This is a genomic window from Sphingobium lactosutens (genome assembly GCF_013393185.1).
GTDB classification, from domain to species: domain Bacteria; phylum Pseudomonadota; class Alphaproteobacteria; order Sphingomonadales; family Sphingomonadaceae; genus Sphingobium; species Sphingobium lactosutens_A.
Genome location: NZ_QJQX01000075.1, coordinates 1 through 56,762, shown reverse-complemented (window position 1 = coordinate 56,762; position 56,762 = coordinate 1). Strand labels below are relative to the sequence as shown.

54 protein-coding genes (1 of these 54 running past the window's edge) are annotated in these 56,762 nt (G+C 65.0%); 28 read left to right on the top strand and 26 right to left on the bottom strand.

Annotated elements, in window-relative coordinates; genetic code table 11:
* Positions 1–123: the start of an ATP-dependent Clp protease ATP-binding subunit ClpA gene (clpA, locus tag DM806_RS20740; RefSeq protein ID WP_179045057.1), read on the bottom strand. Its footprint begins 2,196 nt before the window's first position; only the first 123 of its 2,319 coding nucleotides appear in the window; the start codon lies at positions 121–123; its stop codon lies beyond the left edge, outside the window.
* 153 nt (positions 124–276) lie between these two features.
* Entirely contained in the window at positions 277–474 is a 198-nt protein-coding gene (locus tag DM806_RS20735; RefSeq protein ID WP_179045235.1) for a DUF1192 domain-containing protein, read from the bottom strand.
* 105 nt (positions 475–579) lie between these two features.
* Here DM806_RS20735 and DM806_RS20730 point away from each other — a divergent pair, with 105 nt between their 5' ends.
* The 7 genes from DM806_RS20730 to DM806_RS20700 all read left to right on the top strand — a co-directional run bounded on the left by DM806_RS20730 (position 580) and on the right by DM806_RS20700 (position 7,501).
* Positions 580–1,584, top strand: coding sequence for an NAD(P)H-quinone oxidoreductase (locus DM806_RS20730; protein WP_179045056.1), 1,005 nt, complete (start codon positions 580–582; stop codon positions 1,582–1,584).
* Positions 1,585–1,902: 318 nt separating this feature from the next.
* Positions 1,903–2,775 (top strand): UDP-2,3-diacylglucosamine diphosphatase, encoded by an 873-nt coding sequence (locus DM806_RS20725; protein ID WP_179045055.1) that lies wholly within the window; start codon positions 1,903–1,905, stop codon positions 2,773–2,775.
* Between the two features lie 47 nt (positions 2,776–2,822).
* Positions 2,823–3,851, top strand: coding sequence for a glycosyltransferase family 4 protein (locus tag DM806_RS20720; RefSeq protein WP_179045234.1), 1,029 nt, complete (start codon positions 2,823–2,825; stop codon positions 3,849–3,851).
* 129 nt (positions 3,852–3,980) lie between these two features.
* Positions 3,981–4,664 carry a DUF1013 domain-containing protein gene (locus DM806_RS20715; RefSeq protein ID WP_179045233.1) on the top strand — a complete coding sequence of 228 codons (684 nt, stop codon included), beginning with the start codon at positions 3,981–3,983 and terminating at the stop codon, positions 4,662–4,664.
* Positions 4,665–4,801: 137 nt separating this feature from the next.
* Positions 4,802–6,508, top strand: a complete 1,707-nt coding sequence (locus DM806_RS20710) for a long-chain-fatty-acid--CoA ligase (RefSeq protein WP_179045054.1) — start codon at positions 4,802–4,804, stop codon at positions 6,506–6,508.
* 42 nt (positions 6,509–6,550) lie between these two features.
* The gene (msrA, locus tag DM806_RS20705) at positions 6,551–7,084 is read left to right on the top strand and encodes a peptide-methionine (S)-S-oxide reductase MsrA (RefSeq protein WP_179045053.1); all 534 of its coding nucleotides are present in this window, start codon (positions 6,551–6,553) and stop codon (positions 7,082–7,084) included.
* A gap of 150 nt (positions 7,085–7,234) precedes the next feature.
* Complete coding sequence (locus DM806_RS20700; RefSeq protein WP_179045052.1) at positions 7,235–7,501, top strand: hypothetical protein; 267 nt, start codon at positions 7,235–7,237, stop codon at positions 7,499–7,501.
* Between the two features lie 27 nt (positions 7,502–7,528).
* Here DM806_RS20700 and DM806_RS20695 read toward each other — a convergent pair whose 3' ends face one another.
* Positions 7,529–8,485: an L-threonylcarbamoyladenylate synthase gene (locus DM806_RS20695; RefSeq protein ID WP_372859690.1), complete on the bottom strand. Its 957-nt coding sequence runs from the start codon at positions 8,483–8,485 to the stop codon at positions 7,529–7,531.
* Positions 8,486–8,602: 117 nt separating this feature from the next.
* Between DM806_RS20695 and DM806_RS20690 the strand changes: the two genes are divergently transcribed.
* Positions 8,603–9,421, top strand: a complete 819-nt coding sequence (locus DM806_RS20690; RefSeq protein WP_179045050.1) for an ATP-binding protein — start codon at positions 8,603–8,605, stop codon at positions 9,419–9,421.
* 70 nt (positions 9,422–9,491) lie between these two features.
* Here DM806_RS20690 and DM806_RS20685 read toward each other — a convergent pair whose 3' ends face one another.
* Together DM806_RS20685 and DM806_RS20680 are read right to left on the bottom strand one after the other, a co-directional pair.
* On the bottom strand, positions 9,492–10,817 hold the full coding sequence (locus DM806_RS20685) for a PQQ-dependent sugar dehydrogenase (RefSeq protein WP_179045049.1): 1,326 nt from the start codon (positions 10,815–10,817) through the stop codon (positions 9,492–9,494).
* Positions 10,818–10,878: 61 nt separating this feature from the next.
* The gene (locus DM806_RS20680) at positions 10,879–11,052 is read right to left on the bottom strand and encodes a hypothetical protein (protein WP_179045048.1); all 174 of its coding nucleotides are present in this window, start codon (positions 11,050–11,052) and stop codon (positions 10,879–10,881) included.
* Positions 11,053–11,283: 231 nt separating this feature from the next.
* On the opposite strand from DM806_RS20680, the gene DM806_RS20675 reads away from it, so the two are divergent.
* The gene (locus tag DM806_RS20675) at positions 11,284–11,487 is read left to right on the top strand and encodes a hypothetical protein (RefSeq protein ID WP_179045047.1); all 204 of its coding nucleotides are present in this window, start codon (positions 11,284–11,286) and stop codon (positions 11,485–11,487) included.
* 1 nt (position 11,488) lies between these two features.
* Here DM806_RS20675 and argC read toward each other — a convergent pair whose 3' ends face one another.
* The 4 genes from argC to DM806_RS20655 form a co-directional block, all read right to left on the bottom strand.
* Positions 11,489–12,433, bottom strand: a complete 945-nt coding sequence (gene argC / locus DM806_RS20670; RefSeq protein ID WP_179045046.1) for an N-acetyl-gamma-glutamyl-phosphate reductase — start codon at positions 12,431–12,433, stop codon at positions 11,489–11,491.
* Positions 12,430–13,338 (bottom strand): C40 family peptidase, encoded by a 909-nt coding sequence (locus tag DM806_RS20665; RefSeq protein WP_179045045.1) that lies wholly within the window; start codon positions 13,336–13,338, stop codon positions 12,430–12,432. Before DM806_RS20665 ends, argC begins: the two co-directional genes overlap by 4 nt.
* Entirely contained in the window at positions 13,298–13,705 is a 408-nt protein-coding gene (locus DM806_RS20660; RefSeq protein ID WP_179045044.1) for a MarR family transcriptional regulator, read from the bottom strand. The genes DM806_RS20665 and DM806_RS20660 overlap by 41 nt, the downstream gene beginning before the upstream one ends.
* 62 nt (positions 13,706–13,767) lie before the next feature.
* Positions 13,768–15,177 carry a leucyl aminopeptidase family protein gene (locus tag DM806_RS20655; RefSeq protein WP_179045043.1) on the bottom strand — a complete coding sequence of 470 codons (1,410 nt, stop codon included), beginning with the start codon at positions 15,175–15,177 and terminating at the stop codon, positions 13,768–13,770.
* 140 nt (positions 15,178–15,317) lie between these two features.
* Here DM806_RS20655 and DM806_RS20650 point away from each other — a divergent pair, with 140 nt between their 5' ends.
* Entirely contained in the window at positions 15,318–15,518 is a 201-nt protein-coding gene (locus DM806_RS20650) for a hypothetical protein (RefSeq protein ID WP_179045042.1), read from the top strand.
* Positions 15,518–16,360: a PdaC/SigV domain-containing protein gene (locus tag DM806_RS20645; RefSeq protein WP_179045041.1), complete on the top strand. Its 843-nt coding sequence runs from the start codon at positions 15,518–15,520 to the stop codon at positions 16,358–16,360. The genes DM806_RS20650 and DM806_RS20645 overlap by 1 nt, the downstream gene beginning before the upstream one ends.
* A gap of 39 nt (positions 16,361–16,399) precedes the next feature.
* On the opposite strand, the gene rimO is transcribed toward DM806_RS20645, so the two are convergent.
* From rimO to serS, 5 genes are all read right to left on the bottom strand, one after another.
* The gene (gene rimO / locus DM806_RS20640) at positions 16,400–17,782 is read right to left on the bottom strand and encodes a 30S ribosomal protein S12 methylthiotransferase RimO (RefSeq protein WP_179045232.1); all 1,383 of its coding nucleotides are present in this window, start codon (positions 17,780–17,782) and stop codon (positions 16,400–16,402) included.
* 106 nt (positions 17,783–17,888) lie between these two features.
* Positions 17,889–20,717 (bottom strand): TonB-dependent receptor domain-containing protein, encoded by a 2,829-nt coding sequence (locus DM806_RS20635; RefSeq protein WP_179045040.1) that lies wholly within the window; start codon positions 20,715–20,717, stop codon positions 17,889–17,891.
* A gap of 144 nt (positions 20,718–20,861) precedes the next feature.
* Complete coding sequence (locus DM806_RS20630; RefSeq protein ID WP_179045039.1) at positions 20,862–21,920, bottom strand: potassium channel family protein; 1,059 nt, start codon at positions 21,918–21,920, stop codon at positions 20,862–20,864.
* Positions 21,917–22,969: a peptidoglycan DD-metalloendopeptidase family protein gene (locus DM806_RS20625; RefSeq protein ID WP_179045038.1), complete on the bottom strand. Its 1,053-nt coding sequence runs from the start codon at positions 22,967–22,969 to the stop codon at positions 21,917–21,919. Before DM806_RS20625 ends, DM806_RS20630 begins: the two co-directional genes overlap by 4 nt.
* A 144-nt stretch (positions 22,970–23,113) precedes the next feature.
* A complete protein-coding gene (gene serS, locus DM806_RS20620; protein WP_179045037.1) occupies positions 23,114–24,391 on the bottom strand; it encodes a serine--tRNA ligase in 1,278 nt (425 codons plus the stop codon).
* Between the two features lie 93 nt (positions 24,392–24,484).
* Here serS and DM806_RS20615 point away from each other — a divergent pair, with 93 nt between their 5' ends.
* The 5 genes from DM806_RS20615 (at position 24,485) to DM806_RS20595 (ending at position 27,249) form a co-directional block, all read left to right on the top strand.
* Complete coding sequence (locus DM806_RS20615; RefSeq protein ID WP_179045036.1) at positions 24,485–24,922, top strand: host attachment family protein; 438 nt, start codon at positions 24,485–24,487, stop codon at positions 24,920–24,922.
* A gap of 158 nt (positions 24,923–25,080) precedes the next feature.
* The gene (locus DM806_RS20610) at positions 25,081–25,293 is read left to right on the top strand and encodes a hypothetical protein (RefSeq protein WP_256869419.1); all 213 of its coding nucleotides are present in this window, start codon (positions 25,081–25,083) and stop codon (positions 25,291–25,293) included.
* 6 nt (positions 25,294–25,299) lie between these two features.
* A complete protein-coding gene (locus DM806_RS20605) occupies positions 25,300–25,788 on the top strand; it encodes a hypothetical protein (RefSeq protein WP_179045034.1) in 489 nt (162 codons plus the stop codon).
* Between the two features lie 560 nt (positions 25,789–26,348).
* Positions 26,349–26,813 (top strand): RNA polymerase-binding protein DksA, encoded by a 465-nt coding sequence (gene dksA, locus DM806_RS20600; protein ID WP_179045033.1) that lies wholly within the window; start codon positions 26,349–26,351, stop codon positions 26,811–26,813.
* Positions 26,814–26,877: 64 nt separating this feature from the next.
* Complete coding sequence (locus tag DM806_RS20595) at positions 26,878–27,249, top strand: PilZ domain-containing protein (protein WP_179045032.1); 372 nt, start codon at positions 26,878–26,880, stop codon at positions 27,247–27,249.
* 156 nt (positions 27,250–27,405) lie between these two features.
* Here the strand turns inward: DM806_RS20595 and DM806_RS20590 are convergent, their stop codons facing one another.
* Positions 27,406–27,564, bottom strand: coding sequence for a YdcH family protein (locus DM806_RS20590; RefSeq protein ID WP_083952561.1), 159 nt, complete (start codon positions 27,562–27,564; stop codon positions 27,406–27,408).
* A gap of 188 nt (positions 27,565–27,752) precedes the next feature.
* Here DM806_RS20590 and DM806_RS20585 point away from each other — a divergent pair, with 188 nt between their 5' ends.
* The 7 genes from DM806_RS20585 to DM806_RS20555 all read left to right on the top strand — a co-directional run bounded on the left by DM806_RS20585 (position 27,753) and on the right by DM806_RS20555 (position 37,637).
* Entirely contained in the window at positions 27,753–27,932 is a 180-nt protein-coding gene (locus tag DM806_RS20585) for a YdcH family protein (RefSeq protein ID WP_179045231.1), read from the top strand.
* A gap of 128 nt (positions 27,933–28,060) precedes the next feature.
* Positions 28,061–28,531, top strand: a complete 471-nt coding sequence (locus DM806_RS20580) for a DUF1465 family protein (RefSeq protein WP_179045031.1) — start codon at positions 28,061–28,063, stop codon at positions 28,529–28,531.
* Positions 28,532–28,625: 94 nt separating this feature from the next.
* Entirely contained in the window at positions 28,626–30,701 is a 2,076-nt protein-coding gene (locus DM806_RS20575; protein ID WP_179045030.1) for an autotransporter assembly complex protein TamA, read from the top strand.
* The gene (locus DM806_RS20570; protein ID WP_179045029.1) at positions 30,701–34,897 is read left to right on the top strand and encodes a translocation/assembly module TamB domain-containing protein; all 4,197 of its coding nucleotides are present in this window, start codon (positions 30,701–30,703) and stop codon (positions 34,895–34,897) included. Before DM806_RS20575 ends, DM806_RS20570 begins: the two co-directional genes overlap by 1 nt.
* Positions 34,898–34,899: 2 nt before the next feature.
* Positions 34,900–36,294, top strand: coding sequence for an L-serine ammonia-lyase (locus tag DM806_RS20565; RefSeq protein ID WP_372859666.1), 1,395 nt, complete (start codon positions 34,900–34,902; stop codon positions 36,292–36,294).
* 177 nt (positions 36,295–36,471) lie between these two features.
* Entirely contained in the window at positions 36,472–37,125 is a 654-nt protein-coding gene (locus DM806_RS20560; RefSeq protein ID WP_179045028.1) for an outer membrane protein, read from the top strand.
* Positions 37,126–37,223: 98 nt separating this feature from the next.
* Positions 37,224–37,637: an acyl-CoA thioesterase gene (locus tag DM806_RS20555; protein ID WP_179045027.1), complete on the top strand. Its 414-nt coding sequence runs from the start codon at positions 37,224–37,226 to the stop codon at positions 37,635–37,637.
* A gap of 18 nt (positions 37,638–37,655) precedes the next feature.
* Here the strand turns inward: DM806_RS20555 and DM806_RS20550 are convergent, their stop codons facing one another.
* The 8 genes from DM806_RS20550 to DM806_RS20515 all read right to left on the bottom strand — a co-directional run bounded on the left by DM806_RS20550 (position 37,656) and on the right by DM806_RS20515 (position 44,612).
* Complete coding sequence (locus DM806_RS20550; RefSeq protein ID WP_218647595.1) at positions 37,656–38,159, bottom strand: YbjN domain-containing protein; 504 nt, start codon at positions 38,157–38,159, stop codon at positions 37,656–37,658.
* 184 nt (positions 38,160–38,343) lie between these two features.
* Positions 38,344–39,018, bottom strand: coding sequence for an orotidine-5'-phosphate decarboxylase (gene pyrF, locus DM806_RS20545; protein WP_179045026.1), 675 nt, complete (start codon positions 39,016–39,018; stop codon positions 38,344–38,346).
* Complete coding sequence (locus DM806_RS20540; RefSeq protein WP_179045025.1) at positions 39,015–39,365, bottom strand: lipopolysaccharide assembly protein LapA domain-containing protein; 351 nt, start codon at positions 39,363–39,365, stop codon at positions 39,015–39,017. Before DM806_RS20540 ends, pyrF begins: the two co-directional genes overlap by 4 nt.
* 135 nt (positions 39,366–39,500) lie before the next feature.
* Positions 39,501–40,373: an aldose 1-epimerase gene (locus DM806_RS20535; RefSeq protein ID WP_179045024.1), complete on the bottom strand. Its 873-nt coding sequence runs from the start codon at positions 40,371–40,373 to the stop codon at positions 39,501–39,503.
* Positions 40,374–40,387: 14 nt separating this feature from the next.
* Positions 40,388–41,800, bottom strand: a complete 1,413-nt coding sequence (locus tag DM806_RS20530; RefSeq protein ID WP_179045023.1) for a sugar porter family MFS transporter — start codon at positions 41,798–41,800, stop codon at positions 40,388–40,390.
* A 22-nt stretch (positions 41,801–41,822) separates the two neighbouring features.
* Entirely contained in the window at positions 41,823–42,713 is an 891-nt protein-coding gene (locus DM806_RS20525) for an SMP-30/gluconolactonase/LRE family protein (protein ID WP_179045228.1), read from the bottom strand.
* A gap of 13 nt (positions 42,714–42,726) precedes the next feature.
* Positions 42,727–43,485, bottom strand: a complete 759-nt coding sequence (locus DM806_RS20520; protein WP_179045022.1) for an SDR family NAD(P)-dependent oxidoreductase — start codon at positions 43,483–43,485, stop codon at positions 42,727–42,729.
* Positions 43,482–44,612: a fumarylacetoacetate hydrolase family protein gene (locus DM806_RS20515; protein ID WP_218647594.1), complete on the bottom strand. Its 1,131-nt coding sequence runs from the start codon at positions 44,610–44,612 to the stop codon at positions 43,482–43,484. Before DM806_RS20515 ends, DM806_RS20520 begins: the two co-directional genes overlap by 4 nt.
* A 165-nt stretch (positions 44,613–44,777) precedes the next feature.
* Between DM806_RS20515 and DM806_RS20510 the strand changes: the two genes are divergently transcribed.
* Complete coding sequence (locus DM806_RS20510) at positions 44,778–44,969, top strand: hypothetical protein (RefSeq protein WP_179045020.1); 192 nt, start codon at positions 44,778–44,780, stop codon at positions 44,967–44,969.
* A gap of 150 nt (positions 44,970–45,119) precedes the next feature.
* On the opposite strand, the gene DM806_RS20505 is transcribed toward DM806_RS20510, so the two are convergent.
* Entirely contained in the window at positions 45,120–45,572 is a 453-nt protein-coding gene (locus DM806_RS20505) for an EF-hand domain-containing protein (RefSeq protein ID WP_179045019.1), read from the bottom strand.
* Between the two features lie 297 nt (positions 45,573–45,869).
* Here DM806_RS20505 and purB point away from each other — a divergent pair, with 297 nt between their 5' ends.
* Positions 45,870–47,186, top strand: coding sequence for an adenylosuccinate lyase (purB, locus tag DM806_RS20500; protein WP_179045018.1), 1,317 nt, complete (start codon positions 45,870–45,872; stop codon positions 47,184–47,186).
* A gap of 110 nt (positions 47,187–47,296) precedes the next feature.
* Here the strand turns inward: purB and DM806_RS20495 are convergent, their stop codons facing one another.
* Complete coding sequence (locus DM806_RS20495; protein ID WP_179045017.1) at positions 47,297–48,370, bottom strand: LacI family DNA-binding transcriptional regulator; 1,074 nt, start codon at positions 48,368–48,370, stop codon at positions 47,297–47,299.
* A 72-nt stretch (positions 48,371–48,442) separates the two neighbouring features.
* Positions 48,443–50,587, bottom strand: coding sequence for an alpha-glucuronidase family glycosyl hydrolase (locus DM806_RS20490; RefSeq protein ID WP_179045016.1), 2,145 nt, complete (start codon positions 50,585–50,587; stop codon positions 48,443–48,445).
* A gap of 175 nt (positions 50,588–50,762) precedes the next feature.
* Here DM806_RS20490 and DM806_RS20485 point away from each other — a divergent pair, with 175 nt between their 5' ends.
* From DM806_RS20485 to manD, 3 genes are all read left to right on the top strand, one after another.
* The gene (locus DM806_RS20485; protein WP_256869426.1) at positions 50,763–53,105 is read left to right on the top strand and encodes a glycoside hydrolase family 3 N-terminal domain-containing protein; all 2,343 of its coding nucleotides are present in this window, start codon (positions 50,763–50,765) and stop codon (positions 53,103–53,105) included.
* The gene (locus DM806_RS20480) at positions 53,102–55,489 is read left to right on the top strand and encodes a glycoside hydrolase family 3 N-terminal domain-containing protein (RefSeq protein ID WP_179045014.1); all 2,388 of its coding nucleotides are present in this window, start codon (positions 53,102–53,104) and stop codon (positions 55,487–55,489) included. Before DM806_RS20485 ends, DM806_RS20480 begins: the two co-directional genes overlap by 4 nt.
* 79 nt (positions 55,490–55,568) lie before the next feature.
* On the top strand, positions 55,569–56,762 hold a 1,194-nt coding region (gene manD / locus DM806_RS20475; protein WP_179045013.1), incomplete at its 3' end, for a D-mannonate dehydratase ManD.

Genomic DNA, 56,762 nt, shown 5'->3' with positions numbered 1-56,762 from the left:
ATGTTCATCGTCGATCAGCGCGAGGAGCAGATGCTCCAGCGTCGCATATTCATGCTTGCGCTCCGACGCGTGGGTCAGCGCATTGTGCAGCGTGGTTTCAAGGGCGGGTGCGAATGAAGGCATATTATCTTACTCCAAGCTCCCCGACGGGAGCGACCTTGAACCCTATGTCGGCATTGCTCGACGCTTGATCAAGGCATGTCGCCCGATCAGCGGAATTGCCAGACTGCCCAAGCCCGAAGAAGCCCTGAAGGGTGCTGAGGGCAAGGCGCCGGTTCACCGTTTGAATAGCGCCTCGGCTGTTGCCTTGTGGTTAACGGCGCTTTCAATCTTTGCTTTGGTCCGCGCGATTTCCGCTTCGAGGGCGGCGATCCGCGCTTCCAGTTCGGCCATGGACAGCGGACCCAGATCCTGTGTCAGCAGGCGGGCCAGCGGATCATCTCCCTTTCGTGGCAGATAGTCTTCCAAGTCCATGAATCGCAATGTTGACCCTGCGCACCACTCTGTCAATAAGGGCGCGCGTTCCACCCGTCATTTTGGGAGGTGCAGCAGAACGGCAGCTTTTCGGGGGCGGCGGTGATGGCGAATATATTTACGGTGCCAGGCGAAATGACGGCGATCGGCATCGCCATGCCGGGCGGACCGGAGGCGCTGGTGCCTGAGCGGCGGCCAGTGCCGGTGCCCGGCGCAAGCGAGGTGCTTATCAAGGTAGCCGCTGCGGGCGTGAACCGGCCAGACGTCCTCCAGCGGCAGGGCAAATATCCGCCACCGCCGGGCGCTTCCGACATTCCGGGGCTGGAGGTCGCGGGCACCATCGTTGCGGCCGGGAGCGATGCGGACATGCTGATCGGGCAGAAGGTGTGCGCATTGCTGGCGGGCGGGGGCTATGCCGAATATGCGGTCGCGCCCGCTGGCCAGTGCCTGCCGGTGCCGGACGGTTACGACCTTGCGGAAGCGGCGGCGCTGCCCGAGACGCTGTTCACCGTGTGGACCAACCTGTTCGAGCGCGCCTATGTGGTGAGCGGCGACACGGTGCTGGTCCATGGCGGCACGAGCGGCATCGGCACGATGGCGATCACGCTGTGCCGCCTTTTCGACATCCGCATCATCGTCACCTGCGGCAGCGACGAGAAATGCGAGCAGGCCAGGGCCTGGGGCGCCACCCATGCGATCAATTACAGGACGCAGGATTATGTCGCGGAGGTGAAGCGGATCACCGGCGGGCAGGGCGTCCAGGCCGTGCTCGACATGGTCGGCGGCGACTATGTGCCGCGCAACCTCGAATGCCTGGCGGAAGACGGGCGGCATGTGTCGATCGCGGTGCTGGGCGGGGCGAAGGCGACCGTCTTCATCCCGGCGATCATGGCGCGGCGGCTGACCATTACCGGATCGACCCTGCGCGCACGCTCGGTCGGGTTCAAGAGCCTGGTCGCGGACGAACTGATGCGCAATGTCTGGTCCTTCGTCGGCGAAGGCAAGCTGCACCCGGCGATGGACCAGCGCTTCGCGCTGGCGGACGCAGCGAAAGCGCATGCGCGGATGGATGCAGGCGAGCATTTCGGGAAGATCGTGCTGGTGGTGTGACCTCTTTGTCTCCCCTGCCTTTCGAGGGAGGGGGATTGGATAGGCTGCCCGGATTTGCATGAGGTGCGGCATGGACGATTGGATTTAGGCGCTTGACTGGGCAAGCGTTGGTTTGATCCGTGGTTCAAGCGGTATCCTATGCTGGGCGGGAACCTATGCGGTTGGTACTATCTGGGCGATAGCTGCGCTGGTTTTGGTTGATTGATTCAAGCCAAAAATCCCGAAAACCGTAGCATTTCCGTCATATTCTCTGCGGAGTTGTAACATTGCGGCGCTAGAGATTCGGTCCCGAGGACACACGTCTTTGGGGATCGTATCATGAACGCCATTACGCGCCTGCCCTTCCTGAGCGAACTGGAAGAGGGCGCGGACGACCGCTTCCATATCCCCGAGAGGGAAGGGCAGCGTCGCCGCTATCGCACCATCTGGATTTCGGACATCCACCTCGGCACGCGCGGCTGCAATGCGACGATGCTGATCGACTTCCTCGACAATGTGGATAGCGACACCATCTATCTGGTCGGCGACATCATCGACGGATGGCGGCTGAAGAAGCGCTTCTACTGGCCGGCCAGCCATAATGACGTGGTGTGGCGCCTGATGAAGCGCGCCAAGCGCGGCACCCGCGTCGTCTACATCCCCGGCAATCATGACGAGATGTTCCGCCAGTTCACGGGCATGAGCTTTGGCGGCGTGGAAATCCGGCGCAAGGCGATCCACACGACCGCCGATGGCCGCAAGCTGCTGGTGCTGCATGGCGACGAGTTCGACACGATCATGCTGGCGCATCGCTGGCTCGCCTTCGTCGGCGACGCGGCCTACACGACGCTGATGCGGCTGAATGTCGTCGTGAATGCGGTGCGGCAGCGCATGGGGCTGCCCTATTGGTCGCTGTCCAAGATGGCCAAGCACAAGGTCAAGAATGCCGTGTCCTTCATTTCCCGCTTCGAGGAAGTGGTGGCGCATGAGGCTGGGGCGCGTGGCGTCGATGGCGTGGTGTGCGGCCATATCCACAATGCCGAGATGCGCGAGATCGAGGGTGTGGACTATTATAATGACGGCGACTGGGTGGAAGGCTGCACCGCGCTGGTCGAACATGGCGATGGGCGGATGGAAGTGCTGCATTGGGCCGACGAGATCGCAAAGCGGGAGCAGACCGGGCGGGACGCCCAGACGCGGATCGCGGCTTGAGGTCGGACCAGGGACTTTCGGGGACTGCCATGACGGAGCAGAGTGCCATGCGGATCGCCATCGTCACCGATGCCTGGACCCCGCAGGTCAATGGCGTGGTGCGCACGCTCCAGACGATCCAGGGCGAACTGGAGCATATGGGGCATGCGGTCAGGGTGATATCGCCCGATCTCTACGGTTCCATCCCCTGTCCGACCTATCCCGAAATAAGGCTGGCGCTGGTGCGGTCGAGCGTCATCGGGCAGGACATCGCCGCCTTCCGCCCCGATGCGGTGCATCTGGCGACCGAGGGGCCGCTCTGCGTCGCGGCGCGGCGCTGGTGCCTGCGCAGCGGCGTGCCCTTCACCACTGCCTATCACACTCATTTCCCCGATTATGTCGCGCAGCGCACCGGCCTGCCCGCCGCCTGGTTCTGGCGCTATATCCGCTGGTTCCATGGCCCGGCGCAGGCCGTGCTGGTGTCGACCCGGTCGGTGCGCGAGCAGCTGCGCGCGCATGGCGTCGCCAATGTGCGGCCATGGGGCAGGGGCGTGGACCTCGCCGCCTTCACCCCCAATGCGCCGCCGCCCGACCTGTTCGCCGACCTGCCGCGCCCGATCATGCTCTATGTCGGGCGGGTCGCGGTCGAGAAGAATCTGGAAGCCTTCCTGGCCACCGATCATGAAGGCACCAAGGTCGTGGTAGGCGACGGGCCGGCCCGCGCGGCGCTGGAGCGCACCTATCCGCAGGCGCGTTTTCCGGGGCCGATGTTCGGTACGGAACTCGCCGGAGCCTATGCCGGGGCGGACGTGTTCGTCTTCCCCAGCCGCACCGACACGTTCGGGCTGGTGATGATCGAGGCGCTGGCCTGCGGTACGCCGGTCGCGGCCTATCCGGTGACGGGGCCGATCGATATCGTGACGCCGGAAACCGGTGCGCTGTCGGAGGAACTGGGGCGGGCGATCGCGGGCGCGCTGACGCGGGACCGGGCAGCGTGCGCCGCCTATGGCCGCAGCTTCAGCTGGGAACGGAGCGCGCGCGAATTCCTGTCCGGGCTGCACGAAATCGACCCCGAGGTCATCGAAAGCGCCGCCTGACGCTTTTCCCTGCCGGATTTTCTTGCCGCAAAGGCCGGGATGGACTATCTCCGACCCGTCGCGGCCGCCCTGATTGGGCGGCCCTTATCGTTTTTACGTGCCGGAGAAGACCCCGTGTCCCAGCCTCTCATGCCCCACGCGACTGCCAGCTGGCTGGTCGACAATAGCGCTCTGAGCTTCGACCAGATCGCGGAATTCTGCGGGCTTCATATCCTCGAAGTGCAGGCGATCGCCGACGATACCGCCAGCATCAAATATACCGGCCGCGATCCGGTGCGCGCCCATGAGATCACCATGGAGGAGATCCACAAGGGCGAGAGCAACCCCGACTACAAGCTCAAGATGCTCAAGGGCCCGGAGCCGGTCCGCCGCACCAAGGGGCCGCGCTACACCCCGGTCAGCAAGCGCCAGGACAAGCCGGACGGCATCGCCTGGATCCTGCGCAACCATCCGGAGATTTCGGACGGCGCGATCGGCAAGCTGATCGGCACCACCCGCACCACCATCGCCGCGATCCGCGACCGCACCCACTGGAACATCAGCAACATCGTGCCCAAGGATCCGGTGACGCTGGGCCTCTGTTCGCAGCGCGAGCTGGATTCGCTCGTGACCAAGGCGGCGAAGAAGGCGGGCATCGAGACACCGACCGATTCGCGTCTGGACGGCGACCGCGAGGCGCTGATCGAGGAACTGCGTCGCGAGCGTCAGGACGCCGTGCGCCGCGCCGAGGAGGCGCTCAAGACCGAGTCCGAATTCATTTCCGGCGCTGCCACCATTCTCGATCCCTTCAGCAGCAACAAGGGCGAGGTGTGATGCCGTAGCGTCATCGGCGGCGTCGATTATTGCTGCCATGATGCTGGATTTTGCAGGGCCGCGCCGGCTGACGGCGCGGCCTTTTTTCATTTGGTTGACGCTTGCGTAAAGCAGATCATGGCCATACACTTCTGGCCATGGAGAGCGTAGAAAAAATCCTGACGGATCATTATCGGCATCCCACCAGATGGGATCAGACCTTCCCCCCGCTGTCGATGGGGCAGATGGTGACGGACAGCGCCACAGCGCATCCGCAGGCTCCCATGATCGATTTCATGGGCCGCAAGTTCAGCTATGGCGAGATGTACGACCAGATCCGCCGCGTCGCCTGCGGCCTGCAGGCGATGGGCGTGAAGAAGGGCGACCGGGTCGGCCTCTATCTGCCCAATACCCCCCATTATGTCGCGGCCTATTATGGCGCGCTGATGGCCGGCGCGATCGTCGTCAACTTTTCCCCCCTCTACACCGCCGCCGAACTGGAGCATCAGGTCGAGGATAGCGGCACGAAGATCCTGTTCACCCTGTCGGCCAAGGCGCTGTTGCCCACGGCGCTGGAGGTGCTGGAGCATAGCACGCTAGAAACCCTGATCGTCGGATCGGTCGCGGAGGTGCTGTCGCCCGTCAAGTCGCTGCTGTTCCGCTGGTTCAAGGCGAGCGAGAGCGTGGCGTTGCCCGAAGATCCGCGCGTCGTCCGCTATGACCGGTTCATGGCGAACAAGGGCGAATGCGTGCTGGCGGAGATCGATCCCGTCAACGATATCGCGCTGCTGCAATATACCGGCGGCACCACCGGCACGCCCAAGGGGGCGATGCTGACGCACCAGAATCTGACCGCCAATGCGCGTCAGGCGCAGGCGATCGACCCGCATGCGCATGAAGAGGACCGCATCATTGCGGTGCTGCCCTTCTTCCATGTCTTCGCCAATACCTGCACGCTCAACCGCACCGTGATGAACGGGGGCGAGATGGTGATGCTGCCGCGCTTCGACGCGGCGCAGGTGCTGGCGGCGGTGCAGCGGGTCAAGGCGACCTCGCTGCCGGGTGTGCCGACCATGTATCAGGCGCTGCTCGATCATCCGGCGATCCGCAACATCGACTTCTCCTCGCTGCGGGCCTGCATTTCGGGCGGGGCGCCGCTAGCGCTGGAACTGAAGCAGAAGTTCGAGGCGGCAACCGGCGCCCGACTGATCGAGGGCTATGGCCTGACCGAAACCAGCCCGATCGTCTGTTCCAATCCCTATGAAGGGTTGAACAAGAGCGGCACGGTGGGCCAGCCGGTGCCGGGCACCCATGTGAAGCTGGTCGATCGGGAAGATCCGACCCGGCCGCCGCCCGAAGGCGAACCGGGCGAACTGCTCTTTGCCGGGCCGCAGGTCATGAAGGGCTATTGGAATCGCCCCGACGCCGATGCCGAAGTGTTCGTCGGCGACTATGTCCGCACCGGCGATGTCGGCGTCATCGACGAGGATGGCTATGTGAAGATCGTCGATCGCCTCAAGGACATGATTGCGGTCGGCGGGTTCAAGGTCTTTCCCAGCCAGGTGGAATCGGTCCTCTACCATAATCCGGCGGTTAAGGAGGCGCTGGTGATCGGCGTGCCCGATCGTTATCGCGGCGAGCAGCCCAAGGCCTTCGTCACGTTAAACGACGGGGCGGAGATCGACGGGCCGGGCCTGAAAGAATGGCTCAACCCCCAGCTCGGCAAGCATGAGCGGGTCTGCGAGGTGGAAGTACGACTGAACCTGCCCAAGACGCTGGTCGGCAAGCTGTCGCGCAAGGAACTGGTGGCCGAAGAGCGCGCCAAGGCGGAAGCTGCTGCAAAGGAGGCTGGAACCGCGGCCTGATCCTTCCTATCTGAACGCCTTACGCAGACAAGGAATGACATGATGGCCGACGAAATCGCGACACTTGCCGGGGGATGCTTCTGGTGCACCGAGGCGGTGTACCAGAATCTCAGGGGCGTGCAGGCGGTGGAGAGCGGCTATATCGGCGGCACCTTGCCCGACCCGACCTATGAACAGGTCTGTTCGGGTGCGACCGGCCATGCCGAAGCGATCCGCATCACCTATGACCCGGCGGTCATCGCTTATGCCGACCTGCTGGACATCTTCTTCGCGACGCACAATCCGACGACGCTGAACCGGCAGGGCAACGACATCGGCACCCAGTATCGGTCGGCCATCTTCCCCCATTCGGCCGAGCAGGAAGTCGAAGCGCGCGCCGGGATCGAGCGGGCGCAGTCGGACCAGAGCGATCCGATCGTCACCGCGATCGAACCGGACGCACCCTGGTATCCGGCGGAGGATTATCACCAGAAATATTGGGACCGGGTCGGCGACCAGAATCCCTATTGCATGGCCGTGATCCCGCCCAAGCTCGCCAAGTTGCGCAAGGGCTTTGCCGCGCGCATCGAAGGGTAGGAAGGACGGCGGCGCAGGAATGGCATGCGGCGGCCACATCTGACCCTTGCTCCAAGTCCTGACGGCCTGACCGTTTCCGCGACGTTCTTAGTCTATGGTTCATGTGAACCATGCTAGACAAGCGCGGACCAACAAGTCGGGGGACGGGAAATGAAGACATCATTGTTGCTGGCCACGCCGCTGATCCTGCTCGCGCTGCCGGGCTGCGTGCGGACGGTCGCGAGCGTCGTGACCGCGCCGGTGCGTGCGGGCGCGCAGGTCGTAGACTGGTCGACCACCAGCCAGGACGAAGCCGATCGCAACTATGGGCGCAAGATGCGCAAGCAGGAAGCGCGCGACGGCAAGGCCGCCAAGCAGGCCGAAAAGGAACGTCGCAAGCAGTGCCGCGAGGCCGGTTACGACAATTGTGACCGATAGGCTGGGCTGACGGCTCCGCCGCCAGCCTTACGCCGCGGCGCGTTTCAGCCGGTCGTTGATGGCCGCGCCGATGCCTTCGTTCGGAATCGGCGCGACCGCGATCCGGGCGACGGCGCTGGCGTCGGCGATGTGCAGGGCGGCGAACAGGTTCGCGCCCGCTTCCCGCAGATTCGCTTCCGGGCTGAGGTTGATGTGGCAGGGCATCAGGCCGAAGCCGATCAAATATTCGTCGCCCTCGGCTCGCAACGCGTCCAGCCGCACGGGCTTTGAAGGGGCATAATGGCTTTCGAGCTGGCCGGGCGCCTCGATCTTCACATCGCCTTTGCCGATGATGACCGGAAGGCCGGTCGCCTCCTCCAGCATCATGGCCGTAACCGGGCCGGGGCGGAGCAGGCGGACGCGGTCGGTTTCCGGCGCGGCTATGGTGGACTCCAGGCCCTCGCTGGTCGGACCTTCGTCCAGGATCATCCGTACCTTGCCGTTCAGGCTGGCGAGCACATGTTCGGCGCGGGTCGGGCTGATCGATCCGCTGCGATTGGCCGATGGCGCGGCGAGCGGACGGCCGCTTTCGCGGATCAGCGCGCGCATCGCGGGATGGGCGGGCAGGCGCAGCGCAACCGTGGGCAGGCCAGCCGTCACCAGCGAGGACAGGCCGCTGTCGGCGCGCACGGGCAGCACCAGCGTCAACGGGCCGGGCCAGAAGCGCGCGGCCAGCTTTTCCGCCACGGGTGAGAAATCCGCCAGCCCGCGCGCCATGTCGAGGTCAGCGACATGGACGATCAGCGGGTTGAAGCTGGGCCGCCCCTTGGCGCTGTAGATGGCGGCCACCGCATGATTGTCCGTCGCGTCGGCGGCCAGGCCATAGACCGTTTCGGTCGGCACGGCGACGGGCTCGCCGGCTCGGATGAGCAGGGCCGCCTCACGCAGCGCTTCGGCGCCATAGCGGCAGGATCGGGTGGAATAGGCTGGATTGGCGATGGTCACGGCCCCTGCGATATAGTCCCCGGTTCCGCCGAGTAAAAGGCCATTGCGACAGGACAATGACATTGCGGGTCATTGTCGCAACTTGCGGCCGGTCCGATCGCCGATTAAGCCCGCGCCATGACCGACGCACTGTTGACCCGCATCGCCGAGGCGCTGGAACGGCTTGCGCCGCCGCCGCCTCTCTCCGCCGATCTCGCCGCCGCGCCCGCCTATGTGTGGGACGGCCATGCAATCCATGCGGTGGAGGAGTTCGCCCCGGTGGACTTCGGCCTGTTGAGCGGGATCGATGCGCAAAAGGGATCGCTGCTGGAAAATACCCGCCGCCATGCTGCGGGTCATGCCGCGCATGACGTGCTGCTGTGGGGCGCGCGCGGCACCGGCAAATCGGCGGTCGTCGCGGCCGTCGTCGGCAAGTTGCAGGCGGAGGGGCAGGACGTCGCCCTGCTGCAATGCGCGATCGATGAACTGGGGAGCCTGCCGGCGCTCTTTTCCCTGCTGCGCTCTACGACGCGGCCGTTCATACTCTTCCTCGACGATCTGGGCTTCGAGGAGAATGGCGTGGGCGATGCGCGGTCGCTGCGATCGCTGCTTCAGGGCGGGACGGCGGCGCGGCCGGCCAATGTCCGTCTCTATGTGACGTCGAACCGCCGCCATATCGTGCCGCGCCACCTGTCGGAGCAGGATGACCCCGTCAATCCGCGCGACGTGATCGACGACAAGATGGCGCTGTCGGATCGCTTTGGTCTTAGCTTGGGTTTCCATGCGATCGATCAGGATGCCTATGTGGCGATCGTCAGCGGCTATGCGGGGAAGCTGGGGCTGAGCTTCGATCCCCTGGAGGCGATCCAGTGGGCGACCCAGCGTGGCAGTCGGTCGGGGCGTGTCGCCTGGCAATATGTGGTTGAACTGGCCGGGCGGAACGGGATTACGGTCTGAATTATTCTTCGTTTCGAGCGTTTTGAGACGTGTTTCTCGACTTCGCTCGAAACGAACGGATGCGGGGGTTTTATTTCGCCTTCGTCACGCGCCACACCACGCCGCCGACATCGTCGCTGACCAGCAGGGCGCCCTTGGCGTCTGCGGTCACGTCGACCGGGCGGCCCTGCGCTGCGCCATCCTTGTCGAGGAAGCCGGTCAGCACGTCCACCGGCTTGGCCTTGCCGGCCTCGCCGTCATCGAAGCCGACATAGACGACCTTGTAGCCGGCGGCGGGCTTGCGGTTCCAGCTGCCGTGCAGTCCGACGAAAGCGCCGTCTGTATAGGGCGCGCCCAGTTGCACCTTGTCAGCGAAGGTCAGGCCGAGTGGCGCGACATGGTTGCCTAGCGCATAGTCGGGGCGCTTGGTATATTCGCGTATTTCCGGCCGCTGCGGCTGGACCCGGCGATCTTCGTAACCGCCCCAGTAATTCCACGGCCAGCCGTAGAAGGCGCCGAATTCGATGCGCGCGAGATAGTCGGGGACAAGGTCGCCGCCCAGCATGTCGCGTTCGTTGACGACACCCCACAGCGTGCCGCTCTTCGGTTCGAAAGCAAGGCCGACAGGATTGCGCAGGCCGGAGGCAAAGATGCGCTTGTAGCTGGTCTTCGGGTTGACCTCGAACACCAAGGCGCGGTTCTTTTCGGCCTCCAGTCCGTTGTCGCCGATATTGCTGTTGGAACCGACGCCGACATAGAGCAGCCCGTTGGGTGCCGCGACCAGGCTCTTGGTCCAGTGCTGGTTGGGCGCCTGTGCGGGCAGGTCGATGATCTTGCGGCCCTTGTCCGTGATCTTCGTGTCGCCATCCTTGTATGGGAAGGCCATCAGCGCATCGGTGTTGGCGACATAGAGCGTGCCATCGATCAGCGCCATGCCATAGGGCGAGTTGAGACCGGTCAGGAAAGCGGTTTTGGTTTCCGCCTTGCCGTCGCCATCGACGTCGCGCAGCAGGGTGATGCGGTTGGCGGAGGGAACGCCGGCGCCCGCCTTGTTCATGAGGTAGTTCATCACCCGATCGACGATGCCGTCCTTGGGGCGCGGCGGGCTGTTGGTTTCGGCGACGAGGATATCGCCATTGGGCAGGCGCAGCATCGAGCGGGGATGGGCGAGGCCGTCGGCGAAGCGCGCGACCTCCAGCCCCTTGGCGGCGACCGGCTTCGCGTCGCCCTTCCACGGCTTCACCTCGGCGATGTTGATCGTCGGCAGCATCTCGCTGCGCGGGCTGGTGAAGACCGGCTCGCGGCCCGTGTCGGCGCCTGCGGGGAGGCGGGCGGTGTCGCCCTGCGCCAGATAGAGAAAGGCGCCGCCGGCAAGGGCCAGGGCGACGAGCGGCAGGACGATGACATGCTTGTTCATGCGCTCACATCTATGCGGGCGCGCAGCGGCGGGCAAGGCGGATGGCGCCCGCGTCGGATGCTTATTTGCGGCGCTCGCGCAGGTATAGGAGGAGGGCGATCAGGATGCCGAGCGCAAGGCCGGCGAGCAGGCCGATGCTGGGCTGTCCCATCATGCCGCCGCCGATCGTGCCGGCCAGAATCAGCAGCGCGATGATCGCGCCCGCGCCCGTGGGATTGTGCTTGGCCTTGCTCATGCGCTAGTCCTTGCCATGGCGAGGATCGCAAGGCCAGCGGCTTTGGGTTCCGATCCATTTTGGGACGATATGTCCCGTTATGAACCAATCGTCCCATGTTGGGACATGCCTAATTCGGCGTTCACCCTGGTCCGCGGCCCGGAGAGCCAAAGACGGAAACTGGCACGCCGATTGAACAGCCCGCTCCATCACAACAGGTCGCCAAAAAATAAGTCGGGGGTAATTATGCAGATGCCATATCTTGCGAATCGCAAGAGCTATGAGGATGCCGCCGAGCTGATCAGCCTGTTCGGCGATCATGCAGGCTATGAGGCGGCCGCGCGGGCAGACCGCAGCCTGGATCAGGGCAATCATGTCCATTTCTGCCACTGGCGACAGATTGAGCGGCTGATCGTGCTGCTTGCCTACGACCAGCCGCTGGGTACTATTCACTAGGTCAGAGGCGCAAGCCTGCGGTTTCCGGCAGGCCAGCCAGGATGTTGAGATTCTGGACGGCGGCGCCGGCTGCGCCCTTGCCCAGATTGTCGAGCGTGGCGACGAGGCGCGCCTGGCCGCTCTGTTCGTTGCCGAAGACGAACAGGGCGAGGCGGTCGGTCGCGCCGACATGCTCCAGAGCGACCCCGGTCATGGCGGCGCTGTCCTCCGGTGAGGCGATGCTGACGATCGGCGATCCGGCATAGGCGGCGGCCAGCGCGGCATGGATGTCGGCGACCGAGGGCGTGCCCGGCATGGCGCGCAGTTGCAGCGGCACTTCGACGATCATGCCGCGATAGGCGTTCGCCACTGCCGGCGCGAAGATCGGCGGATGGGCGAGGCCCGAATAGCGGGTCATTTCCGGCCCATGCTTATGCGCCAGGCTGAGACCATAGGGGCGGAACGCGCTCGGCGCGCCGGCTTCGCCTTCATATTCGGCGATCATCGCCTTGCCGCCGCCCGAATAGCCCGACGCGCCCGACACCGTCACCGGCCAGTCGGCAGGCAGCAGCCCGGCCAGGACCAGTGGACGCACCAGCGCCAGGAAGCCGGTCGGCCAGCAACCCGGATTGGCGACGAAGCGGCTGTTCGCCAGCACCTCTCGATGGCCCGGCTCCAGTTCGGGGAAGCCATAGGTCCAGCCGTCGGCAACGCGATGCGCGGTCGATGCGTCGATCACGCGGGTGCGACCATTGTCGATCAGCGACACGGCTTCGCGCGCGGCATCGTCGGGCAGGCAGAGGATGACGATGTCGGCGGCGTTCAGCGCGTCGCGACGCGCGTTCGCGTCCCGGCGCTTTTCCTCCGGCACGGTGATCAGCGTCAGTTCGGGGCGTCCGGCCAGCCGGTCGCCGATTTCGATGCCGGTGGTGCCATGACCGCCGTCGATGAAAATTGTCGTGCTCATGCGCCGATCCTCCGCCGCGCGATGATGGGTTCGATATGGGCATCGGCAAGGCGCGCGACAACATCCGCGAGCGGCTCGCTGACGACCGCCATCCAGTGGGCATTGGCGTGCAGCAGCGTCTTGCCATCGGTCATGATGCCGACATGGCCGGGGAAGAAGATGATGTCGCCGCGCTGCAGGCCGGCCTTGCTGTCGATCGGCGCGCCGATGCCTTCGCATTGCAGGTCGGTGTCGCGCGGGACGGCCATGCCGGCTGCGCCCAGCGCGACCTGCACCAGGCCGGAACAGTCGATGCCACGATGGCCGCGCCCGCCCCAGACATAGGGCTGGCCCAGATAGCGTTCGGCGACGGCGACCCAATCCTGCGCGCGCTGATCGACCGGAGCGGCGTGGCGGAGGTGGATGAAGCCTTCGGCACAGGCGATGAAGTCGCCCTGCACTTCGCCCGAAAAACGTGCCCCGCGCGGCCAATAGTCGGCGATGGGCGACTTGATGTCGGCGGCGTTGAACAGAGGCGCGGTGCCGGCGATGATGCGATGGGTCGGCTGTTCCTCGACATCCAGCGCATCGCGCCGGACATAGCCGACATAGCCGTCATGGCCGCAAAAGCCCCAGGCCCAGTCGGTCGTCACGTCGAGCGCGTGGAAGGTTTCGCCGCGGAGCAATTCGCTGACGGCTTCGGACGTGGGTGCTGCGGCCGACAGGATCGGCGCGCCGGGGGCAACGCAGGTCAGCGGTACGGCGCGGGCGTAATGGGCGGAAAAGAGCGTGCCGGCAAGCGCCAGGTCGGCAAGGTCGCCACGAGCCGCATGGACGCGGCGGTCAAGCGCGACCGAGCGGCCATCCAGCTTGAACCGGGTTCTTTCAGGCGGACCGTTCCGCGTGGGGGTGTTCGTGCCTTTCATCGCGCGCGGTTCCTGCGATGAAATGATGAAAGGCGTCAAGAAATTCCGCCCCTTTTGGGGTCCGGGTGATGAAAATATTGCGACGATCGGCGACATCGCGCTCTCGGCGGAGATAACCCAGGGCCGAAAGCTTGTTCAGCGCGCGGGTGATGACCGGCTTGGAAACGTGCAGCGCCTCCGCCAGACCACGTACCGTATGAGGCCCGCTGTTGATATAGACCGTCATCATTAGCGCCATCTGGCGGTTGGTGAGGTCGGGTTTGCCGGATCGGACATAGTCGACCAGCGTGCGCATCCACTGGCGCAGCGGCTGCAATCCCGGTCGGTCGGTTTCGGCAAGCGATTCTGGAGCGATCTGCGCGTTCATCTCGCCTTAACGCGCAATGGCCAATCCGGTTGCGTAACGGATCGGCGCTTTGTCGCACGCGCTTATCCGTCCTTGCCATAGCGCTGTTGCAGCAGGCTGAAGGTCGCGCGCATGCCGAGCGCTTCGCCGCCCTTTGGCCGGCCCGGCTTGTTCGACGGACGCCAGGCGAACGTGTCGAGATGCAGCCAGGGCGTGTCGTCCGGCACGAATCGCTTGAGGAACAGAGCGGCGGTGATCGCGCCGGCAAAACCGCCTTCGCCCGCATTGTTGATATCGGCGACGTCCGACTTCAGCATGTCGGCATAGGCGTCCCAGAGCGGCAGGCGCCAGGTCGGGTCGTCGATCTGCGCACCGATCGCGGCCATGTCCGCCGCCAGTCCGTCGTCGTTGGTGAACAGGGCGGGCAGGTCCGGGCCGACCGCGACGCGCGCCGCGCCGGTCAGAGTGGCGAAGTCGATGAGGAGGTCGGGCTTTTCCTCACCCGCACGGGTCAGCGCATCGCCCAGCACCAGTCGCCCTTCGGCGTCGGTATTGCCAATCTCCACCGTCAGTCCCTTGCGCGTGCGCAATATGTCGCCGGGACGGAAGGCGTTGCCGGAAATGGCATTCTCCGCCGCCGCGATCAGCAGGTGCAATCGCACCGGCAGGCGCGCCGCCATCACCAGTCGGGCAAGGCCGAGCGCATGGGCCGCGCCACCCATATCCTTCTTCATCAGGCGCATCCCCGACGAGGGCTTGATGTCGAGGCCGCCGCTGTCGAAGCAGATGCCCTTGCCGACGAGGGTAATGCGCGGATGGCTGGGGTCGCCCCATGTAAGTTCGATCAGGCGCGGGGCGAAGCTCTTGTCCGCCGCCTTGCCGACGGCGTGGATCATCGGGAAGCCCTGCTCCAGCGCGTCGCCGCGCGTGACGCTGACGATCGCGCCGAAGGGCTTGGCGACCTTTTCGACCGCCGCCTCCAGGTCGGGCGGCCCCATGTCGGCGGCCGGCGTGTTGACGAGGTCGCGCACTAGCGCCACCGCCTTCGCCAGTTGCACGGTCGGATCGATCTGCGCGACGCCGCCCGTCAGCAGGACGCGCGGCCCGGCAGGTGCATCATCTTTGCGATAGCGGTCGAAGCGATATTGCGCCGTCAGCCAGCCCAGCGCCGCGGCGCCTGGCGTGCCCTCCGCCAGCCGGTAGCTGCCCTCGGGCAGGGTTTCGGCGAGGCGTGCGAGGCACCAGGGGCCAAGCGCTTCCTTGCTCGCGACGCCCGCGACCACCGACCAGTCGTTGCCATCGCCCGGCAGGCCATCGCCCGGCAGGATCGCCTGCTCGCCGGCCTTGCCCTTGAAGCGCTGCGCCGCGACGATCGCGCGCACCTTGTCGGGCTGGGTCGAAAGCCAGGCATCAAAGCCCTTATTTTCAATCAGATGGATCGAACGGGCGGGCTGCTGGTTGTCCGCTTTGAGCAGGTCGGAAAAGTCGGTCATTGCATGGATGTAAGGGAAAGCGATCGGCCATGGAAAGGCAAAAATTTCATCGCTTCCCGCGCACGACCGGCCCTTTCTTCCTTTGCGCTGCGGGCCGGACAGGCCTAGATTTCCCGAAGAACAGAGAAAGGAGCAGGATCATGATTCATGGTGATGACCGCAGCCTTCAGGCTGCGCGGGCGCGGGCCTATGCGCTGGCCGAAAGCGGCCGCTACGACAATCTTCATTCGGTGCAGCAGGCGTTGATTTCCGAGGGCTGGTCCAATGCGGGCCGCGCGCTCGACAGCGACTATGCGCGCAAGGCGATCGGCGAACGTTGCCGCGCGGCGCAGGCGCATTGATGCGATCAGGGGGGGTGCGGGCAGGGAGGCTGGTTCCAACGGCGGCGATGCTTATGCTCGCCGCCTGTTCGCCGTCGAAGGACAGGGAAGAAGCTACCGGGAACGCTACGGTCAACGCGGCGGCGTCCCGCTTTGCCGATCGGATGGCGGGCACGCAGCCGCCGGCCCCGCCTGCCAAGCCGTTCGAGGAGAAGGCGAAGACCGATTTCCTCGAATTTTCCTATACCTATCCCGCGCAGGCCGCCGCGATCCCCTTCCTGGTCGAAAAGTTCGGCAAGGATGCCGCGTCCGCCAAAGCCGATGCGACCAGGATGGCGCGGGAGGACAGCGCGTCGATGAAGCAATCGGGTTTCCCCTTCCGCCCGCACAGCCTGGAAACGCAATGGAGCGTCGCGGCGGATACGCCCCGTTTCCTGTCGCTCCAGTCGCAGACCTATGTCTATACCGGCGGCGCGCATGGCATGACCGGCTATGACGGGCTGCTCTGGGACAAGGCGCGCAAGCGGGAAACCAGCTTCAAGGCGGTGATGACCACGCCCGCCGCTTTCGCCGCCGCGGTCAGGGATCGTTTCTGCGCGGCGCTCGACAAGCAGCGCGCCGAAAAACGCGGCGAACCTGTGGTGCGGGGCGACGACGACTTCACCAAATGCATCGACCCGATGGAGCAGCGGCTGGTGCCGACATCGAAGGACGGCAAGCTGGTCGACGGCGTGACCGTGGTGATCGGCCCCTATAGCGCCGGCCCCTATGCGGAAGGCAGCTATGAGGTGCCGTTGCCCGTTGACTCTGCGATGTGGAAGGCGATCAAGACCGAATATCAGGACGGGTTCGTGAAGCCCTGATGCGAACTCCGTTCGAAACGAACGGATGTAGAGTCTGATTTAAACCGGCACCCCATACAGGTCATGCTCGTCAGCGTCCTCGACCAGCACGTCGAACATGTCGCCGGCCTTGCGCCCTTCGCTCACGTCGCGCAGGAAGACATTGCCGTCGATTTCCGGCGCGTCGGCCTGGCTGCGTGCGGTCGCGCCGATGCTGCCATCCTCTTCGTCCGGCTCGCCGACCTCGTCGAGGATGACGGGCAGGATACGGCCGACCTTCGCCTGCAACTTGGCGGCGCTGATCGCAGCGGTCTTTTCCATGATCCGCTGATAGCGTTCTTCCTTGACCTCTTCTGGCACAGCGCCGGGCAAGTCATTGGCGGCAGCGCCCTCGACCGGCTCGAAGCGGAAAGCGCCGACGCGGTCGAGTTGCGCTTCTTCCAGCCAGTCGAGCAGATATTGGAAGTCCGCCTCCGTCTCGCCGGGGAAGCCGACGACGAAGCTGGAGCGGATCGCGATGTCCGGGCAGATGTCCCGCCACTTGCGGATGCGGTCCAGCACCTTCGCCTCATTGGCGGGGCGCTTCATGGCCTTGAGCACCGACGGCGCGGCATGCTGGAAGGGAATGTCGAGATAGGGCGTCAGCAGCCCTTCCGCCATCAGCGGGATGACATGATCGACATGGGGGTAGGGATAGACATAGTGCAGCCGCACCCAGGGCGCGCGTCCTTCGGCGGTGCGCAACTGGCCCAGTTCGCGGGCGAGGTCGGTCATGTGCGCACGCACGTCCCGGCCTTTCCAGTTGCGCGTCTCGTGGCGCGTGTCGACGCCATAGGCCGAAGTGTCCTGGCTGATGACCAGCAGTTCCTTCGTGCCGGCATGGACCAGCTTTTCCGCTTCGCGCAGCACGGCGTCGACGCGGCGGCTGACGAGGTCGCCGCGGATCGAAGGGATGATGCAGAAGGAGCAGCGATGGTTGCAGCCCTCGCTGATCTTCAGATAGCTGTAATGGCGCGGCGTCAGCTTCAGACCGCCTTCGGGCACCAGGTCGACGAAAGCGTTGGGGATGGGCGGCGATGCGTCATGGACCGCGTTGACCACCTGCTCATATTGATGCGCGCCGGTCACGGCTAGCACCTGCGGGAATTTCGCGCGGATAACGTCCGCCTCGTCGCCCATGCAGCCGGTCACGATCACGCGGCCATTTTCCGCGATCGCCTCGCCGATAGCTTCCAGTGACTCTTCCTTCGCCGAGTCGAGAAAGCCGCAGGTGTTGACCAGCACGACGTCTGCGCCGGCATAGTCGGCGGACATCTGATAGCCGTCGGAGCGCAGCTTGGTGAGGATGCGTTCGCTGTCCACGAGATTCTTGGGACAGCCGAGCGACACCATGCCGACTTTCGGCGCTTCGGGAATTTTGGTTGCCATGATCGGCGCGCACATAGGGATTTTTGCGCCAAATGTCACGGCCAAGAGAAGATCGGCCGCGAAAATGACGAAGGGCGCGCCATTGCGGGCGCGCCCTTCCTTCATCCAACTCGTTGATCCGTCACATCTTGTAGGACAGGCGGATATAACCGAACTGGCCCGGCACGTCATAGGTTGTCGGATCGAAATTGGCGCTGTCGCACGTGAAGCAGGCCGGCGGATCCTTGTCGAAGATATTGTTGACGCCGATCGTCAGCCGGGTGCGATGGTCGAGCCAGGCGGGCGAGAAATAGGCCTGCATGTCGCCATAGAAGGTCCGGCCCATGACGTTGCCGTCGCTTTCCGTGACCTTGCTGATGTAGCGGCCGGTGAAGGAAATGCCCCAGGCATCGGCGGAGTAATCCAGCGTCGCATTGGCCTTGAAGCGCGGATAGGCCTGATCGCTCGACGCGCAGCGTTCGGTCCCGGCGCACTTGATCGTCGGCGCATTGAGGTCCGACGGCGGCACGATGTCATATTTGTTGAGATAGGCTGCGTTGACGCTCAGGCCGACCGTTCCGTTGCCGACCGGCTTGGACCGATAGATCAGGGTGCCGTCGAAGCCGTTGGTCTTGATGGCGTTCAGATTTTGCAGCACGCCATTGATCCCCGCGACGGCACCGCTGCCGGTGCGGGTGATGGCGGCGCAGCTCAATGGATCGCCGTCGAAGGCGCAACGGCGCAGCGTCAGCGTCGCCGGCACTGAGTCGATCGCGTTCTTGAGGCGGATATTATAATAATTGACCTCGATGCTGAACGCGCTGGCGAAGCCGTCCCGCGCCCAGGCCGGGGCATAGGTGAAGCCTGCCGTCCAGGTCTTGGCCGTTTCCGGCTTCAGCCCGGTATAGCCCTGCGAGAAGACACCCAACTGGCCGCCGACCGGCTCGTTGTAGCTGCCGTTGGCGGGCACGCCATTGGCAATGCAGTTCGCCCGCACGGTAGCGTTGGTCGTGAACGAACCGCCGGGTGCGCTGGTGCAGGGATCGTTGATGGTCGCGTCGGTGCGCGACCGGCCAGCATACAATTCGCCGATGCTGGGCGCGCGCAGGCTTTCGGCATAGCCGCCGCGCAGCAGCAGATCGCTGACCGGCTTCCACAGGCCCGACACGGTGTAGGTCGTGTTGCTGCCGAAGCTGCTATAGTTGGAATGGCGGGCCGCGCCGCTTAGTTCCAGCTTCCGGAAGAAGGGCGTGTCGGACAGGATCGGGATGCGCAGTTCGCCATAGAACTCGTCCACATTGAAGCCGCCGCGTGATGGGCTGGTCGGCACGTCCGCGCCAAGGCCGGCGGTGATGATGGGATCGGGCGTATAGGATGCCGACTGGTCGCGATGTTCATAGCCGATGGCAAAGCCGACCGGGCCGGCGGGCAGGTCGAACAGCTCGCCGGAAAGGTTGGCGGTGACGTCCCACAATTCCTGTTCGCTGCGGTCGCGCTCGTCAAAGGTCACATAGTCGAGCATTGCCTGGGTGATGGACCCGGCTCCGCCGAAGATGTTGAACGGCACGCAATCGCCGGTGCAGTTGGCGACCGGTCCCAGCGCCTGCGCCAGCTTTGCGGCGTTAAGGTTGCCGGTGAAGACCTGATGCGCATTGTTGGTGCCGTATATGCCGTTGACGTCCCAATACCATTTATGGTCGCCGACATCGAAGGAGCCTTCCAGCGTCGACTGCATCGTCATCGTATCGACGGACTGGCTGAAGGTGCGGGGACCGCCCTCCACGAAGCGGCGGCGTACGGTCGAATAGTTGGCGGGAATGCCGTTCACGCCCGACGACAATGTCACACCGAAGGGGTTGAAGGGGTTGGTCGCATCGATCGAGATGGTGTCGAGAAGATTGCCGTTGCCCGCATCTGGCCCGATGAACAGCGGTAGGAACGCCGCCTGTGTGGTGGATTCGCGATGCTGGTAGACCAGCCGCGTGCGCAGGCTGACATTGTCGGAAAATTCGAACTTGGCGTTCAGGAAGGCGCCATAGCGTTCCGACGGCGTCAGCAGATAATTATAGGGCGCGAAGTTGAAGCCATCGACATTGGTGCCGGCCCAGTCGCGATAATCGCTGAGTACCGGCGCACGGCCGAGAATCGGAGCACTGAGCGTCAGGCTCTGGCCCAGCACGTCGTAGCGGCCGTTGGGCGTGGCGCTGGAGCAACCGCCATCGGCGCAACTGGTGCCGCCGGGGGCGGGCCATTGCGAAATGGAGCGGTCGGAGGTGCGAACCGCCTGCTGCTTCACATAATTACCGCCGAAGACGATCGAGACGCGATCCGACTGGATGCCGTAGCTGGCGTTGATGTCGTAGGTTTCGCCGTCGCCCTGTTCATAAGTGCCGAACTGGGCGGAGAAATCGAGACCCTTCTGCGATTGCTTGGTGATGATGTTGACCACGCCTGCGACGGCATCCGAGCCGTAGAGCGGGGAGGCGCCCGATTGCAGCACCTCGACGCGCTCGATCATGCTTTGCGGAATCGTGTTGAGGTCGACCGAGGCGGGAATACCGCCGGCCGCCGATCCGTTCACATAACGCATGCCGTCGACCAGGATCAGCGTGCGCTTGGCGCCCAGATAGCGCAGATCGACTTCCGCCGAGCCGGAACTGACGCCGGTGCCGTCGGGCGGCCCGCCGATATTGCCGGCATTGTTGGTCTTCGTATTGAGGCCGCCCGCCGCGCTCGGGATGCGTTGCAGCACGTCGGCGATGGAGGTCAGGCCCGTGCGGGCGATTGCCTGCTGGTCGACCGTGACGATCGGCTTGTCCTGATCGAGCGGATTCTGGCGGATGCGGGAGCCGGTGACGATGATGGCGACGCCGTCATCGGCTTGCGGTTCGGTGGATTGGGCGAAAGTGGGAACGGACCAGGCGACAACGGACAGCATGGCACCGCATTGCAGGGCACTTTTCAAGCGCATGTTACACCCCTCTGAAAGAGACCGGTGAGGGAGTGTTTCCGTTTTACTACAGCATAGCAATCGAGACCGCGGCGATTGTAGCACGAATTTTTCAAGATGTTGCCAGATCGCAACAATTCGTTTCGGCTCGCCTGTGCCGCGTAACTACTCGTCGCCGGTAGGTGCGGGACGCGGCTGTTCTTCCTTTATCTCGATGATGAGGTCGCCGGTCTGGAGCCGCTTCGCCCCTTCTTCCCAGAAGCCGATCGGCCGGTCGTCGCGATAGATGCGCAGGCCGATGCCCGTCTGGATGGCAGACAGCGGCCCGCCAATCTCTTCCGGCAGCACGAACCGTTCGTTGATGTTCACCCGGCCGCCCGATCCGGCCAGGTCTGCCATATAGTCGGCGATATGCCTGCCGTCGGTGCTGCCCGCCAGCAGCAGCCCGGCGAAGCTGACCGGGTTGATGACGGTGGTCGCGCCCGCCTGCCGCGCGGGCAGTTCATTATCCTCGTTGCGCACGACGATGCTGATCGGCAGGCGCGGGGCCAGGTGGCGGGCGGTCAGCGTGATGAGGATCGAGGTGTCGTCGCGGCCCGCCGACACGATCATGCTGCGTGCGCGGTGGATGGCCACGTCCTTGAGCGTCTTGTCGCGGGTGGAATCGCCGCACAGGATGTTGCAGCCCTGCGCTTCGGCGAGCGCCAGCGCCTTTTCGTTGCCGTCGATGACGACGATTTCGCGCGGGTCGGCGCCGCGGGCGAGCAGTTCGTTGACCGCCTCCTGTCCGCTGGTGCCGAAGCCGGTGACGATGATGTGATTGTGCAGATCGGCCTGGATGCGTGCCATGCGCCACCTGTAGATGATGTTGCGGAAAAAGAGATTATAGGCGGTGCCGAGGAAGATCAGCCAGACGAACAGGCGGATCGGCGTCACGAAGATGGATTCGAACAGCCGCGCTTCGGGCGTGACCGGCACGATGTCGCCATAGCCGACCGTTGTGACCGTTACCGTCGTGAAATAGAGGACGTCGATGAAGCTGATCTGATTGTCGTAATTGTCCTTGAGGCCGTCGCGCCCGACCCAGTGCAGCAGCAGCACCAGCGCGATCAGCCCGAACACCAGTGCGACCCGCCATGTCAGGTCCGCCCACATCGGCATGGATGACCGCCGCCGCAGGAAACCCGCCGTGGGCGAGGAGGGGGCGATCCGGTCGATCCTCATGACGGTGGCAACTGGCCGATCGGGTTCACGGGCACGCGATCCTTGCGCAGTTCGAAATGCAGCTTGGGCCGGCTGGCATAGCCGGTGTCGCCGGTCAGGCCGATGACCTGGCCCTTCGTCACCTTCTGCCCGCGCACCACGTCGATCCGGCTGGCATGGCCATAGGCGCTGACCCAGCTGCTGCCATGGTTGATGAGGACGAGCCCGCCGAAAACCGCGATCTTGTCGCCGGCATAGGCGACCACGCCGTCGGCCGCCGCGCGGATCGGCGTGCCATTCGGGGCGGCGATGTCGATGCCGTTATTCTTCGCGCCGCTTTCGCCGGGGCCGAAGCGGGAGAGGATCGTGCCCTTCACCGGCCAGGCGAAGCTGCCACTGAAGGCGGCGGGCTGGGCGATCGGCTTGTTGGCGGGCAGGGGGCTGGGGCGCGAGGATGCAGCCGCGACGGGCGCGTTATCCTTTGCCGCGGGCTGGCCGCCGGTCAGCACATCGTCGATATCGATGCGGAAAGCGGCGGCGCGCTGCTCGATGCTGGGCGGGCTGGCGGGCGTCCCGCCGGGCAGCAGCAGCCGCTGGCCGCGCCGCAGCACATAGGGTTCCTCTAGCCCGTTGACGTCGACGATCTGCCGCCAAGGCACGCCATAGGCCGCCGCGATGGCGATGCCCGTCTCGCCCTCCGCCACCAGATGGTAGCGGCCGCCGGGAATGGACAGGCGCTGGCCGGCGCGCAGCATATAAGGCGGGGCGATGCCATTGGCGCGAGCGATCGCTTCCGATCCCGCGCCGGTGCGGTTGCCGACGCCGCGCAGCGTTTCGCCGGGCTGGACGACATAGGTGGAGGCATTCACGGTCCGAGCGTTGGCCACCACCTGCTGCGCGGTCCAAACGGGTTCCGGCTCGGCCAGCTTCACGGCCGATGCGTCGGCCCCCATCTGCGGCGGGGGTGTAGGCATGCCGGTCGCGGCCGCGCGTTCCGCTTCGGCGGGGATGCAGGCGGTCAGCGCCAGCGAAATGGTCGGGATGGCGAAGGTCAGGGGCAGGCGCTGCATCGCCCTTCGTTTATCCTATCGTGCCGGACTTGCCAGCTTTTTCACGGACGGGGGCGGGGTATCAAGCCACCTCCGTTCGGTTCGAGCGCAGTAGAGAAAGTTGCGCGCTGGCTTCTCGACTACGCCCGAACCGAGCGGAGGGTGTTATCTGGGTTCGAGCGTCGTCACGCCGCCCATATAGGGCAGCAGCACGTCCGGCACGATGACGCTGCCATCGGCCTGCTGGTAATTTTCCAGCACCGCGACCAGCGTGCGGCCGACGGCGAGGCCCGACCCGTTCAGCGTATGCAGGAAAACGGTCTGCTTCGACCCTTCCGGCTTGTAGCGGGCATTCATGCGCCGCGCCTGGAAGTCGCCGCAGTTGGAGACGGAGCTGATCTCGCGATAGGTGTCCTGGCTGGGCAGCCAGACTTCTAGGTCATAGGTCTTGCGCGCGCCAAAGCCCATGTCGCCGGTGCAGAGCAGCACCTTGCGATAGGGTAGCTCCAGCGCCTGAAGTATGCCCTCGGCCGCCGCGACCATCCGCTCATGCTCGGCTTCGGACTCTTCGGGCGCGCAGATGGCGACCAGTTCGACCTTCTCGAACTGGTGCTGGCGGATGAAACCGCGTGTGTCGCGGCCGGCCGAGCCGGCTTCGGAACGGAAGCAGGGGGTGAGGGCGGTCAGGCGCAGCGGCAGGCTGTCGGCCGGCACGATCTGATCGGCCACCAGATTGGTGAGCGAGACTTCGGCGGTCGGGATCAGCCAGCGACCGTCGGTGGTCTTGAATAGGTCCTCCGCAAATTTGGGCAGTTGCCCGGTGCCGAACAGGGCGTCGTTCTTCACCAGCAGCGGGACGGCGGTTTCCTCATAGCCGTTGGTCGCGGTCTGGGTGTCGAGCATATATTGCGCCAGCGCCCGGTGCAGCCGCGCCATCTGGCCGCGCAGCGCGGTGAAGCGCGCGCCGGAGAGCCGTGCGCCGCCCTCGAAATCCAGACCCAGCGCCGGGCCGAAATCGGCATGGTCCTGCGGGGCGAAGTCGAAGGCGCGCGGCGTGCCCCAGCGGGTCAGTTCGGCATTGTCGGCCTCGTCCGCGCCCTGCGGCACATCGTCGGCCGGCAGGTTTGGGATGGCGGCCAGCATCGCGGTCAGAGCATCGCCGGTGTCGCGGTCATCCTGCTCCAGCGCGGGCATCCGGTCCTTGAGCGTGGCGACCTCGGCCTTCAGCGCTTCGGCCTTTTCCATATCCTTGGCCGCCATGGCCTGACCGATCAGCTTGCTCGCCTCGTTGCGGCGGGCCTGGCCCTGCTGCAACTCGGTCTTGATGGCGCGGCTCTTCTCGTCGATCGCCAATATCTCGGCGGAGAGGGGCGACAGGCCGCGCCGGGCGAGGGCGGCATCGAAAGCGGCGGGGTTATCGCGGATGGAGCGGATGTCGTGCATGGGCCAGCCCTATGCCGCTGTGCGACGGGCCGCGCAACCCTGCGCGCTGCCATCCGTTGGTCCCCGATCACCGAAAACGCAAAGGAGAAGGCGATGCAGATCGATCATGACGCGATGGTGCTGGTGGCGGACGGGCGCAAGCTGCTGTTCTTCCGCAACAAGGGCGATCGCGCCTTTCCTCAGCTGGAAGCGGAAGAGGTGAAGTCGCAGGAGAATCCGTCCCATCTGGCGCAGGCATCCGACAAGGCAGGCCGGGCGTCCTCCACCGGCACGGCATCGGGCACGATGGGCGAGAATAATTTCCACGAGCTGGAGGAGCAGCGCTTCGCGGCGCAGGCAGCGGACCTGCTCAAGCGCCGCGCCTTCGCGCAGGATTATGAGAAGCTGATCATCGTCGCGCCGCCGACCGCGCTGGGCGAGATGCGCAAGCATCTGCACAAGGAAGTGCAGGACCGGCTGGTGGGCGAAATCGCCAAGGATCTAACCAATCACCCGGTGCGCGAGATCGAGAAGCTGATCGCGGCGGTCTGATCCTGAAGTAAAGGGCGGCTCCCCCCGGAACCGCCCTCCTTGTGCCCCCGCACAGAGGGGAACCGTGAAATTTGTGTCAGGCCGCGGCCTTCGCCTTCCGTTCGGCGAAACGGCGCCGGGCCACCAGCGCCACGGCGGCCGCGCCGAACAGCAGGACCATGGGCGGCGCCGGAACGTCGGTGCCGCCCGTGCTGGTCGATCCGCCGCTGGAGCTGCTCGACGACGAGCTGGACGAGGAACTGCTGCTCGACGACGAGGAGGACGAGCTGCCGGTGCTGCCGAAGCTCGACGATCCGCCCGAAGAAGAGCTGCCCGAGGAGGAGGAACTGCTGCTCGAAGAGCCGCTGCTGCCGCCGGTCGAGCTGGAATGATCGGGCTTGTCCGGCTTGCCGCCGCTCGAACTGCTCGATGACGAACTGGACGAGGAGGAGGAAGACGATGAGCTGGAGCTGGACGAACTGCTGCTGACGCCCGACGAGGTCGAGACATTGCCGCTCGACGTCGACACATTGCCCGAGGAGGTGGACACGCCGCCGGTCGAGGTTGACACCCCGCCTGTGGTCGAACTGGTGGAGCTGCTGATGCCGCCAGTCGAGCTGCTGGTCGAGGAAATCACCACCGAGCCGCCGCCGCTGCCGCCACCGCCGCCGAAGAAACCACCGAAGAAGCCGCCGCCGCCAAAGCCGCCGCCTCCGCCCATCACGACCGGCACGGCGCCGCCGCCGCCCGACATCATCGGCATTTCGGCCGCCGGCATGGGCGCGGGCAAGGGAATGGGGGCCGCCTGGCTCGTCACGGTCACGGTCTGCGGGGCGCAGGCGGTGACGGTCTTCACCACCTTGCGCTTCACCGTGCGCACGGCGTAGCGCTTCTTCGGCGCGGCCTTCACGCTCTTGTAGCTGTGGACCACCGCCGGACGTGCGCTTTCGGCGACATGCACGGCGCCCCCGCCGATGATCGCTCCCCCGCAAGTGCAGGCGCATAATTTAGCCAACGCCATCCGTACCGACATAGGATCCACTCTTGTTCTTGTTGCCCCTCGCCCAGCCGCCAATCCGATGATGGTGATGAACGAATGGGAACTTCCTATGCGTATGAACGCAAAAGAAAGGGTTAACTGCAAGATCGTTAACTCTGAATCGGGGGGCGAAGTCGAGGGAAATCCTGCTTTTCCCTCAAGCGATATAGTTAACGTCCCACTTTGGAACGGCTCTGCGGCCGAGCGTAAATGGCATGGCATTGCGGGGAAGGAGCGGGGGCTACTGGCGGACCTCCTTTGGGGGGCGGCAGAATCATCCGAAAGGGGACACAAGTCCTTGAATGCCCGCTTGTGTCGCTCCGCGCCGATGGCTATGAGGCGCGCTCAATGAAAAGTCATGGGCGCCCCGGAACTGTTAGCGCCGGGGCCAACGAGTCGGAGAGCCAGATGGCATCGGTCCTGAATTCCGATAAAGACGGTGAAAAGCCGCCCAAATCGACGGTAACGCTTCCCCCTGACTATCGGCCTTCGCCTGACGAAGAGTTCATGAATCCCCTTCAGCTGGAATATTTCCGGTTGCGTCTATGGGACTGGAAAAAACAGATCCTGGCCGAGGCGGAGGGCACGCTGGCCGTGCTGCAGAATGAACCGTTGCGCGAACCCGATCTCAACGACCGGGCATCGAGCGAGACCGACTGGTCGATCGAGCTGCGCACCCGCGATCGCCAGCGCAAGCTGATTTCCAAGATCGACGCCGCGCTGCGCCGCATCGACGATGGTGAATATGGCTATTGCGAAGTCACGGGCGAACCCATTTCGCTCGGCCGGCTGGAAGCCCGTCCTATCGCCACGATGACGGTCGAAGCGCAGGAGCGGCACGAGCGGCAGGAAAAAGTCTCTCGCGACGATTAACCTTTTTTCCATTTCCCGCGAATAACTTGCCGGCGATTGAACGGCAGTTATTTGCGGGTTTTGCATGAAAGATGAACAGGGTATTTCCGATCGGGGGCCAGCACGCGCTGCGCCACGCGACAGCCTGTTCCTGTTGACCAGCCTCAGCACGGTCGATGGGGCCGATCTGGGCAAGGCCCGAATCCGCAACTTGTCGGCCACCGGGCTGATGGCGGATTGCGAACGCGCCGTTCCGGCCGGAACCCGTATCGCGCTGGAACTGCGCGGTATTGGCAAGATCAACGGCAGCGTTGCCTGGTCGCGCGACGACAAGATCGGCGTGTCGTTCGACGAGCCGATCGACCCGCAACTCGCGCGCAAACGCGTCTCAACGAACGGGACGTCGCAAATGCCAGATTATCTGCGCGCGCCTCTGTCGCCCCGGACACGGCGCTGAAACGGACGTCCCGACACTAAATTATCCCGACAACAAAAAGCCCCGCGAACCACGGGTTCCGGGGGCTTGCGACATGATGTTCAAAGTAGGGGACGGGTCGGCTCGGCGGTCTGCGCCCCCGGATACCGACCTCCTCCCGAATAGCTTGCCGGCCGCTTAGTGCTGCGCCGCCATCTCTTCCTTCAACCGCAATTTCTGCTTCTTGAGCGAGGCCACCAGGATCGCGTCGGGCATGGGACGACTCGACTCTGCCTTGATTCGAGCTTCAAGGCCGGCATGCTTGGCTGAAAGAGCTGAAACGTGGCTATTTTCCATGACATTCTCCTTACGAGGGGTGATGGAAGACGAAGTAGATCATCATTTTGCGCACTTGTCTTGATCGGATTCGGGCTTTGCGATGGACTGCACGTAAATTTGCGGTGGCCCGTCGGACGCTCTGGCGCTATCTGTTTGCGTTCGGGTGGTAATCAGGATGCGATCAGGACGTGAGCCGGGAAGATATCATGCGGCGTCTGGAACTGCTGCGGATCGAGCATCGCGATCTGGACAGTGCGATCGGCGCACTGGTGGATGCGGGCGGCGGCGACCAGATGCAGGTCGCCCGTCTCAAGAAACGCAAGCTGCGCCTGCGCGATGAGATCGCGCTGCTGGAGGATCAGTTGGTGCCGGACATCATCGCCTGACGTTGCGCGTGCGAATGTCCCGCGCGGGGCGGCAATCGACCCTGAATGGGACGATCGGCAGCGAAAGGAGGCGGCAAATGGCGGTTAACAGGCCTGACAAATTTGCAATTTCATGGCAGTGACGAGCCATGCAGAATGCAGCCTTCCTTGACCCCAGCCTCCATCGACGCCTGGTCGACGGCCTCTATCTGGAGGCGATGCTGATGGCGGATGAGGCGCGATCCTATTTCGACGGCGGCGCCATGGCGGATGACGATATCCAGGATCCGCTGCGCCGCGTCGCCTTCGCCTGCGAATCGCTCAAGGTCACGACGCGGCTGATGCACATCATCGCCTGGCTGCTCAGTCAGCGCGCCTGGCAGCGGGGTGAGATCGACGATGGCGATTTGACGGACGAGAAATATCGTCTGGGGCGCGCCACGCTGACCGATCAGGGGCAGGCCGCTGACTTCCCCTTTGCCGCCCGCGCGCTGATCGAGGGGAGCCAGGATCTCTATGATCGGGTCGCGCGCCTGCAGGATCGACTGGATCAGCGGTCGATGCCGTCCGGTCCCGGTCCGGCCCGGGCGCTGCTCGATCGGCTCAACACCGCCTTCTGACGCCGACTTCTGACGCTCGTTTTCGATGCCAGTTTCTCATGCTGGACGCTTCTGCACTGGCCATGGCGGGCGAATTTGGTCTAGACCCTTTGCCATGACCCACGGTTTGCGGACGCGACGCCGCACTTCTGGCCGACGCCCGCATCCTGTCCGGCTCTATCTTGCGCCGTTGATGCTGCTTGCCCCGTGCCTGGCGCAGGCGCAGCAGGCCAGCCCTCCCGAAGCCGCGCCCCCGCAAGCCGAGCCTGACATGAACGCGCCGCTCGACGCCATGCCCGATATCGGCGTGGACTGGCCGGACATGGGGCAGCCAGACAGCGTTACGCCGCTGCCCGCCGATCCTGTCGACACCGACGCTGCGGCGACCGTCGAACCGTCGCCCGAGGCCATGCCCGCGCTGCCCGAACCGGTGGAGGAGGATGTCGCGACCTTCGCCGATGCCGGAGAGGAACGCCGCTACACCGTGGTGCTGACCGGCATCGAGACGATCGCCGACGCGCAATTCACCCAGCGGTTCGACGAATTGTCGGCGCTGCGCCTGGGACAGGACAAGTCCGCCAACCTCGCCCAGATCAATCGCCGCATCAAGGAAGACAGCGACCTGCTCGACCGGCTGCTGCGTGCCAAAGGCTATTATGCGGCGCGCGTCCGGGGCAGCGTCGCGCCGCCGCCTGCCGGTAGCGATCGGCTGGCGGTCAGCTTCGACATCAATCCGGGCACCCGCTATCTTCTGTCGTCGGTCGATGTCCTGGGCCTCGCCGAGACAGGCGAGCGCGAGGAAAAGCTGCGCGCCGCCTTCCCGCCCAAGGTCGACGACCCGGTCGATGCCGATGCGATCCTGTCCGGGCGCGACAGCCTGACCACGGCCCTGTCCGAAAGCGGCTTCCCCTTCGCGAAGGTGGACGAGCCGGAGGTGCGGATCGACCATGAGGAGCGCAAGGGCGACCTCGACATCATCGTCACGCCCGGCGGCTTCCGCCGCTTCGGCGCGATCCGCACGGATGACGATCAACTGTTCAGCGCTCATCATGTGCAGGAAATCGCCCGCTTCGATCCGGGCGACACCTATATGGCGTCGGACGTCGAGGATCTGCGCCGCGCGATCGTCGCCACCGGCCTCGTCTCCTCAGTTACGCTGACACCGAAGGACGCGGGCGATGGCGAGCATGTCGACCTCGACGTCGACATGCGCCCCGCACCGCTGCGCACCATCGCCGGGGAGCTGGGCTATGGCACGGGCGAAGGCTATCGCGCCGAAGTCAGCTGGCAGCACCGCAATTTCTTCCCGCCCGAAGGCGCGGTGACGCTGCGCGGCGTGATCGGCACGCAGGAGCAAACCGCGTCCTTCACCTATCGGCGCAACAATTTCAAACGGCGCGACAATGTGCTGACCGGCCTGCTGTCGATCAGCAACATCAAGCGCGACGCCTATGACGCGCGCACGATCAACCTGTCGGGCGCGATCGAGCGGCAGAGCAACATCCTGTTCCAGAAGAAATGGGTCTGGCGCTTCGGCGGCGAACTGATCGCGTCGGACGAAGCCGATGCCTTTTCGGGCGGGTCGCGCCGCACATTCCTGATTGCCGCCGTGCCGGTCAGCCTGACCTATGACGGCAGCGACGATCTGCTCAATCCCAGCAAGGGTTTCCGCCTCGGCGCGCGGGTCAGCCCGGAACTGTCGTTCCAGAACAAGACCTTCGGCTATACCCGTGCGCAGGTGGATGGCAGCATCTACCAGCCGGTGAACGACCGGGTGGTTCTCGCCGCGCGGGCGCGCTTCGGCACTATCTTCGGGTCAACCGTCGACCAGATCGCGCCGTCCCGCCGCTTCTATGCGGGCGGCGGTGCGTCGGTGCGCGGCTATGGTTATCAGGCGATCGGCCCGCGCTATGGCGAGGATGATGATCCGGTCGGTGGCAAGAGCCTCGCCGAATTCTCGCTCGAAAGCCGCGTGCGCTTCGGCAATTTCGGCGTCGTGCCCTTCATCGATGCGGGCAATATCTCGACCAGCTTCCTGCCGCGTTTCCGCGACCTGCGCATCGGCGCGGGCATGGGCGTGCGCTATTACAGCAGTTTCGGCCCGATCCGCGTCGATGTCGGCACGCCGCTCAACCCGCAACCGGGCGATCCCAAGGTCGCCGTCTATGTCTCGCTGGGGCAGGCCTTTTGATGGCGGACGAAGCACCTTCCGCTGCCGTTGTGCCGCCACCGCCTCCCGCGCGTCATCGCCGCGCCTGGGACGGGCGCTGGCAGCGCTGGATCGCGGGATTGCTGGGGACGGCGCTGCTGATCGTCGTCGGCGCTCTGGTGTGGCTCGACACGTCGGGCGGCCACCGTTTCCTCGCCAGCCGCGTCGCCACGATCAAGTCGGCGTCGGGGTTGCGCATCCAGGTCGGCGCGATCGAGGGCAGCATCTATCGCAAGGCGGTGCTTCGCGACCTGACCCTGTCCGATCCCAAGGGGCGCTTCCTCGACGCGCCCCGCGTCGAGCTGGACTGGTGGCCCTTCGCCTGGCTGTCCAACCGGCTGGACATCGACCGGCTCGTCATCCCGCAGGCGACGCTGCACAAGCTGCCCAAGCTCAACCCGACCCAGCGGCGCGGGCCGATCCTGCCCGGTTTCGACATTCGCCTGATGCAATTTTCGGTCGGCCGGCTGACCATCGCGGATGCGGTCAATGGTCGCGTCCAGACCGCGACCCTGTCGGGCGATGCCGATATTCGCGGCGGTCGGGCGATCATCGACCTGTCGGCGCGGACGCTGGACGGGAGCGACGCGCTGACCATCGCGCTCGACAGCCGGCCTGATGACGACAGGTTCAAGCTGGACGTCACCGTCAATGCGCCCAGGACCGGTGTGCTGGCGGCGATGGCGGGCCTGAAGCAGGACGCCAACCTGCGCATCGGCGGCAAGGGCAGCTGGAGCCGCTGGGACGGGCGGCTTGCCGCGACGCTGGACGGCGCGCCGGCGGCCGATTTCGTGCTGGCCGCGCGCAGCGGCGCCTATTCGGGGCGCGGCACGATCGAGGGGACGGCGATCGCGGGCAATGGCCTGCTGCGCCGCATGGCCGATCCGCGCCTTGCGGTGCGCGCCAGCGGCACCATGGTCGACCGGGTGATCGACGGCAGGATGACGCTCCAGTCCGCCGCCTTCGATCTCGACGCCGACGGCGCGATCGACCTGCGCAACAATGCGCTCGATAATATGCTCGTCACGCTGAAGCTCGCCCGGCCGCAGGCGCTGGTAAAGACCATGCGCGGTCGCGACGTGATCGCGAAGGTCCGGCTCGATGGTCCCTTCAGCGCGCCGGGTTATGAATATCTGTTGACCGCACGCGAACTGGCCTTCGACAAGACCATGATCCACGACGTGCGGGCCGAGGGCAAGGGGCGTCATGCAGGCAAGGGCGCGGTGCAGATCCCGCTCAGGCTGCGCGCGCGCCGGCTGGACGGGCAGGGCGATCTGGTCGAGGGCATTGTCCGCAATTTCCAGCTGGACGGCGTGTTGCAGTTGAAGGGCCAGCAGATCGTCAGCAGCCCCATGCAATTGCGATCGGACAAGCTACGCGGCAAGCTGGTCGCGATCATCGACCTCAAGACCGGCCGTTATGATGCCGGCCTTGACGGGCAGCTCAACAATCTGTTCATCCGCGGCTTCGGTGTGGTCGACCTGACTTCCAAGCTGCGCGCGGCGCCCCGCCGCGATGGCAGTTTCGGCCTCAGCGGCAATGTGATGGCGAAGGTGCGGCGGCTGGATAATGATTTCCTGCGCACGCTGGGCGGCGGCCTGCCATCGGCGCGCAGCGGGCTGGAGCGGCTGCCCGACGGACAATTGGCGCTCAGCAATTTGCGGCTGGATTCGCCGCTTTTGACGCTGGCGGGCCGGGGCATCAGGCATCGCGACGGGACGCTGCATCTGGAAGGGAGCGGCCGCCATGGCCGCTACGGTCCCGTCACGCTGACGCTGGACGGTCATATCGAACGGCCCACCATCGACCTGCTGCTGGCGCGCCCCATGGATGCGCTGGGCCTGCGCGACGTGCGGGCGAAACTGATCCCTGATTCGCAGGGCTATAGCTACACCGCCAATGGCGGGTCGACGCTTGGCCCCTTCACCGGGCGCGGGGTGATCCTGTTGCCGCCGGGCGGACAGGCGGTGGTGCATGTCGCCAACCTCGCCGTGTCGGGCGTGACCGCCAGCGGCGATATCCGTCCGATCAATGGCGGGCTGGACGGGCAGCTGGGCGTGACCGGGCCGGTGACGGGCTATATCGGCTTCAAGCCGGTCAATGAGGTGCAGCAGGTGCAGCTCAAGCTGACCGCCAACGACGCCAGCTTCGACGGGCCGACCGTCATTGCGGTGCGGCGCGGCACGCTGGACGGCACGATCCTGCTCGATCCCGACGGCACCAGCGTCACCGCGACGGCGCAGGCGCGCGGGTTGCGGGTCGGCGGCATATTGCTCGGCCGCTTTGCCGCCAATGCCGATCTGGTCGATGGCAAGGGCAAGATTCGCGGCAGCCTTTCGGGCCAGCGCGGACGCCTGTTCGACCTTCAAGGCGAGGCGCAGGTGGAGTCGGACCGCATCCGCCTGTCGGCCAGCGGTACGATCGACAAGCGCGCCATTCGTTTAAGCCGCGCGGCGGTGCTCACCCGGACCGAGGATGGCTGGCGCCTTTCGCCGGCGACGGTAAGCTTCGCTGGTGGATCGCTCCAGCTGGCGGGGGAATTGGGAAGCGAGACGACCCATGTTGAGGCGCGGATGGAAAGGCTGCCGCTCTCGCTACTCGACATTGCCTATGACAATCTGGGCCTCGGCGGCATGGCGACCGGATCCTTAAGCTATGTCCAGCCGCGTGGTGGCCTGCCCAGCGGCAAGGCGGAATTGCGGATTCGCGGCCTGTCGCGGTCGGGTCTGTCCTTGAGTTCCCGCCCGGTCGATGTCGGCCTCAACGCCGCACTGACGCCCGATCGGCTGGCTACGCGCATGGTCTTCGTCGCCGATGGCAAGACAATCGGCCGTGGTCAGGCGCTGCTGACCCCGCTCGGTCGGGAAGGTGGGCTGGTGCAAAGGCTGAACGCCGCGCCGCTCTTCGCCCAGCTTCGCTATGGCGGCACGGCCGATACGCTCTGGCGCCTCACCGGCGTGGAGATCGTCGATATCGGCGGGCCGGTGAGCGTGAGCGCCGACATGCGCGGGACGCTGGGCGATCCGCTCATCACCGGGCAGTTGGCGACCGACAATGCGACGATCAACAGCCCCGTCACCGGCATGCGCCTGCGCGGCGTCAAGGCGCACGGCCGCTTCTCCGGCGCGCAGCTCGTCATTTCCAGCTTCGCCGCGACGGCGCAGAATGGCGGAACGGTCAACGGCGCCGGCCGCTTCACCTTCAACGGCATTGCCGGCGTCGGCATGGACCTGGCCTTGCAAGCGGACAATGCCGCGCTGCTGGAGCGCGACGATATCGCCGCGACCGTGACCGGGCCGATCACCCTGCGCTCCGACGGCGCGGGCGGCACGATCGGCGGCGACCTGACCCTCAACCGCAGCCGGTTCACCATGGGGCGCGCCGCCGCCGTCGCGCAAATCCCCGAACTGCGCGTGATAGAGATCAACCGGCGCGGCGAGGAAATCGACCAGCCGCGCACGTCCGTGCCCTGGGCGCTGGCGGTGAAGGCGCGGGCGCGCAATCGCCTGACCGTCACAGGCCTTGGCCTCGACAGCGAATGGCGCGCGGACCTCAACATCGGCGGCACCGTCACCAGCCCGGCGATCGCCGGCCGGGCGCAGTTGGTGCGCGGCGGCTACGAGTTTGCGGGCCGTCGCTTTGAGCTGCGTGAAGGCAATATCCAGTTCGACGGCAAAACGCCGGTCAATCCGACGCTCGACATCAGTGCGGAGGCGGACGTCAGTGACCTCAGCGCGACCATCCATGTCGGCGGTACCGGCCTGAAGCCGGACATCACCTTTACCAGCACGCCCGCGTTGCCGCAGGACGAACTTCTTTCCCGCATCCTGTTCGGCACATCGATCACCAACCTGTCCGCGCCCGAAGCGCTGCAACTCGCCTCGGCGGTCGGATCGCTCCAGGGCGATGGCGGGCTGGACCCGATCAACGCGGTGCGCAAGGCGGCGGGTCTCGACCGGCTGCGCATCATCGCCGCCGACCCGACCCAGGGGCAGGGCACGTCGATCGCGGCGGGCAAATATCTGACGCGCAAGACCTTTGTCGAACTGATCACCGACGGGCAGGGCTATAGCGCCACCCGGATGGAATATCAGGTCACGCGCTGGCTCTCGCTGCTCGGCGCCATCTCCACCCTCGGGCGCCAGAGCGCCAACGTCCGAATTTCCAAGGATTATTGACCGTGACCAAGAGCCGCATCGATGCCGGCACCGCTATCAGCGTGATGGACCTGTTCACCATCGGCATCGGTCCGTCCAGTTCGCATACCGTCGGCCCCATGCGCGCCGCGCTGATGTTCATGGACACGCTGCCGGCCATCCCGTCGCGGGTGCAGTGCGAATTGTTCGGATCGCTGGCGCTGACCGGCAAGGGCCACGCCACTGATGTCGCGGTCCTGCTCGGCCTGTCGGGCCATCGCCCCGAAAGCGTCGATCCCGACGCCATAACCGACATCCTCGCCGCGATCCGCAGTGACGGCCGCATCCAGGCGGGCAGCGCGATCGACCGTTGGCTGCCCTTCGCGGAGGAGAGCGACCTCCTCTTCCGCATGGGCGAGTTTCTCGAAGCGCACAGCAACGGCATGCGCTTTTCCGCCTGGTTCGACGATCGCGAAGAGCCGCTGGTGCGCGACTATTATTCGATCGGTGGCGGTGCGGTGCTGCCCGGCGTTTGTCCGGTCAGCGACGACACGCCGCTCGGCCATAATGTCGTCCAGCCCTATCCCTTCTCCTCGGGTGCGGAGATGCTGGCGCAGGGGGAGACGAGCGGCCTGTCGATCGCCACGCTGGTGTTGCGCAACGAAGGCGCTTGGCGCGCGCAGGAGGAAACCGACGCCTTCCTCGACAGCGTGATCGACGCCATGTCCGCCTCGATCGACCGGGGCTTGATGCAGGAAGGGTTGCTGCCCGGTGGCCTCAAGGTGCGCCGCCGCGCCCGCGCCATTCATCAGCGGCTGCGGCTGCAACAGGATGCGCTGGGACCGGCGCAGATTTTCGAATGGGTCAGCCTGTTCGCCCTGGCGGTGAATGAGGAAAATGCCGCCGGCGGCCGGGTCGTCACTGCGCCGACCAACGGCGCGGCGGGCGTGATCCCGGCGGTGCTCCATTATTACCGCCGCTTCGTGCCGGGCGCCGATCGGGAGGGGGAGCGACGCTTCCTGCTCACCGCCGCCGCGATCGGCTTCCTCTACAAGAAGCGTGCCTCCATCTCCGCTGCAGAGATGGGTTGTCAGGGGGAGGTGGGTGTCGCCTGTTCGATGGCGGCGGCCGGCCTTGCCGCGGTGCTGGGCGGCACCAACCAGCAGGTCGAAAATGCCGCCGAGATAGGTATGGAGCATAATCTGGGCCTCACCTGCGATCCGATCGGCGGCCTCGTCCAGATTCCCTGTATCGAGCGTAACACGATGGGCGCGGTGAAGGCGATCAACGCCGCCTATCTCGCGCTTCAGGGCGACGGGCGGCATATCGTCAGCCTCGACGCGGTGATTGAAACCATGCGCCAGACCGGTGAGGACATGGCCAGCCGCTATAAGGAAACATCGCTCGGCGGCCTCGCCGTCAATGTGGTGGAGTGCTGATCTAGCCTTCCTCGACCCGTCGCGGGATCCGCACATTCTCGCGACGAGCGGAGTCTTTTTCGTGTTATTAATGCCACATAATCAGTCGTTTATCTCCCGTTCATGAAACCATCGCCGCTGCTCCGGCTTGAGCGTCTCACCCCTTGACGGGGAAAGAATGACGAACGGAGAATCCTTATGCGTAAGTTGATGGTCGCAACCCTTCTTGCCGGCGCGACGGTCGCCACCCCCGCGCTGGCGCAGGATGTCGGCCCGACCTTCACCGGTCCCCGTGTCGAGGGCATCCTTGGCTATGACCATACGGGTGCGGGCAGCAGCGTCGACAATGACAATGGCAGCGACGACCAGAAGATCGACGGCCTGCTCTATGGTGTCGGCGCGGGCTATGACGTCAATCTGGGCAGCGCGGTCGTCGGCGTCGAGGGCGAATGGACCAACTCGACCTCCAAGAGCAGCCGCCGCGACTTCACCGACAATTTCGGCTTCGGCCGCGTCAAGCAGGGCCGCGACCTCTATGTCGGCGCGCGCGCGGGTATCCTCGCCGATCCGGCCACCCTGGTCTATGTGAAGGGCGGCTATACCAACACCAAGCTGAACGTACTGGCGGGCGATACCGACGAGACGACCGATACCGCCTTCAAGCTGGACGGCTGGCGGGTGGGCGCGGGCGTGGAGCGGGCGATCAACGCCAATACCTTCGCCAAGGTCGAGTATCGCTACTCCAAATATGAGGATGCCCATATCAACTTCGCCGACGGGTCGACCAGCAGCGAATTCGGCATCGATACCGACCGTCACCAGATCGTCGGCAGCGTCGGCTGGCGCTTCTGATCGTTCGGAGAGGGGCCGGCCTTCGGATCGGCCCCTTTTTCGCAGCCTTTGCCTGTCCCCCCTATCAGCCTGCCTGCAGCGATGTTATTTACATCCATGTGAGTAACGCGATTCCCCACCGCTTCCCGATCGGCATCGATCCTGACGACATCGACTTCATGGGTCATGTCAACAATGCCAGCTATCTGAAATGGGTGCAGAATGCGGTGCTGGACCATTGGCGCGCCCTGGCGCCCGCCGAGGCAGTGGGCCAGCATCTCTGGGTCGCGCTCAAGCATGAGATCACCTATCGCAAGCCTACATTCCTAGACGATGAAGTGATCGCCACCGTCCTGCTGGAAAAGGTGCAGGGCGCGCGCGCTTTCTACGAAACCGTGATCCGCCGGGGCGAGGAAGTGCTGGCCGAGGTCAAGTCCAGCTGGTGCTGCGTCGACGCCAGCACCTTGCGCCCCGCGCGACTGGCGCGGGAGGTGATCGAACGCTTCTTCGTCAAGGATGAACAGGCCGACTGATCGCCCCTGACGCGCAGGTCAGTCCAGATTCTGGCTGGCGAAGTTTGAATAATCGCCCAGCAGCGACGTCCACCAATCGAGCACGTCCCGAAAATTGGCCGGGTTCAGCCCGCCGATCGTGGCGACATCGTAGCGCAGGTCCATCTCATGCTTGTCGTCGACGGCGGCTCGGACGAAGCGCTTGCCTTTATTCCACTTGTTTACATAGTCCGCCGTCACTTTCTCGTTCGGGTCGAAGGAAGCCTGGAACTGGAGGGATTCGCACTTCAGATGGTCGGCGCAATCGTAGAACAGAACCGAGAATGTATAGCCCGCCGCCGCACTGTTGATCATCGGATCGCCTAGGCTGTCCTTAGTCAGCTCGGCGGTGTAGCCGGCTTTCTGCAATGCAGCAACGATCGACTGGGGATTGGCGGCGCACACCATGTCCGCCGCACAATCGGCCTTGCTCTCGGTAGCGGCGCCGGCCGGCAGGGACAGGGTCAGGCCGGCGCTGATGAGCGAGAGGCGGAAGGGCGTCATCATTTTCTCCATGAAGAAGGCAAGGCCGCGAAGGGCGCTCGAAGCGCACCGAACGCCATGATCCCTATGGGGGAAGAAGGGTTAAAGCATCGTGCGCAAAAGTGGGAACCGGTTCTGCGCTTGAAACGATGCGACAACAAAAAGTTAGAGCGCGCGATCTGCGTCGGATTTAACGCAGCGCGCTCTAAAGCGTCGCTTCGATTTCGCGGGCGGCGAGGTCGGGATTTTCCGCGAGGCTGATCGGGCGACCGACGACAAGGATGGACGCGCCCCGGTCGAGCGCCTCGCGCGGCGTTACCGCGCGCTTCTGGTCGCCCAGCGCCCCGCCGGCGGGCCGCACGCCCGGGACCACGAAGAACCCATCATGCCATTCCTGTTTGACCAGCGCGACTTCCTCGCCCGAACAGACGATGCCGTCGAGGCCGGCGCTTTGCGCCAGATCGGCGAGACGGCGGACCTGGTCCTCCGCCTTTCCGCCCACGCCAATGTCGAGCAGGTCGCCATTGTCGAGGCTGGTCAGCACGGTGACGGCGACGACCTTGGTATTGACGCCGGCCGCGGCCTTGGCGTCCTCCAGCATGGCGCGACCGCCTGCGGCGTGGACGGTCAGGATCGCCGGTTCCAGCATATGCAGCGCCTGTACCGCTTTCGCGACGGTATTGGGGATGTCGTGCAGCTTCAGGTCCAGGAAGATCGGCAGGCCGAACTTCATCATCTCATGCACGCCATGATGGCCATGGGCACAGAAGAATTCCAGCCCCAGCTTCAGCCCGCCGACATGATGCCGCACCTGCCCGGCAAGCGTCTGCGCCTTGGCAAGGTCGGGCGTGTCGATGGCGACATAGATGGGGCTGCTCATGCTGGTCCTGTAAAGCTGGATTGAGGGGTGGGGGCGTCGGCAACGGCGGAAAGAGCCGGAGCGTCCGAAAAGGCCGGAACAGGTGGGGGGACGGCGGCGGCGGTTGCTGCCACCAGCGCCCGCTCGGTGCTGTCGAGCCGGCGCTTCATGCGCCAGCGCGTCGCGCGCGCCATCACCCAGAAGGGCAGGGCGCCGAGCAGGAAGGCGCCGACCAGCAGCACGGGCAGCTTGGTTTCCATCACCAGATCGCCCCACAGGCGGACGGTCACGGGCACATAATTCGCCATGCAGAAGAAGGCGAGTGCCACGGCGATGACGACCCAGAAGGCTGTCCGCAAAAATTGCATAGGCTGATATCCTCGCTGCTGCTTTGCGGCAGCTTAGAGCATTTTCGCGCCGGGTGGAAACACCCGGCGGGACGGAAAATGCGCAAAACCGCAAATGGCGCTGTCGATTCCGAGGTAATCGGATCGCAGATCGCCCTAGCGGGGCCTGATCGATTCCGGAAGGGCCGGGTCGATTTTCGCGACGGCGATGGTCATGGAAAGCCGCGCGGTGCCGCCGGGCGCGACCATGTCCATGCCGCCGCGGTTGATCGCGTCGGGCATATGACTGACCGGTTCCAGGCAGAAATAGGCTTCGCCGGGCGGGCGATAGACATGCAGCCAGTCCGCTCCCGTGGCGTCGATCAACAGGCGCAGGCCATCGCCGCGCGCGATGGTCGCGGGGCCGCTCCAGCCGGCATAGGCATTGTCGACCAGATCGTCGCCCTGGACGATGGCGGGGCGCGACCAGTCGCCCAGCACGTCGGCTGGCGCCTCGCGATCGGGCAGCATGTCGGCGGTGGAGAGCCAGAGGCTGCGCGCATCGAAGCGCAGCGTCGTTGCCGCATCCGCCGCGAAATAGGGATGGAAGCCCAGCCCCACCGGCATCGGCCGGTCGCCGACATTCTCGACCGACAACGACATGGACAATGCCGACGCGGTCAGCGTCACCTGCTGTTCGGCGCGATAGGACCAGGGCCAGCCGGCATCGCCGCCATGCTCATGCACCAGCAGCGCCGACGATGCGGTTGTCGTTTTCGCTGTCCAGTTCGCCTGCCAGCCAAAACCATGGATGCTGTGCGGATGATCGCCGAAATTGAGCGGAAGCTGATAGTCCGCCCCATCGACCGCGAAGCGCCCGTCCGCGATGCGATTGGCATAGGGGACCAGCGGAAAGCTCGCCATGGCGAGCGGATCGTCAGCCCTCTCGGGTGCGCGCCGCATCAGATCGACGCCGTCCAGCGTCAGATGCAGCAGCGAGCCGCCGACAGCGGGCGACAGGGCCGCTTCCAGCCCTCCCGCCCGCAGCATGATATTCTCCTTGCTCAGCCGACCATATCCTCAAGCTCGCGGCCCTTGGTCTCATGAACCATGGCGCGCACGAAGAAGAAGGAGATGAACGCGAACAGCGCATAGCCCGCATAGGTCACGACCAGTCCCGGCGACACGGCGAGCGCCGGGAAACTGACCGAGATCGCCGCATTGGCGATCCACTGGGCAAAGCCGGCGACCGCAAGGCCCGATCCGCGGATCTGGTTGGGGAACATTTCGCCCAGCATGACCCACATGATCGGACCCCAGCTGAGGTTGAAGAAGATCACGTAGAGATTGGCCGCGATCAGCGCCATCAGGCCGTTATGGCCGGGCAGGACGACGCCGCCATCCGCGCCGGTGATGGCGGTGGAGAAGGCATAGGCGACGATCGCCAGCGTCACCGCCATGCCGGCCGATCCGATCAGCAGCAGCGGCTTGCGGCCGATCCTGTCGACCAGCATGATCGTGCCGAGACACGCGCCGATCGACAGCACGCCCGACAGGATGTTGATCTGAAGCGCATTGTCTTCGGAAAAGCCAACGGCTTCCCACAGGGTCGCGCCATAATAGAAGACGACGTTGATGCCGACCAGCTGCTGGAAGACGGCGAGGCCGATGCCGGTCCACACGATCGGGCGCACCTTGCCGGTGGTCTTGCTGATGAGGTCGCTGAGCTTCGGGCGGTGATGGTCGGCGGCCAGGCTGGCGCGGATTTCCGCGACCTTGCGCGTCGCGGCCTCTGCGCCGAACAGGCGCGTCAGCACTTCATGGGCGCGCTCTTCCTGCCCACGCGCGACCAGATAGCGGGGGCTTTCGGGAATGACGAGCAGGGCGAGGAAGTAGATGGCGGCCGGGATCGCCTGCAGCCAGAACATCCAGCGCCAGGCCGGGAAGTCGAGCCACAGCGGCGCGGTGGAGCCGCCGGCATAGCGGGCCAGCACGAAGTTCGCGACGAACGCGCCGGTCAGGCCGGAGATGATCATCACCTGCTGCACCGACGACAGTCGTCCGCGCACTGCGGCGGGGGTGACTTCGGAGATATAGACGGGGGAGATGACGCTCGCTGCGCCGACACCCAGGCCGCCGATGATGCGGGCGATGATGAAGATGGCGGAGGAACCGGCGGCGCCGGCGACCAGCGCGCTGACGAGGAACAGGATGGCGGCCAGCATCATCACGCCGCGCCGGCCGATGATGTCGGCCATGCGGCCCGCGCCGAACGCACCGATCGAGGAGCCGACCAGGATCGCGCCGACATTGATGCCGATGCCCAGCTTGCCGAGGTCGAAGGCGCTTTCCAGCCCCTTCTGCGTGCCGTTGATGACGCCCGAATCATAGCCGAACATGAAGCCCCCGATCGTCGCCACGGCGACGATCGCGGCGATGAAGGCCATATTGACCCTCTCGGCGCTCCCCTCTGTCATACTCTTATTCCTTCCAGCTCTCTTATATCGTTGCGACATGACCCGGCAGCCCGGCGACACCCGGATCGAAGGCGAACAGATCGCCTGCCAGGGGCTGTTCTGTCAACGCTGTCATATCCAGTCCCTTGCGCGCCGTCGTCGCATAGGCGGTGCGCAGGTCTTCGCCGCCAAAGGCGATCTTGGTGATGTTCGCCACCGGGAAGCGGATTTCGCGCATCAGCTTGCCCGCCGGATCGTAGCGGCGCACTGCCCATCCGCCGAACAGGCCGGTCCACAGGCATCCTTCGGCATCGACCGTCGGCCCGTCGGGATAGCCCGCGCCGTCCTCGATCTTGGCGAACAGGATGGTGTTGCCGACCGATCCGTCGTCCATCAGGTCGGTGCGCCAGATACGCTTGCCCAGCGTGTCGGTGTGGTAGAGGATGCGGCCGTCGGGAGAGAAGGCGGGACCATTGGTGATCGACACCGCCGGCAGGCCCGTCTCAACGCAAAGCCCATCATGAAAGCGGTAGAAATAGCCGCTGTCCGCTGCCTCGGCATCGTCCATCGATCCGAACCAGAGCGCGCCATCGGGCGCGACGCAGGCGTCATTCTGGCGGTTGCCCGGCAGATGCGCTTCGGGCGCGTGGATCAGCGTAAAGCTGCCCCCTTCCGCCAGATCCAGGGCCGGGTCGAAGCGATGCACGCCCGATTGCAGCCCGACCGCGAACAGGCCGTCGGCGGTCGGTACGATCCAGCCGACCTGCCCCGGCGCCGCCCAGCTGCGCCCGACGTCGAGCGCCGGGTCGTAGCGGTGGATGCGATGCCCCTTGATATCGACGAACCAGAGGGCGGCATCGCGCGCCACCCAGACCGGCCCTTCGCCCAGCGTCGCGCCGACCGACAGCACGCTCTGCGGATCGGCGGCGGCCATGTCGGTGGGCATCTCAGCGCCAGCCGGCATCGATGAAATAGTCATGGGCGGTGCAGTAGCGCGCATCGTCCGACGCCAGGAACATCGCCAGCGCGGCGACGTCCTGCGGCAGGATGCGACCGTCCAGGCACTGCGCCGCGACGATCTCCGCCTCGCCTTCGGGCGTGTACCATTTTTCCTGGCGCAGCGTCTTCACATTGCCGGGGATGATGGTGTTGACGCGGATATTGTCGCGGCCGAGGTCGCGGGCAAGGCTGCGCGTCAGCCCCTCGATCGCCGCCTTGGCGGTCTGGTAAAGCGTCAGTTCCGGCAGAGCGAGGTGCCAGCTGATCGACCCGAAGTTCAGGATCACGCCGCCGCCCGCGCGCTTCAGGGCGGGCACCGCCGCCTGCGCCGCGAAGAAGAGGTGGCGCAGGTTCACCGCCATCCGCTCGTCCCAATAGGCAGGCGTGACTTCCTCGATCGTGTGGCGATCGTCATTGGCGGCATTGTTGATGAGGACGTCGATCCCCCCAAGTTCTGCTTCCACCTTCGCCATCATCGCCTGCACGGCTTCGATGTCGCGCAGATCGACGGCATGGAAGATCGGCGTGAAAGCCGCGCCCGAAAGGCGGGCGACCAGCGCCTCGCTCTCCGCCACCGCGATATCGCAGAAGGCGACATGCGCGCCCTGGCCGACGAACGCCTCGACCAGTCCTTCGCCGATGCCGCTGCCGCCGCCGGAAATGAAGACCCGCTTGCCCTTCAGGCTGGGGTAGATGGCACGGCTCATGCGGTTTCTTTCAGCAGGCCGCGTGCGGCCAGATTGGTGAACAGGGCGGTCAGGCCGAAGGTCCAGGGCGCGGCGTCCTTCGACGTCACGACCGTGTTGACCAGCTTGCCGAGGCGCGGGGTCGAGATGGCGACAACGTCGCCGATCTTGTGAGTGAAGCCGCGGCCCGGCTCGTCACGATCCTGCACCGGGGCGAACAGCGTGCCGAGGAACAGGGTGAAGCCATCGGGATATTGATGTTCCGACAGGGTCTGGCGCACCAGCTCCAGCGGATCGCGGCTGATCTGGTTCATGCTGCTTGTGCCTTCGAGGCGATAGCCTTCCGGCCCGTCGATGGTCAGCCCGACTTCGGCATTGCGGACATCGTCGATGGTGAAATCATTGTCGAACAGGCGGATGAGCGGGCCGAGCGAGCAGGACGCATTATTGTCCTTCGCCTTGCCCAGCAGCAGGGCCGATCGCCCCTCGAAATCGCGCAAGTTGACGTCATTGCCCAGCGTCGCGCCGATAGCGGTCCCAGCGGCGTTGACCACCAGCACGACTTCCGGTTCCGGGTTGTTCCAGGTGGAATCGGACCGGATGCCGATCTCCGCGCCCAGACCCACGGTCGACAGGACTGGCGACTTGGTGAAGACCTCTGCGTCGGGACCAATCGCGACTTCCAGATATTGCGACCAGAGGCCGTCCTCGATCAACGCGGCCTTGAGCGCGGCGGCCTCCTGCGTGCCCGGCACGACGGCGCGGATCGATCCGCCGACCCGTTCTTCCAGACGGCCGCGAATCTCGGCAGCAGCGCTGGCGTCGCCGCGCGCTCGCTCCTCGATCACGCGTTCCAGCGCCGACAGGGCGAAGGTCACGCCGCAGGCCTTGACGCATTGCAGGTCGACCGGGCTGAGCAGCGGCAGGCCGAGCGTTTCAAGCGGGCCGAGCGCTTCGCCGGCGGTGGCGGAAAGCGGCAGCTTTTCCACCAGTTGCGCGACGGTGGGCGCGACGCGGCTCATGTCATAGGCCTGGCCGTCGACGACGAGGATCGGGCTGGGACCGGCGGCGGTCTGTACGCGGCCAAGAAACGCGCCGTCGCGCCAGTCGGCGGGCAGGCAATCGAGCAGGGAGATATCGCCCGGCATCATCAACTCCTAAAACGAATGGTCGTTAATTGATAGCGCTACCAACATGGAACCGGGGCCGGAGTCAAGGGGTGTTGCGCAAAAGGCGCTTAGGCGGAAAGTCGTAGGGCAGGGGCGGGTTCGGTCTTTTCCGGGCGGCCGCTTTGGGGCATAGCTGAAAGGACCATGAGCAAGACCGAAGACAGCGCGCCGGCAACCGGCGCCCCCGCCGCTCCCGCAACCCCCGCCGCTGACAAGACCGACCTGGCCAGCGCCGCGCGCAAGTCCGCCGGCAAGGGCGTATGGATGGGCACCGCCGTCGGGATCGGGTCCGCCGCGATCGTCGCGGCTCTGCTCTACGCCCGCAAGAAGGGATAAAATCTCGCCCATTCAGGTTGCCAATCGACCGGCATCATGTTTGACTAATTGACGAAAAAAGGGCGGTATGGCCTTCGCTCCATACCGCCCATCATGCGACCCGTTGCGGGTTCTTTTCCGCCCTTCGTGACAGGCGGGGAAGGTAAAATCTTATCCGGCTGCGCCACCGCTCAGATAGCTGATCAGTTCAGGCTTGCTGATGCTGGTGCTCTTGTCCGAGTCCGCGCTGCTAAAGGCGCCATCGGCCCAGGCCGTGACCTGATCGGCAGGCAAAGTCTTGCCGGTCGCCTTCATCTCCTGATCCTTGAGCGCCAGCATCCACCGGGAAAATTCCGCCTTATCGAGTTGGCCGTCGCCATTGGCGTCATAGGCGGGAAATTCGCTGTCGACGATCGACGCCACCGTGTTCGCGGGATTGGCCGGCGCCGACGGCTGAGCGGGGGTCGCTGTCTGCGGCTGGGCTGTCTGGGGCTGGGCCGGAGCGGCCGGCGCCGCTGGCTGCGACGATTGCGGAATGGCGGGCGAATCGGGGCTTGTGGCTTGCTGCGCCATGGCAGGCGCGGCGATAGCCAGTGCCGTGGTGAACAAAAGCGAGCGGATCATTGCGATCTCCTGTTATACGACCGTGCGGGGCAAGCACATCATACCCCGCGACTCATGAATTCGTGAAAAGATAATAGTTGAATCCCCGTTATTGTTCCTGAATATCCGTTCATCTTGCGTCATTCGTCTTGCGAAATGCCTCGCTTCATCTTTTTGCCCTTATCGCAACTGCGAGATGGGCTGCGGAGGGCGCGTGCGGCGCCAGCATTTGGCCAGCATTTGCCCGGCATTTGCTAGGTCGGGCCGGGGCTGCTAGGCGGCGCGGCAATATCCACCCTCCAGCCTCAGGATTCGCCCATGGTCCCCCGCTACGCCCGCCCGCAAATGACCGCCCTCTGGGAACCGGAAGCCCGGTTCAGGATCTGGTTCGAGATCGAAGCGCATGCGACAGAAAAGCTGGGCGAACTGGGCGTCGTCCCGCCGTCCGCCGCCAAGGCGCTGTGGGACTGGTGGGCGACCAACCCGGCCATCGACGTGCCCGCGATCGACGCGATCGAGGCCGTCACCAAGCATGACGTCATCGCCTTCCTGACCTGGGTGGCCGAACAGGTCGGCGACGAAGCGCGCTTCATGCACCAGGGCATGACCAGCTCCGACGTTCTGGACACCTGCCTTGCCGTGCAGCTGGCCCGCGCCGCCGACATCCTGATCGAGGATCTCGACAAGCTGCTGGAGGTCATCAAGCGCCGCGCGTTCGAGCATAAGCTGACCCCGACCATCGGCCGCAGCCACGGCATCCATGCCGAGCCGGTGACGTTCGGCCTCAAGATGGCCGAAGCCTATGCCGAGTTCAGTCGCTGCAAGACCCGCCTGATCGCGGCGCGCGAAGAAGTCGCCACCTGCGCCATTTCCGGCGCGGTCGGCACCTTCGCCAATATTGATCCGCGCGTCGAGGAGCATGTCGCCGAAAAGCTGGGCCTGGCGATCGAGCCGGTGTCGACGCAGGTCATCCCGCGCGATCGGCACGCGATGTTCTTCGCGACGCTGGGTGTCATCGCTTCGTCCATCGAGCGCCTCGCCGTCGAGGTCCGTCACCTCCAGCGCACCGAAGTCCTGGAAGCCGAGGAATATTTCTCGCCCGGCCAGAAGGGTTCGTCGGCTATGCCGCACAAGCGTAACCCGGTGCTGACCGAGAATCTCACCGGCCTTGCCCGCGTGGTGCGCGCCGCCGTGGTTCCGGCGCTGGAAAATGTCGCCCTGTGGCACGAGCGCGACATCAGCCATTCGTCGGTCGAGCGCTTCTTCGGCCCTGACGCGACCATCACCCTCGACTTCGCACTGGCGCGCCTGACCGGCGTGATCGACAAGCTGCTCATTTACCCCGAGCGGATGATGAAGAATCTCGACAAGATGGGCGGCCTCGTCCATTCGCAGCGCGTGCTGTTGGCCCTGACCCAGGCGGGCGTGAGCCGCGAGGACAGCTATCGCTACGTCCAGCGTAACGCCATGAAGGTGTGGGAATCGGACGGCCAGCTGTCGCTGCTCGAACTGCTCAAGGCCGACGAGGATGTCGCCAAGGCGCTGACCGCGCAGGAGATCGAGGACAAGTTCAACCTCGATTATCATTTCCGCCAGGTCGACACGATCTTCCAGCGGGTCTTCGGCGAGGCGTAAGCCAACCGCCGTTCGTTTCGAGCCCTTCGACTGCCTGCCTGCGGCAGTCGCTCAGGATAAACTACGTCGAGAAACGTTTCTCGACATGCTCGAAACGAACGGGTGTATCTTTAACGCCCACCCATCCTTGGTCGCATCCGCGGCGCGGCATCCGACTGCCGCCGGATCAGCGCATGGTCGAGCACCAGATGCTCGGCGCCTTCCACCTTCTGCCCCCTGCGGCCCTTCAATCGCCGCACCAGCACCTCCACCGCCGCGCGCGACATGTCGCTGATCGGCTGGCGGATCGTGGTCAGTTCCGGCCAGATCGTCGTCGCCAGCGAACTGTCGTCGAAGCCGCAGACGGTGAGGTCGCCCGGCACGTCCAGCCCGTTGCGATGGGCGATCGCCACGGTGGCGGCGGCCATGTCGTCATTGCTGGCGAAGACCGCGGTCGGCGGATCGATCAGCGACAATATATGCTCGGCCGCGTCCAGTCCTGAGCGGTAGGTGAAAAAGCCCTGCGCGATCAACTCGTCCTCGATCTTGAGGCCGGCTTCCTGCAACGCTTCGACATAGCCCTCGAACCGCTTGACGCTGGCGGTCTGGTTGGGGTTGCCCTTGATGAATCCGATGCGCCCATGGCCCAGCCCGATCAGGTGCCGGGTCATTTCATAGGCGGCCTGCCGGTCGTCGATGCTGACGGCGGACAGATCGGACGGCGGACGTCCGGTCGCCACCGCGACGGCGGGAATGTCGGCGGCGGCCAGCGCCTCCACCATTTCCTCAAGGTCGCAGAGCGGCGGCGGCAGGATCACCCCGTCGATCCGGCCGCGCAGCAGATGGTCGACCACCGACTGGACCGATGTCTGCTCGTCCCATTTCTCCACGACCAGATCGATGCCGCTGCGGCTCGCCTGATCGAGGCTGCCGACCAGAAATTCGCTGAGGTAGGAGGAGGACGGGTTGCTGTAGAGCAGGCCGATCCGCGTGTCTTCCCCGCCCGCCAGGCTGCGTGCGGCGGCGCTGGGCGAATAGTTGAGCGCCTTGATCGACGTTTCCACCTTGGCGCGGGTTTCGGCCTTCACCACCTGCTCGCCATTGATGACGCGCGACACCGTCATGGGGGAGACGCCGGCATGACGGGCGACGTCGTTGATGGTGGGTGCGTTGCGCTGGCGGCGGGAGGTGCGTGTGTCGGTCAAGGCGGCCCTTCTCCTGGAGCGGATGATGTCGTTATCGAAATGGTAGCGACAACACCCGATAGAAGCAAAAAATCAGTTATGTCCGGGCGCATAGGGAAATTTGAGCGCCTTGTACCAGTCCAGATCATGCGCGGGGGCGGCCGATCCGGCGGGCAGAGGGCGTTTCGACACAGACTGGAAATAGGCGATGCTGGCATCGCGCCACCATAGGGCCTCGCGATGCTGGATGGTCAGGAACGCCTCCGTCTCCGCAAACCGTTCGGTATCGACATAGGGGCGCAACGCCTCCCAGTTCTTCTGCATGTTCGCGACTGTGGTCACGCCGCGATCATAATGGTGGATCAGGCCGTCCCACAACGTCTCGCCCGACTTGAGGCGATAGTCCCAGGGCAGATGATGGAACCAGAGCAGGTCGCGCTCCGGCGTGGTCTTCGGGTTGGCGAGCAGCTTCGCGACCGGCGGCGCATATTGGCTCACGGCATCGCTGCCGCTCTTCGTCCGGTCGAAGCCGATGCCCTCCGCATTGGCCTTGTGATAATAGACCGGGTTCCATTCGGGGCGCGCCAGATCGGCGACCCAGGGGCCGGGACCATAATGATGGCCGGTATCCATGACATGGGCGAGGCCGAGCGGCGTCATATAATCGACCGCCGCCTCGCGCGATCCCATCATCATCGTCACGACCGGCTGCACGACCTTCGGATCGGGGGAGAAGGTCATCTCCGCCCATTCCTTCGCGATGCTTTCCGCAGACAGGCTGGTGTCCCAGGCGAGGCGTCCGAACGCATACCAGTCGGCCTGATTGAAGATCGATCCGCTCCAGTCGCGATCGACGCCGATATTGGCGACGCCCGCAATGCCGGTCAGCTTATGGCCTTCCAGCGACCCGTCGATGACCTTGGCCACCGTCGATCCCTTGCCTTTGGCGTAGGTGTCGGCGTCCAGCGTCTCCTCGAACAGCGGGCCGAGATAGGTGAGGTGCGTCGACTGGCCCAGATATTCCTTGGTGATCTGGAACTCCATCATCAGCGGCGTCTTCGGCATCGCGCCGAACAGCGGATGGAAAGGCTCGCGCGGCTGGAAGTCGATCGCGCCATTCTTCACCTGCACGATGACATTGTCGGCGAACTTGCCGTCCAGTGGCTTGAAATCAGTATAGGCCTGTTTCGCGCGGTCGTCGGGATTGTCATGCGCGTAGACGAAGGCGCGCCACATCACGATGCCGCCATGCGGCTTCACCGCCGCCGCCAGCATGTTCGCGCCATCGGCATGGGTGCGGTTATAATCCTGCGGTCCCGGCTGGCCCTCGCTGTTCGCCTTCACCAGGAAGCCGCCGAAATCGGGGATCGCCTTGTAGATTTCGTCGGCCTTGGCCTTCCACCAGGCGGCGACCTGCGGGTCGAGCGGATCGGCGGTCTTGAGGCCATCCAGTTCCATCGGCGCGGTCCATTTGACCGACAGATAGACTTTGATGCCATAGGGGCGGAAGATGTCGGCCAGCGCCGCCGCCTTGGCGATATAGGGCGCGGTCAGGCTGTCGGCCTTGGCGTTCACATTGTTGAGCACGGTGCCGTTGATGCCGATCGAGGCATTGGCTCTGGCATAGTCGGTATAGCGCGGCCCCTTCCAGTCGGGCAGCCGCCACCAGTCCCAGATCGACTGGCCGGCATAGCCGCGCTCGACCGTGCCGTTCAGATTGTCCCAATGGTTGAGCAGCCGCAGCCCGATCTTCGGCGCGCTGACGATATTCAGCGAATCGACACGCGCCCCGCTCTGCGCCAGCCGCAGCCAGTGATAGGCGCCGTGCAGCAGTCCGACATCGCTGTTCGCGGCTATCAGCGTCACCGCCTTGCCGTCCATCTGCACCGACCGAATCGCATAGCCTTCGGCGCCAAGGCCATCGGTCTTCACAGGCAGGGCAGGGGAGGAGGCGGGGGTCGCCAGCAGGATCGCGCCTTGCTGCACCGTTGCCGACACCGCCGGCTGCGTGCCGGTCATGCCCCATATGCCGCGCTGCAATTCCTGCGTGGCGATGGTCAGCGTCGGGCTGTTTCCGTTCGCAACGATAGCGGTGGCAATCGCCGAAAGCGCAGCGCCGCGCGTCTCGTCCGTGCGGGCATAGCGCAGCCACAGGTCATAGCCGTCCTCGGCCTGCGCCATCGGCGTCAGCCCCGCTCCGGCGACGGCAACAATATAGCAAAACAGGCGACCTATCACGCGTCCTCTCCCTTGGCCCATCCTTTGTCAAAGCGCGCATAGGGCATTGACAAGTTCCTCTTGTGCAATCAATGGTAACGCTATCAGTCGGGCGGCGGCAAGCGAAATATCGCCGTATCGAAAAATGGAGAGGGGTTTCGTGATCCGCATCAGCCATATTCTTTGCGCCGCATCCATGCTGGCGCTCGGTGTCGCTTCCACGCCAGCTCCCGCCCAGGCCGCGCCGTCCGCCACCGCGTCGTCCAGGCCCATCTACAAGGATGCGTCGGCCCCGGTCGAGGCGCGGGTCGACGATCTCCTCGCCCGTATGACGCTGGATGAGAAGATCGCCCAGATCACCACCGTCTGGCTCGACAAGGTCAAGCTTTTCGACGACCGGCTCCAGCTCGATCCCGCGAAGCTCGCGGCGCAATATCCCAATGGCCTTGGCCATTTCACCCGCCCTTCGGATGCCAAGGCGTCCGTCAGCCCCCGCGTCGCAAGGGGGCGCGATCCGCGCCAGACGGTCGCTCTGGTCAACGCGCTCCAGAAATGGGCGACGACGCAGACCCGCCTCGGCATCCCGATCCTCTTCCACGAAGAAGGGCTGCACGGCTATGCGGCCGTCGGCGCGACCAGCTTTCCCCAGTCGATCGCCATGGCCTCCTCCTTCGACACCGCCATGCTGCGCGACGTGAACAGCGTCATCGCGCGCGAAATCCGCGTGCGCGGCGTGCCGATGGTGCTGTCGCCCGTGGTAGACATCGCCCGCGATCCGCGCTGGGGCCGGATCGAGGAAACCTATGGCGAAGATCCTTATCTGGTCGGGGAAATGGGCGTCGCCGCGGTCGAGGGATTGCAGGGCGAGGGCCGCTCGCGCGATCTGCGCCCCGCCAAGGTCTTCGCTACGCTCAAGCATCTGACCGGCCACGGACAGCCCGAAAGCGGCACCAATGTCGGCCCGGCCGCCTTATCCGAACGCGAACTGCGCGAGAATTTCTTCCCGCCCTTCGAGCAGGTGGTGAAGCGCACCGGGATCGAGGCCGTCATGGCATCCTACAACGAAATCGACGGCGTCCCCAGCCACGCCAATCGCTGGCTGCTGGAAGATGTGTTGCGTGAGGAATGGGGCTTCAAGGGCGCGGTCGTCTCCGACTATTCGGCGGTCGACCAGCTGATGAGCATCCACCATATCGCCGCCAATCTGGAGGAGGCGGCGATGCGCGCGCTCGATGCGGGCGTGGATGCGGACCTGCCCGACGGCCTGTCCTACGCCACGCTCGGCAAGCTGGTGCGCGACGGGAAGGTCAGCGAGGCGCAGGTCGACAAGGCCGTTCGCCGGATGCTGGAACTGAAATTCCGCGCCGGCCTGTTCGAAAACCCCTATGCCGACGCCGCCAAGGCGCAGGCGATCACCAATAATGCGGACGCCCGCGCGCTCGCGCTCAAGGCGGCGCAGCGCTCCATCACCCTGCTCAAGAATGACGGCATGTTGCCCTTGAAGCCCGAAGGCACGATCGCCGTGATCGGCCCAAGCGCCGCCGTCGCGCGTCTGGGCGGCTATTATGGCCAGCCGCCGCACAGCGTTTCCATCCTCGACGGGATCAAGGCCAAGGTCGGCAGCAAGGCCAATATCGTCTTCGCGCAGGGCGTGAAGATCACTGAGGATGACGACTGGTGGGCGGACAGTGTCACCAAGTCCGACCCCGCCGAAAACCGCAAGCTGATCGCGCAGGCAGTGGAAGCGGCCAAGGGCGTGGACCGGATCGTCCTGACGTTGGGCGATACCGAACAATCGAGCCGCGAAGGCTGGGCCGACAATCATCTGGGCGACCGTCCCAGCCTCGATCTGGTAGGCGAGCAGCAGGAACTGTTCGATGCACTCAAAGCGCTGGGCAAGCCGATCACCGTCGTCCTGATCAATGGCCGTCCGGCCTCGACCGTGAAGGTCAGCGAACAGGCCAACGCGATCCTTGAAGGCTGGTATCTGGGCGAGCAGGGCGGCAATGCCGTCGCGGACGTCCTCTTCGGCGATGTGAACCCCGGCGCGAAGCTGCCCGTCACCGTGCCTCGCTCGGTTGGGCAATTACCGATGTTCTACAATGCCAAGCCCTCGGCGCGGCGCGGCTATCTGTTCGACACAACTGACCCGCTTTATCCCTTCGGTTTCGGCCTCAGCTACACGACGTTCAGCCTTTCCGCACCGCGCCTTGCCGCGACGACAATCGGCACTGGCGGCAGCACCAATGTCTCGGTCGATGTCCGCAACACGGGCGAGCGCGAAGGCGACGAGGTCGTCCAGCTCTATATTCGCGACAAGGTCAGTTCCGTCACCCGGCCTATCAAGGAATTGAAGGGCTTCCAGCGCGTCACGCTGAAGCCGGGCGAAGTGCGCACCGTCAACTTCACGATCAGCCCCGAAAGCCTCCAGATGTGGAATGACGAAATGCACCGCGTGGTCGAGCCGGGCGATTTCGAGATCATGACCGGCAACAGCTCGGTCGCGCTCCAGTCCGCAACCCTGACGGTGAAGCCGTGAGCGCCCGTCTCGCCCCCAGGGTCGGTCGGCGTCAGGCGCTGGGCCTGCTCGCCTCCACCTCGCTCTTCGCGGCGGCCCCGGCCGTGGCCGCGAAGAAAGGCGGCCCGCTTTACAAGGACGCCTTGGCGCCGATCGACCTGCGCGTGCGCGACCTGATCGGCCGCATGACGCTGGAGGAGAAGGTCGGCCAGATCATCGCGCTCTGGGCGACCAAGGCAGAGATCATGGACGACCTGACCTTCTCGCCCGAAAAGGCGAGCAAGGCCTATCCGGCCAGCTTCGGTCAGATCACCCGCCCGTCCGACCGGCGCGGCGCGCCCAACGGATCGACCCAGGCTGGCGGCGTCGGCGCGCGCTGGCGCACCCCGGCCGATACCGTCGCCTTCATCACCGCCGTCCAGAAATGGGCTGTGGAGGACACCCGCCTCGGCATCCCCATCCTCTTCCATGAGGAATCGCTCCACGGCTACATGGCGACCGACGCCACCATGTTCCCGATGGCGATCGGTCTGGCCGGCAGCTTCGACCGGCAGTTGATGCAGGATGTCCAGTCGGTCATCGCCCGCGAAGTTCGCGCGCGCGGCGTCCATCTGGCGCTGTCGCCGGTGGTCGACATCGCCCGCGACCCGCGCTGGGGCCGGATCGAGGAAACCTTTGGCGAAGATCCCTATCTCTGCGGCGAAATGGGCGTCGCCGCCGTCCTTGGCCTGCAAGGCGAGAGTAAGCAGCTTGGTCCCGACAAGGTCATGGCCACGCTCAAGCATATGACCGGCCACGGCCAGCCCCAGAGCGGCGAGAATATCGCCCCCGCGCCGATCAGCCAGCGCGAATTGCGCGAGAATTTCTTCCCGCCCTTCTGGCAGGTGGTGAAGCGCACCGGCATCGCCGCCGTCATGCCGTCCTATAACGAAATCGATGGCGTGCCGTCGCACCAGAATAAATGGCTGCTCGGCGACATCTTGCGCGGCGAATGGCATTTCGACGGCGCGGTGGTCAGCGACTATGGCGCCGTCCCCGAACTCGACACCATCCATCATGTCCAGCCCGATCTGGAAGCGACGGCCCGCGCCGCGCTCCGGGCTGGCGTCGATTGCGAGCTGCCCGATGGCCTGGCCTATCGGACGCTCGTGGAACAGGTCCGCGCGGGCAAGGTGCCCCTCGAAGCGGTCGACCTCGCCTGCACGCGTATGTTGACCCTCAAGTTCCGCGCGGGCCTGTTCGAAAATCCCTGGCCGCGCCGCGACTATGACGCGCTGACCGGCAATGCCGAAGCCCGCGCGCTGGCGCTCAAGGCCGCGCACAAATCGATCGCGCTGCTCAGGAATGACGGCACGCTGCCGCTGGCGGCGGGCGCGCACAAGCGCGTCGCGGTGATCGGTCCCAATGCCGCCATCGCCCGGCTGGGCGGCTATTCCTCGATCCCGCGCCAGTCCGTGTCGCTGCTCGACGGCGTGAAGGCGAAGCTTAAGGGCAAGGCGGAGGTCGTCCACGCGCAGGGCGTCTTCATCACCCGGAGCGAGGACCGCTCGGTGGACGAGGTGTTCCTGGCCGACCCCGAAAAGAACCGCCAGCTGATCGCCGAAGCGGTGGAGGTCGCGAAAACCGCCGACATCATCCTGCTCGCCATCGGCGATACCGAACAGACCAGCCGCGAAGGCTTTGCGAAGAACCATCTCGGCGACCGCACCAGCCTCGACCTCGTCGGCGAGCAGAATGACCTGTTCGCCGCGATGAAGGCGACCGGCAAGCCCGTGGTGGTCTGCGCCATCAACGGTCGCCCGCCCAGCTATCCGGCGGTGGTGGAGGGCTGCAACGCCCTGATCGAATGCTGGTATCCGGGGCAGGAGGGCGGCACCGCCATGGCCGACATCCTCTTCGGGGACGTCAATCCCGGCGCCAAGCTGCCCGTCACCGTCGCGCGCGACGCAGGCCAGATCCCGATCTTCTATAATCGCAAGCCATCGGCCCGCCGCGGCTATGTGTTCGAGGATATCTCGCCGCTGTTCCCGTTCGGCTATGGTCTCAGCTACACCAAGTTCGCCTTCGGCCCACCCCGCCTGTCCGCGCCGCGCATCGGCGTGGGGGGCAGCGTGACGGTCGAGGTCGACGTCCGCAATGCGGGGACAAGGGCAGGGGATGAGGTCGTCCAGCTCTACGTCCACGACCAGACCGCCAGCGTCACCCGCCCGCTCAAGGAACTGAAGGGTTTCGAGCGCGTCACCCTCGCCCCCGGCGAAACGAAGACGGTGCGGCTGACGATCGGTCCGGAAGCCTTCGCGCTCTGGAATCTCGATATGCAGTTAGTGGTCGAACCCGGCCTGTTCGACATCATGGTCGGCCCGGACAGCGAGGCATTGCAGAAGGTTACGCTCGAAATCGCCTGACCGCCAAAATTGGTCAGGCCAACATTGACGACATCATCAATTCGCGAGATATTGGTTTTACCAATTTACGGAGTCTCCCATGCCCATCATTACCGGAGCCAAGGTGATCGTGACGTCGCCCGGCCGCAATTTCGTGACGCTGAAAATCGAGACGGACGAAGGCGTCTACGGCCTGGGCGACGCCACGCTCAACGGCCGTGAACTGTCGGTCGCCAGCTATCTGACCGACCATGTCATTCCCTGCCTGATCGGCCGCGATGCGCACCGGATCGAGGATATCTGGCAATATCTCTACAAGGGCGCCTATTGGCGTCGCGGCCCCGTCACCATGTCGGCCATCGCCGCCGTCGACACCGCGCTCTGGGACATCAAGGGCAAGGTCGCGGGCCTGCCGGTCTATCAGCTTCTGGGTGGCGCCAGCCGCGAAGGCGTGATGGTCTATGGCCACGCCAACGGCACCAGCATCGAAGACACGATCAACGTCGCGCTCGACTATCAGCGCCAGGGCTACAAGGCGATCCGCCTCCAGTGCGGCGTGCCCGGCATGGCGTCGACCTATGGCGTCAGCAAGGACAAATACTTCTACGAACCGGCCGACGCCGACCTGCCGACCGAAAATGTCTGGAACACCAGCAAATATCTGCGCGTCGTTCCCGAACTGTTCAAGGCCGCGCGTGAGGCTCTGGGCTGGGACGTCCACCTGCTGCACGACATCCACCACCGCCTGACCCCGATCGAGGCCGGTCGCCTCGGCAAGGATCTGGAGCCTTATCGTCCCTTCTGGCTGGAGGATGCGACCCCGGCGGAAAATCAGGAAGCCTTCAAGCTGATCCGCCAGCACACCACCTCGCCGCTGGCTGTGGGCGAGATTTTCAACTCGATCCATGATTGCCGCGAACTGATCCAGAACCAGCTGATCGACTATATCCGCGCCACCGTGGTCCATGCCGGCGGCATCAGTCACCTGCGCAAGATCGCCAATCTCGCCGACCTCTATCAGGTCCGCACCGGCTGCCATGGCGCGACCGACCTGTCGCCGGTCTGCATGGCCGCCGCGCTGCATTTCGACCTCAGCGTGCCGAATTTCGGCATCCAGGAATATATGCGCCACATGCCCGAAACCGACGCGGTCTTCCCCCATGCCTACACGTTCGAAGACGGCATGATGCATCCGGGCGACAAGCCGGGTCTGGGCGTCGAAATCGACGAAGAACTGGCCGCCAAATATGAATATAAGCGCGCCTTCCTGCCGGTGAACCGGCTCGAAGACGGC

Excerpts from the sequence above, each read along its gene's own strand:
- DM806_RS20735 (WP_179045235.1), bottom strand. The coding sequence starts at position 474 with ATGGACTTGGAAGACTATCTGCCACGAAAGGGAGATGATCCGCTGGCC.
- DM806_RS20730 (WP_179045056.1), top strand. The coding sequence starts at position 580 with ATGGCGAATATATTTACGGTGCCAGGCGAAATGACGGCGATCGGCATC.
- DM806_RS20725 (WP_179045055.1), top strand. The coding sequence starts at position 1,903 with ATGAACGCCATTACGCGCCTGCCCTTCCTGAGCGAACTGGAAGAGGGC.
- DM806_RS20720 (WP_179045234.1), top strand. The coding sequence starts at position 2,823 with ATGCGGATCGCCATCGTCACCGATGCCTGGACCCCGCAGGTCAATGGC.
- DM806_RS20715 (WP_179045233.1), top strand. The coding sequence starts at position 3,981 with ATGCCCCACGCGACTGCCAGCTGGCTGGTCGACAATAGCGCTCTGAGC.
- DM806_RS20710 (WP_179045054.1), top strand. The coding sequence starts at position 4,802 with ATGGAGAGCGTAGAAAAAATCCTGACGGATCATTATCGGCATCCCACC.
- msrA (WP_179045053.1), top strand. The coding sequence starts at position 6,551 with ATGGCCGACGAAATCGCGACACTTGCCGGGGGATGCTTCTGGTGCACC.
- DM806_RS20700 (WP_179045052.1), top strand. The coding sequence starts at position 7,235 with ATGAAGACATCATTGTTGCTGGCCACGCCGCTGATCCTGCTCGCGCTG.
- DM806_RS20690 (WP_179045050.1), top strand. The coding sequence starts at position 8,603 with ATGACCGACGCACTGTTGACCCGCATCGCCGAGGCGCTGGAACGGCTT.
- DM806_RS20685 (WP_179045049.1), bottom strand. The coding sequence starts at position 10,817 with ATGAACAAGCATGTCATCGTCCTGCCGCTCGTCGCCCTGGCCCTTGCC.
- DM806_RS20680 (WP_179045048.1), bottom strand. The coding sequence starts at position 11,052 with ATGAGCAAGGCCAAGCACAATCCCACGGGCGCGGGCGCGATCATCGCG.
- DM806_RS20675 (WP_179045047.1), top strand. The coding sequence starts at position 11,284 with ATGCCATATCTTGCGAATCGCAAGAGCTATGAGGATGCCGCCGAGCTG.
- argC (WP_179045046.1), bottom strand. The coding sequence starts at position 12,433 with ATGAGCACGACAATTTTCATCGACGGCGGTCATGGCACCACCGGCATC.
- DM806_RS20665 (WP_179045045.1), bottom strand. The coding sequence starts at position 13,338 with ATGAAAGGCACGAACACCCCCACGCGGAACGGTCCGCCTGAAAGAACC.
- DM806_RS20660 (WP_179045044.1), bottom strand. The coding sequence starts at position 13,705 with ATGAACGCGCAGATCGCTCCAGAATCGCTTGCCGAAACCGACCGACCG.
- DM806_RS20655 (WP_179045043.1), bottom strand. The coding sequence starts at position 15,177 with ATGACCGACTTTTCCGACCTGCTCAAAGCGGACAACCAGCAGCCCGCC.
- DM806_RS20650 (WP_179045042.1), top strand. The coding sequence starts at position 15,318 with ATGATTCATGGTGATGACCGCAGCCTTCAGGCTGCGCGGGCGCGGGCC.
- DM806_RS20645 (WP_179045041.1), top strand. The coding sequence starts at position 15,518 with ATGCGATCAGGGGGGGTGCGGGCAGGGAGGCTGGTTCCAACGGCGGCG.
- rimO (WP_179045232.1), bottom strand. The coding sequence starts at position 17,782 with ATGTGCGCGCCGATCATGGCAACCAAAATTCCCGAAGCGCCGAAAGTC.
- DM806_RS20635 (WP_179045040.1), bottom strand. The coding sequence starts at position 20,717 with ATGCGCTTGAAAAGTGCCCTGCAATGCGGTGCCATGCTGTCCGTTGTC.
- DM806_RS20630 (WP_179045039.1), bottom strand. The coding sequence starts at position 21,920 with ATGAGGATCGACCGGATCGCCCCCTCCTCGCCCACGGCGGGTTTCCTG.
- DM806_RS20625 (WP_179045038.1), bottom strand. The coding sequence starts at position 22,969 with ATGCAGCGCCTGCCCCTGACCTTCGCCATCCCGACCATTTCGCTGGCG.
- serS (WP_179045037.1), bottom strand. The coding sequence starts at position 24,391 with ATGCACGACATCCGCTCCATCCGCGATAACCCCGCCGCTTTCGATGCC.
- DM806_RS20615 (WP_179045036.1), top strand. The coding sequence starts at position 24,485 with ATGCAGATCGATCATGACGCGATGGTGCTGGTGGCGGACGGGCGCAAG.
- DM806_RS20610 (WP_256869419.1), top strand. The coding sequence starts at position 25,081 with ATGGGCGGCGCCGGAACGTCGGTGCCGCCCGTGCTGGTCGATCCGCCG.
- dksA (WP_179045033.1), top strand. The coding sequence starts at position 26,349 with ATGGCATCGGTCCTGAATTCCGATAAAGACGGTGAAAAGCCGCCCAAA.
- DM806_RS20595 (WP_179045032.1), top strand. The coding sequence starts at position 26,878 with ATGAAAGATGAACAGGGTATTTCCGATCGGGGGCCAGCACGCGCTGCG.
- DM806_RS20590 (WP_083952561.1), bottom strand. The coding sequence starts at position 27,564 with ATGGAAAATAGCCACGTTTCAGCTCTTTCAGCCAAGCATGCCGGCCTT.
- DM806_RS20585 (WP_179045231.1), top strand. The coding sequence starts at position 27,753 with ATGCGGCGTCTGGAACTGCTGCGGATCGAGCATCGCGATCTGGACAGT.
- DM806_RS20580 (WP_179045031.1), top strand. The coding sequence starts at position 28,061 with ATGCAGAATGCAGCCTTCCTTGACCCCAGCCTCCATCGACGCCTGGTC.
- DM806_RS20575 (WP_179045030.1), top strand. The coding sequence starts at position 28,626 with ATGACCCACGGTTTGCGGACGCGACGCCGCACTTCTGGCCGACGCCCG.
- DM806_RS20570 (WP_179045029.1), top strand. The coding sequence starts at position 30,701 with ATGGCGGACGAAGCACCTTCCGCTGCCGTTGTGCCGCCACCGCCTCCC.
- DM806_RS20560 (WP_179045028.1), top strand. The coding sequence starts at position 36,472 with ATGCGTAAGTTGATGGTCGCAACCCTTCTTGCCGGCGCGACGGTCGCC.
- DM806_RS20550 (WP_218647595.1), bottom strand. The coding sequence starts at position 38,159 with ATGACGCCCTTCCGCCTCTCGCTCATCAGCGCCGGCCTGACCCTGTCC.
- pyrF (WP_179045026.1), bottom strand. The coding sequence starts at position 39,018 with ATGAGCAGCCCCATCTATGTCGCCATCGACACGCCCGACCTTGCCAAG.
- DM806_RS20540 (WP_179045025.1), bottom strand. The coding sequence starts at position 39,365 with ATGCAATTTTTGCGGACAGCCTTCTGGGTCGTCATCGCCGTGGCACTC.
- DM806_RS20535 (WP_179045024.1), bottom strand. The coding sequence starts at position 40,373 with ATGCTGCGGGCGGGAGGGCTGGAAGCGGCCCTGTCGCCCGCTGTCGGC.
- DM806_RS20530 (WP_179045023.1), bottom strand. The coding sequence starts at position 41,800 with ATGACAGAGGGGAGCGCCGAGAGGGTCAATATGGCCTTCATCGCCGCG.
- DM806_RS20525 (WP_179045228.1), bottom strand. The coding sequence starts at position 42,713 with ATGGCCGCCGCCGATCCGCAGAGCGTGCTGTCGGTCGGCGCGACGCTG.
- DM806_RS20520 (WP_179045022.1), bottom strand. The coding sequence starts at position 43,485 with ATGAGCCGTGCCATCTACCCCAGCCTGAAGGGCAAGCGGGTCTTCATT.
- DM806_RS20515 (WP_218647594.1), bottom strand. The coding sequence starts at position 44,612 with ATGCCGGGCGATATCTCCCTGCTCGATTGCCTGCCCGCCGACTGGCGC.
- DM806_RS20510 (WP_179045020.1), top strand. The coding sequence starts at position 44,778 with ATGAGCAAGACCGAAGACAGCGCGCCGGCAACCGGCGCCCCCGCCGCT.
- DM806_RS20505 (WP_179045019.1), bottom strand. The coding sequence starts at position 45,572 with ATGATCCGCTCGCTTTTGTTCACCACGGCACTGGCTATCGCCGCGCCT.
- purB (WP_179045018.1), top strand. The coding sequence starts at position 45,870 with ATGGTCCCCCGCTACGCCCGCCCGCAAATGACCGCCCTCTGGGAACCG.
- DM806_RS20485 (WP_256869426.1), top strand. The coding sequence starts at position 50,763 with ATGCTGGCGCTCGGTGTCGCTTCCACGCCAGCTCCCGCCCAGGCCGCG.